General features: G+C 61.2%; 43 protein-coding genes and 1 pseudogene. 22 read left to right on the top strand and 22 right to left on the bottom strand.

Annotated features, from left to right (window positions below; genetic code table 11):
• A pseudogene (locus LC298_RS17920) lies at nucleotides 1–245 on the bottom strand (hypothetical protein); the annotation flags it as partial.
• Nucleotides 246–386: 141 nt separating this feature from the next.
• On the bottom strand, nucleotides 387–716 hold the full coding sequence (locus LC298_RS17915) for a winged helix-turn-helix transcriptional regulator (protein WP_131571697.1): 330 nt from the start codon (nucleotides 714–716) through the stop codon (nucleotides 387–389).
• 89 nt (nucleotides 717–805) lie between these two features.
• Between LC298_RS17915 and LC298_RS17910 the strand changes: the two genes are divergently transcribed.
• On the top strand, nucleotides 806–1,201 hold the full coding sequence (locus LC298_RS17910; RefSeq protein WP_131571700.1) for a hypothetical protein: 396 nt from the start codon (nucleotides 806–808) through the stop codon (nucleotides 1,199–1,201).
• A gap of 107 nt (nucleotides 1,202–1,308) precedes the next feature.
• Here the strand turns inward: LC298_RS17910 and rpoD are convergent, their stop codons facing one another.
• The 4 genes from rpoD to LC298_RS17890 form a co-directional block, all read right to left on the bottom strand.
• A complete protein-coding gene (gene rpoD / locus LC298_RS17905; RefSeq protein WP_131571704.1) occupies nucleotides 1,309–3,357 on the bottom strand; it encodes an RNA polymerase sigma factor RpoD in 2,049 nt (682 codons plus the stop codon).
• Nucleotides 3,358–3,672: 315 nt separating this feature from the next.
• Nucleotides 3,673–5,598: a DNA primase gene (gene dnaG / locus LC298_RS17900; RefSeq protein ID WP_131571707.1), complete on the bottom strand. Its 1,926-nt coding sequence runs from the start codon at nucleotides 5,596–5,598 to the stop codon at nucleotides 3,673–3,675.
• Nucleotides 5,599–5,694: 96 nt separating this feature from the next.
• Nucleotides 5,695–6,048 (bottom strand): PilZ domain-containing protein, encoded by a 354-nt coding sequence (locus LC298_RS17895; RefSeq protein ID WP_131571710.1) that lies wholly within the window; start codon nucleotides 6,046–6,048, stop codon nucleotides 5,695–5,697.
• Between the two features lie 145 nt (nucleotides 6,049–6,193).
• Entirely contained in the window at nucleotides 6,194–6,505 is a 312-nt protein-coding gene (locus LC298_RS17890) for a PilZ domain-containing protein (RefSeq protein ID WP_131571713.1), read from the bottom strand.
• Between the two features lie 235 nt (nucleotides 6,506–6,740).
• On the opposite strand from LC298_RS17890, the gene LC298_RS17885 reads away from it, so the two are divergent.
• A complete protein-coding gene (locus tag LC298_RS17885) occupies nucleotides 6,741–7,103 on the top strand; it encodes a CidA/LrgA family protein (RefSeq protein WP_131571716.1) in 363 nt (120 codons plus the stop codon).
• Nucleotides 7,093–7,824 carry an LrgB family protein gene (locus LC298_RS17880; protein WP_131571719.1) on the top strand — a complete coding sequence of 244 codons (732 nt, stop codon included), beginning with the start codon at nucleotides 7,093–7,095 and terminating at the stop codon, nucleotides 7,822–7,824. The genes LC298_RS17885 and LC298_RS17880 overlap by 11 nt, the downstream gene beginning before the upstream one ends.
• Before the next feature lie 43 nt (nucleotides 7,825–7,867).
• Here LC298_RS17880 and LC298_RS17875 read toward each other — a convergent pair whose 3' ends face one another.
• Nucleotides 7,868–8,320 (bottom strand): GatB/YqeY domain-containing protein, encoded by a 453-nt coding sequence (locus LC298_RS17875; RefSeq protein ID WP_131571722.1) that lies wholly within the window; start codon nucleotides 8,318–8,320, stop codon nucleotides 7,868–7,870.
• A 278-nt stretch (nucleotides 8,321–8,598) separates the two neighbouring features.
• Between LC298_RS17875 and carA the strand changes: the two genes are divergently transcribed.
• On the top strand, nucleotides 8,599–9,822 hold the full coding sequence (gene carA, locus LC298_RS17870; RefSeq protein WP_131571725.1) for a glutamine-hydrolyzing carbamoyl-phosphate synthase small subunit: 1,224 nt from the start codon (nucleotides 8,599–8,601) through the stop codon (nucleotides 9,820–9,822).
• A gap of 54 nt (nucleotides 9,823–9,876) precedes the next feature.
• Nucleotides 9,877–11,184, top strand: a complete 1,308-nt coding sequence (locus LC298_RS17865) for a mechanosensitive ion channel family protein (RefSeq protein WP_131571728.1) — start codon at nucleotides 9,877–9,879, stop codon at nucleotides 11,182–11,184.
• A 97-nt stretch (nucleotides 11,185–11,281) separates the two neighbouring features.
• Here LC298_RS17865 and LC298_RS17860 read toward each other — a convergent pair whose 3' ends face one another.
• The 5 genes from LC298_RS17860 to ypfJ all read right to left on the bottom strand — a co-directional run bounded on the left by LC298_RS17860 (nucleotide 11,282) and on the right by ypfJ (nucleotide 19,331).
• On the bottom strand, nucleotides 11,282–13,252 hold the full coding sequence (locus LC298_RS17860) for a methyl-accepting chemotaxis protein (protein ID WP_131571731.1): 1,971 nt from the start codon (nucleotides 13,250–13,252) through the stop codon (nucleotides 11,282–11,284).
• Nucleotides 13,253–13,542: 290 nt separating this feature from the next.
• Nucleotides 13,543–15,267: a methyl-accepting chemotaxis protein gene (locus tag LC298_RS17855; RefSeq protein WP_131571734.1), complete on the bottom strand. Its 1,725-nt coding sequence runs from the start codon at nucleotides 15,265–15,267 to the stop codon at nucleotides 13,543–13,545.
• Nucleotides 15,268–15,672: 405 nt separating this feature from the next.
• The gene (locus tag LC298_RS17850) at nucleotides 15,673–16,143 is read right to left on the bottom strand and encodes a chemotaxis protein CheW (RefSeq protein ID WP_131571737.1); all 471 of its coding nucleotides are present in this window, start codon (nucleotides 16,141–16,143) and stop codon (nucleotides 15,673–15,675) included.
• Complete coding sequence (locus LC298_RS17845; protein ID WP_131571740.1) at nucleotides 16,143–18,071, bottom strand: methyl-accepting chemotaxis protein; 1,929 nt, start codon at nucleotides 18,069–18,071, stop codon at nucleotides 16,143–16,145. The genes LC298_RS17850 and LC298_RS17845 overlap by 1 nt, the downstream gene beginning before the upstream one ends.
• Before the next feature lie 324 nt (nucleotides 18,072–18,395).
• Nucleotides 18,396–19,331, bottom strand: coding sequence for a KPN_02809 family neutral zinc metallopeptidase (ypfJ, locus tag LC298_RS17840; RefSeq protein WP_131571745.1), 936 nt, complete (start codon nucleotides 19,329–19,331; stop codon nucleotides 18,396–18,398).
• 179 nt (nucleotides 19,332–19,510) lie between these two features.
• Between ypfJ and LC298_RS17835 the strand changes: the two genes are divergently transcribed.
• Entirely contained in the window at nucleotides 19,511–19,963 is a 453-nt protein-coding gene (locus tag LC298_RS17835; protein ID WP_131571748.1) for a PilZ domain-containing protein, read from the top strand.
• A 14-nt stretch (nucleotides 19,964–19,977) separates the two neighbouring features.
• Here LC298_RS17835 and LC298_RS17830 read toward each other — a convergent pair whose 3' ends face one another.
• Complete coding sequence (locus LC298_RS17830) at nucleotides 19,978–21,060, bottom strand: AraC family transcriptional regulator (protein WP_158284810.1); 1,083 nt, start codon at nucleotides 21,058–21,060, stop codon at nucleotides 19,978–19,980.
• Between the two features lie 99 nt (nucleotides 21,061–21,159).
• Between LC298_RS17830 and LC298_RS17825 the strand changes: the two genes are divergently transcribed.
• The 7 genes from LC298_RS17825 (at nucleotide 21,160) to LC298_RS17795 (ending at nucleotide 29,603) form a co-directional block, all read left to right on the top strand.
• A complete protein-coding gene (locus LC298_RS17825) occupies nucleotides 21,160–21,639 on the top strand; it encodes a cupin domain-containing protein (RefSeq protein WP_131571755.1) in 480 nt (159 codons plus the stop codon).
• A 55-nt stretch (nucleotides 21,640–21,694) separates the two neighbouring features.
• Entirely contained in the window at nucleotides 21,695–22,069 is a 375-nt protein-coding gene (locus LC298_RS17820) for a hypothetical protein (protein ID WP_131571758.1), read from the top strand.
• Nucleotides 22,070–22,239: 170 nt separating this feature from the next.
• Nucleotides 22,240–25,743 (top strand): carbamoyl-phosphate synthase large subunit, encoded by a 3,504-nt coding sequence (gene carB / locus LC298_RS17815; protein ID WP_131571761.1) that lies wholly within the window; start codon nucleotides 22,240–22,242, stop codon nucleotides 25,741–25,743.
• 94 nt (nucleotides 25,744–25,837) lie between these two features.
• Nucleotides 25,838–27,076, top strand: coding sequence for a T6SS phospholipase effector Tle1-like catalytic domain-containing protein (locus LC298_RS17810; RefSeq protein WP_131571764.1), 1,239 nt, complete (start codon nucleotides 25,838–25,840; stop codon nucleotides 27,074–27,076).
• Nucleotides 27,077–27,268: 192 nt separating this feature from the next.
• Entirely contained in the window at nucleotides 27,269–27,742 is a 474-nt protein-coding gene (gene greA, locus LC298_RS17805) for a transcription elongation factor GreA (protein ID WP_131571769.1), read from the top strand.
• 35 nt (nucleotides 27,743–27,777) lie between these two features.
• Entirely contained in the window at nucleotides 27,778–28,881 is a 1,104-nt protein-coding gene (locus LC298_RS17800; protein ID WP_131571772.1) for a glycosyltransferase family 4 protein, read from the top strand.
• Nucleotides 28,878–29,603 (top strand): glycosyltransferase family 25 protein, encoded by a 726-nt coding sequence (locus LC298_RS17795; protein WP_131571775.1) that lies wholly within the window; start codon nucleotides 28,878–28,880, stop codon nucleotides 29,601–29,603. The genes LC298_RS17800 and LC298_RS17795 overlap by 4 nt, the downstream gene beginning before the upstream one ends.
• Here the strand turns inward: LC298_RS17795 and LC298_RS17790 are convergent.
• A complete protein-coding gene (locus LC298_RS17790) occupies nucleotides 29,600–30,433 on the bottom strand; it encodes a glycosyltransferase family 2 protein (protein ID WP_158284811.1) in 834 nt (277 codons plus the stop codon). The genes LC298_RS17795 and LC298_RS17790 overlap by 4 nt on opposite strands.
• Before the next feature lie 227 nt (nucleotides 30,434–30,660).
• On the opposite strand from LC298_RS17790, the gene LC298_RS17785 reads away from it, so the two are divergent.
• A complete protein-coding gene (locus tag LC298_RS17785) occupies nucleotides 30,661–31,554 on the top strand; it encodes an FkbM family methyltransferase (RefSeq protein ID WP_131571780.1) in 894 nt (297 codons plus the stop codon).
• Nucleotides 31,555–31,620: 66 nt separating this feature from the next.
• Here LC298_RS17785 and LC298_RS17780 read toward each other — a convergent pair whose 3' ends face one another.
• Nucleotides 31,621–32,094, bottom strand: coding sequence for an Lrp/AsnC family transcriptional regulator (locus LC298_RS17780; RefSeq protein ID WP_131571783.1), 474 nt, complete (start codon nucleotides 32,092–32,094; stop codon nucleotides 31,621–31,623).
• A gap of 178 nt (nucleotides 32,095–32,272) precedes the next feature.
• Here LC298_RS17780 and trxB point away from each other — a divergent pair, with 178 nt between their 5' ends.
• On the top strand, nucleotides 32,273–33,250 hold the full coding sequence (gene trxB / locus LC298_RS17775) for a thioredoxin-disulfide reductase (RefSeq protein WP_131571786.1): 978 nt from the start codon (nucleotides 32,273–32,275) through the stop codon (nucleotides 33,248–33,250).
• A gap of 18 nt (nucleotides 33,251–33,268) precedes the next feature.
• Nucleotides 33,269–34,165: a LysR family transcriptional regulator gene (locus LC298_RS17770; protein ID WP_131571789.1), complete on the top strand. Its 897-nt coding sequence runs from the start codon at nucleotides 33,269–33,271 to the stop codon at nucleotides 34,163–34,165.
• Nucleotides 34,166–34,423: 258 nt separating this feature from the next.
• Here the strand turns inward: LC298_RS17770 and LC298_RS17765 are convergent, their stop codons facing one another.
• The 3 genes from LC298_RS17765 to LC298_RS17755 all read right to left on the bottom strand — a co-directional run bounded on the left by LC298_RS17765 (nucleotide 34,424) and on the right by LC298_RS17755 (nucleotide 38,057).
• On the bottom strand, nucleotides 34,424–36,037 hold the full coding sequence (locus LC298_RS17765; protein ID WP_131571818.1) for a GMC family oxidoreductase: 1,614 nt from the start codon (nucleotides 36,035–36,037) through the stop codon (nucleotides 34,424–34,426).
• A gap of 134 nt (nucleotides 36,038–36,171) precedes the next feature.
• Nucleotides 36,172–36,582, bottom strand: a complete 411-nt coding sequence (locus LC298_RS17760; protein ID WP_131571792.1) for a response regulator — start codon at nucleotides 36,580–36,582, stop codon at nucleotides 36,172–36,174.
• Nucleotides 36,579–38,057 carry a sensor histidine kinase gene (locus tag LC298_RS17755; protein ID WP_199223351.1) on the bottom strand — a complete coding sequence of 493 codons (1,479 nt, stop codon included), beginning with the start codon at nucleotides 38,055–38,057 and terminating at the stop codon, nucleotides 36,579–36,581. The genes LC298_RS17760 and LC298_RS17755 overlap by 4 nt, the downstream gene beginning before the upstream one ends.
• A gap of 264 nt (nucleotides 38,058–38,321) precedes the next feature.
• Between LC298_RS17755 and LC298_RS17750 the strand changes: the two genes are divergently transcribed.
• Nucleotides 38,322–38,957, top strand: a complete 636-nt coding sequence (locus LC298_RS17750) for an MT-A70 family methyltransferase (protein WP_131571795.1) — start codon at nucleotides 38,322–38,324, stop codon at nucleotides 38,955–38,957.
• Nucleotides 38,954–39,556 (top strand): BglII/BstYI family type II restriction endonuclease, encoded by a 603-nt coding sequence (locus LC298_RS17745; RefSeq protein ID WP_131571798.1) that lies wholly within the window; start codon nucleotides 38,954–38,956, stop codon nucleotides 39,554–39,556. The genes LC298_RS17750 and LC298_RS17745 overlap by 4 nt, the downstream gene beginning before the upstream one ends.
• Here the strand turns inward: LC298_RS17745 and ettA are convergent, their stop codons facing one another.
• Nucleotides 39,557–41,206, bottom strand: a complete 1,650-nt coding sequence (gene ettA, locus LC298_RS17740; protein WP_131571801.1) for an energy-dependent translational throttle protein EttA — start codon at nucleotides 41,204–41,206, stop codon at nucleotides 39,557–39,559.
• Between the two features lie 313 nt (nucleotides 41,207–41,519).
• Here ettA and LC298_RS17735 point away from each other — a divergent pair, with 313 nt between their 5' ends.
• On the top strand, nucleotides 41,520–42,134 hold the full coding sequence (locus tag LC298_RS17735) for a hypothetical protein (protein WP_199223352.1): 615 nt from the start codon (nucleotides 41,520–41,522) through the stop codon (nucleotides 42,132–42,134).
• A gap of 121 nt (nucleotides 42,135–42,255) precedes the next feature.
• Here LC298_RS17735 and LC298_RS17730 read toward each other — a convergent pair whose 3' ends face one another.
• Nucleotides 42,256–44,052, bottom strand: a complete 1,797-nt coding sequence (locus LC298_RS17730; RefSeq protein WP_131571804.1) for a hypothetical protein — start codon at nucleotides 44,050–44,052, stop codon at nucleotides 42,256–42,258.
• A gap of 181 nt (nucleotides 44,053–44,233) precedes the next feature.
• On the opposite strand from LC298_RS17730, the gene LC298_RS17725 reads away from it, so the two are divergent.
• Complete coding sequence (locus LC298_RS17725) at nucleotides 44,234–45,169, top strand: alpha/beta hydrolase (RefSeq protein ID WP_131571807.1); 936 nt, start codon at nucleotides 44,234–44,236, stop codon at nucleotides 45,167–45,169.
• Nucleotides 45,166–46,359 (top strand): MFS transporter, encoded by a 1,194-nt coding sequence (locus tag LC298_RS17720; protein ID WP_131571810.1) that lies wholly within the window; start codon nucleotides 45,166–45,168, stop codon nucleotides 46,357–46,359. The genes LC298_RS17725 and LC298_RS17720 overlap by 4 nt, the downstream gene beginning before the upstream one ends.
• Before the next feature lie 22 nt (nucleotides 46,360–46,381).
• On the opposite strand, the gene LC298_RS17715 is transcribed toward LC298_RS17720, so the two are convergent.
• Entirely contained in the window at nucleotides 46,382–47,368 is a 987-nt protein-coding gene (locus LC298_RS17715; RefSeq protein ID WP_131571813.1) for a DUF808 domain-containing protein, read from the bottom strand.
• 265 nt (nucleotides 47,369–47,633) lie between these two features.
• Here LC298_RS17715 and LC298_RS17710 point away from each other — a divergent pair, with 265 nt between their 5' ends.
• On the top strand, nucleotides 47,634–48,860 hold the full coding sequence (locus LC298_RS17710; RefSeq protein WP_131571816.1) for a CaiB/BaiF CoA transferase family protein: 1,227 nt from the start codon (nucleotides 47,634–47,636) through the stop codon (nucleotides 48,858–48,860).
• Nucleotides 48,861–48,928: 68 nt separating this feature from the next.
• On the opposite strand, the gene LC298_RS17705 is transcribed toward LC298_RS17710, so the two are convergent.
• Nucleotides 48,929–49,288 carry a c-type cytochrome gene (locus tag LC298_RS17705; RefSeq protein WP_131571827.1) on the bottom strand — a complete coding sequence of 120 codons (360 nt, stop codon included), beginning with the start codon at nucleotides 49,286–49,288 and terminating at the stop codon, nucleotides 48,929–48,931.
• Nucleotides 49,289–49,468: the final 180 nt, after the last annotated feature.

Raw genomic sequence — 49,468 nt, 5'->3', positions numbered from 1 at the left:
TCGCCTTCTTCTGTCGCTGGCGGCAGGCCGATCTCCGGGACCACCTTCCAGGCGGCCATGACGATCAGGCGGCGCAAGGCGAATTCGGCGGGGCGAAGGATCGACAGGATCTCCAGATAGAGCCCGCGCGGCAGGGTCTCGACCGGCCGGCCCCACAGGATCCCGGCCATGGTGACGAGCCGCGCGGCAAGCGCGTCGAGCGCATCGCCGTAATGTTCCACCGACCCTTCCCAGTCGAAACCCATCCCTGCCTCCTTCGGCAACAAACACGGGACGGATTATCCGGGAGGTTTCGGGGGTGTGGATAAAAAAGCGCGAAGAAAATGCGAAGTGTGAGGGAGGACGGCCCGGCGGATAGGAAAACCGAATGCGCCTTAGCGCCCCACTTACCTCAGTTTGCTACCGAATTCGGCCATCGCCGCGATCACTGGTTCGATGCGTTTACCAGCATCCGTCAGTTCGTATTCCGTCTTCGGAGGTACGGTCGGATAAACAGTCTTGGCAACCAGCCCGGCTCCGCACAACATATCAAGCCTCGCAGCCAGCATACGCGGGCTGATGCCGGCAAGCGATCGGGCCAGTTCCGAATAACGCTTCTTGCCTGACAGCAAATCTCGAATGATCAGCGTCGTCCATTTGCCACCGATAATGTCATTCGCTCGTGCCACCGGGCAGTCTGTGTCGCAGACACCATTGAAATCGCTGATCTTTTTCATTCGTTAAGCTATACTTTTTGTAACTACTTCACTTTCTATAGTTATATATCTACCTTGCTGCAAGCGTTTAAACGTGAGGAGCGATATTTATGACAAGACTGAAAGCTATTCTCTGGGTGGTTGCCGTCTCGCAGCTGGTGCTCGGCGCGCTCACGCTGCTGGTACCCGGTCCCTTCTTCGACTGGATGGGCCTGAGCGTGCCGCCGATCGACAACAACTACATGCTGGGTATGCTGTCGTCGCGCTTCATCGCCTATGGAATAGGCATGGCGGCACTCGCCCGTCAGGCGACGCCGGACTTGTTCTGGATCCGCAACATGGTGCTCATCCAGGCTTTGGATTTCGGGGTTGGCGCATACTATGTGGCAACCGGAACGATCGGCATCGCGGTCGCCGCGTTTCCGATGGTCAATGCCGCGATTTTTGCCACCCTTCTCTCGGTCTGGAGCCCTCGTGGGGAGCCTGCCGGGTCGGCGGCAGCCTGACCCTAAAAATAAGGACGTTGAGATCAACGCGATTGGCCTGTTTGGGCACCTTTGAACAAAAAACCCGGCGTTTCCGCCGGGTTATTCTTACTCGATGCCAATCCGGATCAGCTATCCAGGAAGCTCCTTAGCTTCCGGCTCCGCGACGGATGCTTGAGCTTCCTGAGGGCCTTGGCCTCGATCTGGCGAATGCGTTCGCGTGTCACCGAGAACTGCTGGCCGACCTCCTCGAGCGTGTGGTCGGTGTTCATACCGATGCCGAAACGCATTCTAAGCACGCGCTCCTCGCGCGGGGTCAGCGAGGCGAGCACGCGGGTGGTCGTCTCGCGCAGATTGGCCTGGATGGCGGCGTCGATCGGCAGGACGGCGTTCTTGTCCTCGATGAAGTCGCCGAGATGCGAATCCTCCTCGTCGCCGACCGGCGTCTCCAGCGAGATCGGCTCCTTGGCGATCTTCAGGACCTTGCGGACCTTTTCCAGCGGCATGGCGAGCTTTTCGGAGAGTTCCTCCGGCGTCGGCTCGCGGCCGATCTCGTGCAGCATCTGGCGCGACGTGCGGACGATCTTGTTGATCGTCTCGATCATGTGCACCGGAATGCGGATGGTGCGGGCCTGGTCGGCGATCGAGCGGGTGATCGCCTGCCTGATCCACCAGGTGGCGTAGGTGGAGAACTTGTAGCCGCGGCGGTACTCGAACTTGTCGACCGCCTTCATCAGGCCGATATTGCCTTCCTGAATCAAATCGAGGAATTGCAGGCCGCGGTTGGTGTATTTCTTGGCAATGGAGATCACCAGCCGGAGGTTGGCCTCGACCATCTCCTTCTTGGCGATCCGGGCCTCGCGCTCACCCTTCTGGACCTGATTGACGATCTTGCGGAACTCGGCGACGGAGATGCCGGTCTCCGTCGACAGTTCCTGGATCTCGGAGCGCAGTTCGTCGATGGCCGCCAGTTCCTTGGCGAATTCACGCCAGCCGCGTGCCGACAGGCCGCTGACACGCTCACGCCAGTTCGGGTCGAGTTCGGAGCCGTGATATTCCTTCAGGAATTCCTCGCGCGACACGCCGTAGCTCTCGGCGAGGCGCAGCAGGCGGCCCTCGTTCTGCACCAGGCGCTTGTTGATCGAGTAGAGCTGCTCGACCAGCGATTCGATGCGCTGGTTGTTGAGCGACAACGACTTCACGTCGGTGATCAACTCGTCCTTGAGGCTCTTGAGACGCTTTTGCTGGCTCGGCGACAGCGCGTCGGTCGTCGAGTCCGCCAGCGAGCTTTCGACGTGCTGGTCCTGCAGCTTGCGCAGCTTGGAATAGGTCGAGGCGATGGTGTCGAGCGTTTCCATCACGCCTTCGCGCAGTTCGGCCTCCATCGCCGCAAGCGAGAGGTTGACCTCGTCCTCCTCTTCGTCTTCCTCCGGCTGGCCTTCCCCGCCGACATCGGTGACGTCGTCGTGGCGGCGCGGGGCGCGCAGCGCGCGTTCCTTCTCCTCGCGCTCCTTCTTGGCCTGCTCGATTTCCTCGGGAGTCGGGACCTTGGGCACCTGTTTGGCCTCGGGGCCGGCATAGGTGGCCTCGAGGTCGATGATGTCGCGGAGCAGGATGTTGCCTTCGTTGAGTTCCTCGCGCCAGATGATGATCGCCTGGAAGGTCAGCGGGCTTTCGCAAAGCCCGGCGATCATGGTTTCGCGCCCGGCCTCGATGCGCTTGGCGATGGCGATCTCGCCCTCGCGCGACAGCAGTTCCACCGTGCCCATCTCGCGCAGATACATGCGCACCGGGTCGTCGGTGCGGTCCGTCGGCTCTTTCTTCTTGGCGGTGGTGGCGACGGCGCTGCCCGACGACGTCGCCAGTTCGGTTGACGTCTCGCCGTCACCGTCGCCGTCACTGTTGTTGTCGTTATCGTTGTCGCTGTCGACCTCGTCGTCCTCGACGACGTTGATCCCCATCTCCGACAGCGTCGACATGGTATCCTCGATCTGCTCGGAGGTGACTTCCTCGGAGGGAAGCACGGCGTTGAGCTCATCCATCGTCACGTAACCGCGCTTCTTGGCGAGCTTGAGCATCTTCTTGACGCTGTCGGCACTGAGGTCCAGAAGCGGGCCGTCAGAAGCCTGTTCGGGCGCGGTTGCGGCTTCGGTTTTTTCTTTTGTCTTGGTTGCCATAAAAGTTCAGTCTCCGGCGGGCACGGGCTGCAGCCTCCGTTCCGCCTGTTCGCGTCCATCCGACGGGATGAAACCGTTTGTCCGACCTTGCGAGTTCAAGCGTCAGCCTTAGGCCAACCACCTTAATCGCCAATTAACTCTATCTAGGTGCCCTCGCCGCCAATCCAAGCTTTGCTCGCACGCAACTGCCTTGTAACGTCCGACACAAGGGGCCCCAATCCGGAAACCCCTTGATTCCCGCGATTCGCCGGGCCGTCAACACCTCCGCGGCAGAAAAATTGCGCAACGGCAACGTGGCCGCCGGCGGCAAGGCCCTCAAAACGAGCGCATCGGACGGCCCGAGGAGACGCCGAATCCGTCGACAAGCGCCTCCAGCGAATTGGCCGTGTCGATCTCCTTCTGGATGTCGGCGAGGCGGTTGTAGTCGAGTTCGTCGCCATCGCTCGCGCACGCCGCCTCGGCAGCGCGGAGCTCGCGCTTCAGGCTGCGGGCGCGGCGATGCAGGTGCAGCGCCTGGCGGAATCCTTCCCGCGCGTCCTCGAAGGCCGCCTCCCCCGTCGCAGTCCACAGCCGGGCCCGGCGGATCAGCGCGTCGAGCGTCGCTATCGTTTGCATCTGGCCGGCCAGCGCCGGATGCTCGAGCAGCGCCTCGCGCGTCCTCGGGCGCGACGTCGCACAGACGTCGAGGATGGCGCCGCGCAACCGCTCGAGGCCGCCATGGCCCAGATCAAGGCCGGTGAAGTCATCGAAATGCTCCGCGAGCAAGTCCGGATGGCAGAGCACGGCGGAAACCAGTGCGGCCTCGCGCAGCGGCATGTTGTCGACCGCCGCGCTCAGGAGGCGCGAGCGTGTCAGGCTTTCGGAGATCGCAAGCCGCCCGCCGGCCATTCCGGCGCGGCCCTTCCGAGGGCCATAGGCGTCCCGGCCCCCCTTGCCGCCGTGGCGCGATTGCGAGACCGGGCCGAAATGGGCCGCGATGCGCTCGCGGATCGCCTGGCCGTAATGGCGCCGCACGCTTTCATCGCGGATCGTGCCCGCGGCGTCGCGTAGCAGCCGCTCGAGTTCGGCGCGCCGTTCGGGGGTGTCGAACACCTTGCCGCTGGTTTCGCGCGACCACAGCATGTCGGCAAGCGGCTTAGCACCCGCAAGGATCGCGGTGAAGGCGTGCGACCCGCCCTGCCTGACCAGATCGTCGGGGTCCTTTCCGTCCGGGAGAAGCGCATAGCGGACCGAACGCCCGGGCTTCAGGCCGGGGAGCGCCAGATCGAGCGAGCGCCAAGCTGCGCGCACGCCCGCCTTGTCGCCGTCGAAGCAAAGCACCGGCTCCGGCGTCAGCCGCCAGAGCATTTCCAGCTGGTTTTCGGTCAGGGCCGTGCCAAGCGGCGCGACCGCGTTGGCGATGCCGGCCTGATCGAGGGCGATCACGTCCATGTAGCCCTCGACCGCGACGATGGTGCCTGCCTCGCGGGCTACTTCGCGCGCGCGGCGGTAATTGTAGAGCACGTTGCCCTTGTGAAAGAGCTCCGTTTCCGGCGAATTCAGATATTTTGCCGGCACGTCGGGGGACAGGGCGCGACCGCCGAAGGCGATGGTACGGCCGCGCGCGTCCTCGATCGGGAACATGATGCGGTCGCGGAAACGGTCGTAGGACACCGGAATGTCATCGCGGAACACAACCAGCCCGCAAGCCTCGATCTGGTCCTTTGCCGCCCCCCTGGAGGCGAGATGCTCCTTCAGCCCATTGCGGCTGTCGGGCGCATAACCGAGGCGGAACTTCTTCTGCGTGGTGCCTGACAGTCCCCGGTCGCGCAGATAGGCGCGCGCCTTCGCTCCCGCCGACGCCTGAAGCTGCGCCTCGAAATAGGCGACCGCCATCTCCATCACGTCAGAGAGCGTCGAGCGCGCCTGCTCACGCCGTTCCGCCTCCGGATCGCGCTCCGGCATCGGGACCCCGGCCAGGTCGGCGATCTGGCGCACCGCTTCGGGAAACGGCGTACCCTCCAGCTCTGTCAAGAAGCGGAAATGATCGCCGGAGACGCCGCAGCCGAAACAGTAATAGCGTCCCTTCTTGTCCTCGCAGTGGAAGCTCGGCGTCTTCTCGCCGTGAAACGGACAGCACGCCCAATAATCACCGCGCTGCGCATTGGTCTTGCGCTTGTCCCAAGGCACGCGCTTGCCGATCACGTCCGAAATCGGAACGCGATCGCGTATCTCGTCCAGAAAGGATTGCGGAAAACGCATTGCCGGCCTCAGGGAATCTGCGACCACCTATACAGGGGCACGCGGCGTGACGCCACGCCCTTGGCGGAGGTTCCTCGCAATTCACAGACAGCAGTTCTAACGCCTAGCCGCGATGCTACGCTCGCGAAAATATTTGAGAAATGCGTTTATCTTGGCGGCGGTATTGGAACTCGGGTTGAATTCGATGCCGGCACGATAAAGCTTGCTCCAGCGCACGGTTCCGTCGAGATAGCCAAGCGCCTTGCACGCTATCTGGATACTTTCTCCGTTCACAAGCGTATTGGGCGTTTCGGTGGCTATGCAGATTCCGGTGGTGGAAATATCCACCACGGAAGCGCGATACCGCTTCCGGCACGTACTGGCCAAGACGCCAAAACGCGCGAGATGCCGCTCACTAGAACGTTTCTGTTCTGTTCTCGCTTGGACCAAGATGGTGCCTTTCGCAATCATCCCAACCCCGTGTCCCAAGCGAAATTGTTGGCGAAAAAGAATAAATTCGCCTTAAGAGCCCAATGCAAATGTTCGTAGTGCGGCTATGTATTTCCGGCGAAAATGCAGGGCCGGCAGTTTCCCGCATTATGTCAGATCAGCAACTTCACCCTTTAAAATGCTTGAAAAAAGCCGCGATCTTGGCCGCGTTGTTGGAACTTGCAGCGAACTCGATGCCCACGCGATCTGGCCTCACCCAGCGAACCGCTCCATTAATGCATCCCAGTTCCCCGCAATGGATCTCAACCTGATTTCCGGGCTCTTGATCGGCCGTGCTGTGCATCTCCAGTCCTATTCCGGACATCGAAAGGTCCTGGACCATGGCGCCATCGATCTTCATTCCGTTGGAAATTTTCGCGAACATCCGCGTCTCGAGGCGCGCATGGCGACGTCGACTGGATTGATCATCACCGCTCATCTCCCCCTCCTGCCAATGGAACAATGAGAAAAATTGTACATGCCCTAAAGTAATATGCGGTTAATTCCGGCGGCGGAATTCACTGTAAATCCGCCAATGCGCCCACTAGCGGCCCGGAGCGGTCCACGCCAGCTTGTCGGACTCTTCGCGCGGTGCCAAAACGGCATTCGCTGCACAGACAGGCGACCTCCCGACCGCCGCCATGCCCACAACAAAGCGTTCAAGGAAACCCAAGATGCTTAATTACCTGACCCTCATATTCATCTGCCAGCTCGCCGGCGAGGCGTTCGTGGTTGCGGTCGGGCTCCCTGTGCCCGGCCCCGTCATGGGAATGGCGCTTCTGTTCGCCGGGCTGATGATCCATGGCGGCATACCGGAGGATCTGCAGAAGGTGGGCGGCGCGCTGCTCGCCAACCTGTCGCTGCTGTTCGTCCCGGCCGGAACCGGCATCATGGTGCATCTCTCATTGCTCACGGGAGACGGAATTGCAGTTTCCGTCGCGCTGGTCGTCTCGACCGTCGCGACCATCGCCGTGACCGGGCTGCTGATGCAATTCCTGACCGCCCGCAAAGGGAGCGCGAAATCCGATGCCGAGTGATCTTCCAGCAGATCTGAAGGACGTCTGGGTCTATCTCTCGGCGAGCCCGCTTCTCCATCTCACACTGACGCTGGTCGCATACCAGGCCGGGATGTGGATATACACGCGAGGCAAGCTTAACCCTCTGCTCAATCCGGTGCTGTTCGCGGTGGTGGTGCTGGTCGCGATTCTGTTAGCTACCGGAACGAGTTACGAGACGTTCTTTGAAGGTGCGCAATTTGTGCATTTCCTGCTCGGGCCGGCCACCGTGTCGCTTGCGATTCCCCTCTACCGCCAATTCCACCGGGTGCGCGAATCCGGCATGGCCATCGCGGTCAGCCTGCTAAGCGGTGCGGCGACGGCGGCCATCAGCGCCATGGCGATCGCCTGGGCGCTCGGCGCGGCACGCACCACTGTTATCTCCATCGGGCCGAAATCGGTCACGGCCCCCGTTGCCATGGGCATTTCCGACAATCTCGGCGGATTGCCGTCGCTGACAGCAGTGATGGTGATCGCCACAGGAATCCTCGGGGCCGCCCTTGGCCCGCTGGTGCTGGACGCCGTCCGAGTGAAGGACTGGGCCTCGCGCGGTTTCGCCATGGGGACCGGAGCCCACGGCATCGGCACGGCGCGGGCGCTGCAGGTGAACGAGATCGCGGGCGCATTCTCCGGCCTCGCCATGGGGCTGAACGCCTTGGCAACCGCAATACTTCTGCCGCTTCTATGGGCGCTTTTCTTCTAGTATTGAGCCACCCCTGCCTGTTGGGGGCGCCGAATCGAACGACTTATTGGCGAAGGATGTTCTTCACCACGCCGCTGGCCTTGCCAAAATCCATCTGGCCCGGAAAGCGCTGCTTGAGTGTCGACATGCATTTGCCAACGTCGCGCAGGCCCTCGGCACCGGTCTCGTCGACGACGCTCTTGCACGCCTGCTCGACCTCATCCTCGCCCAATTGCTTGGGCAGAAATTCCAGAATTACCGTTGATTCCCGGCGCTCCTGATCGGCCAGTTCGAGGCGTCCCGCCTGCTCGTAGGCATCCACCGATTCACGGCGCTGCTTGATCATCTTCGTCAGGATTTCGGTGATCTCCTCGTCGGAGACCGGGTCCTTGCCAGCAGAGCGATTGGCAATGTCGCGATCCTTCACCGCGGCGCAAATCAGTCGCAGTGTCGAAATCCGGGTTTTGTCCTGGGATTTTTGAGCATCTTTCAGCGCAGCTTGTATCGCTTCGCGCATCATAACAACTCCTTGATAGCACGCGGAACATAGCGCTGTTCGATAGGCGAAGCAAGCGCAGAACATGGTCCTAAGCTTTTGATATCTCTGTCTATTCCATTTCCTGGCCTAAGGTTCTGCAGCGCCGTGCCACAGAATCGCCGCAAACCGCGTGGGCGCCATGCAGAGGCCAAATACTGCCCGGATATCAATCTGAGCGGTGTTTTCAGACCGGGGATATGGTGATAGAGCCCCGCCTCGGCAAGGTGCCTCAATTCACTGTTTCGAGATCGACGACGATGCATGACTCCACCGCTCAAAGCTCTCCCGTCACGCCGCCCTGGGCTACGGAGCCTGCCACGGCGATACTGGTTCTGGCGGATGGAACGGTTCTGGAGGGAAAAGGTTTCGGCGCGCCGGGCGCCGTCGAGGCGGAAGTCTGCTTCAACACGGCGATCACCGGCTACCAGGAAATCCTCACCGATCCGTCCTACGCCGGACAGATCGTGACGTTCACCTTTCCGCATATCGGCAATATCGGAGCCAATGACGAGGATATCGAGGATCTGACGCCGGCGCGGCGCACCGGTGCGGTGGGGGCGATCTTCAAGGCCGACATCACCGACCCCTCGAACTACCGCTCCGCCGGACATCTGGACGCCTGGCTGAAGGCGCGCGGCATCGTCGCCCTGGCGGGCATCGACACGCGGGCCCTGACTGCCCACATCCGCGAAAACGGCGTGGCCAACGCGGTGATCGCACACGATCCGAAGGGACAGTTCGACATCGGGGCGATGAAGCAGCGCGCCGCCGAATGGAGCGGCCTCGTCGGGCTCGACCTCGCCAAGGACGCGGCTTCCGGCCAGTCGTCGCAGTGGAGCGTGACGCCGTGGAAGTGGGACGAGGGTTTCGGCGTCAACACCGCCGAGGACGTGCACATCGTGGCTCTCGATTATGGCGTGAAACGCAACATTCTGCGCCTCATGGCCGGTCTGGATGCGAAGGTGACGGTGCTCCCCGGAACGGCGAGCGCCGAAGAGGTGCTGGCGCATAACCCTGACGGCATCTTCCTGTCGAACGGGCCGGGCGATCCGGCTGCAACCGGCGAATATGCCGTACCGGTGATCCGTGAACTGATCGAAACAGGCATTCCCGTGTTCGGCATCTGTCTCGGTCACCAGATGCTGGCGCTGGCGCTCGGCGCGAAGACGGTGAAGATGCACCAGGGCCACCACGGGGCCAACCATCCGGTGAAAGACCACACCACGGGCAAGGTCGAGATCGTGTCGATGAACCACGGTTTCGCGGTCGATTCCGCTTCTCTTCCCAAAGGTATCACCGAAACCCATGTTTCGCTGTTCGACGGCACCAATTGCGGCCTCGCCGTCGACGGAAAGCCGGTCTTCTCGGTGCAGCACCACCCCGAGGCCTCCCCCGGCCCGCAGGACAGCCACTACCTGTTCCGCCGGTTCCTCAACCTTATCCGGCAGAGAAACGGCGAAGCGGCGGTGGCCGAGCGCTGAACCGGATTTCGATTGCGCACTACCCTCTTGCGCGCAATCGGATAAGCTAACCCCATGGGTTCGTTCGATATTCGCCAATTGATCGCACAGGGCGCCGATTTCGCCGGCTCGCTGGAGCGCTATCTCGCCCAGCCCTGGACGCTTTATCAGTTGCTGATCATCGCGGTCTGCTTCGCGGTTTCCTACCTGCTGTCGCTGAAGATCGAACCGGCGCTCGAAGGCCGTGCGCGGCAAATCAAGGGCAATCCAGGCCTGCTGCGCGTCATCGCCGCATTCATGCGGCGCACGGAATGGATCCTGTTCATCGTCGCGTTGATGATCATCCGCGAGGTGCTGCTGGCGACGACATGGCCGAGCCGCAGCTACCTGCTGTCGCTTGCGCTCATCCTCGCCCTGACGTGGCTCGCCGCATCGGTTCTCACGCGCATCATCCGCAACAGGGCGCTGGCGCGTTTCGTGGCGCTGTGCGTCTTCCTGTATGTCGCGGCCGGCATTCTCGGCATCCGCGACACGCTCGAGATCGCGCTTGAATCGGTTGCCGTCGATCTCGGCGATTTCCGCCTTTCCGCGCTGTTCGTATTGCGGACGATCGTCGTTACCGCCGTTCTGCTGTGGACCGCGCATCTGGCCGGAAAATTCTTCCAGAACCGCATCGAAGCCACATCGGAACTGTCGCCGTCCTTCAAGGTTCTGGCCGGCAAGGTCGTCAGCATCACGCTGACGGTGCTCGCCGGCGTGATCGCGCTCAATGCGGTAGGCATCGACCTTACCGCTCTGACCATCTTTTCCGGCGCCGTCGGCGTCGGCATCGGCTTCGGCCTGCAAAAGGTCGTGTCGAACTTCATATCCGGCGTGATCATCCTGATCGACAAGTCGATCAAGCCCGGCGACACGATCGAGCTGGGAGACACGTTCGGATGGATCCGCGAGTTGCGCGCGCGCTTCGTGTCGGTGATCACGCGCGACGGACGCGAATACCTGATCCCGAACGAGGACTTCATCACCCAGCAGGTCGTGAACTGGTCGTTTTCGGACAACTTCATCCGGCTCGACGTCGATTTCGGCGTCTCCTACGACAGCGATCCGCATGAGGTCACCCGCATCGCCATCGAGGCGGCGCAAACCGTGGAGCGCGTCGTCGACGCCAAACGGCCGGTCTGCTGGCTGACCGCGTTCGGCTCGTCTTCGCTCGATTTCAAGCTGCGCTTCTGGATCACCGACCCGCAGGGCGGGCTGACCAATATCCGCGGCCAGGTGCTGCTGGCCCTGTGGGATGCCTTCAAGGAAGCTGGCATCGCCATTCCATTCCCGCACCGCGAGATCATCATGCGCACGCCGGTGGAAATCCGCCAGCCGGAATAGGATCCGACAGCCCCGCCCGCCATACCCGCGCGCGCCAACGCCGGGGACCATGCGATCCCCGGCAATGCGTTTTCGATACGACCGGCAAGGCGCCAGATCAGAAGTCCTCCCAATTGTCTTGTTTCACAGCGGCGTTGCCGCCGAAGGCCTGCTTGACCTTGTTCATCACCGACTTGGCCGGGGATTTGGATGGCGCGCGTTCGCCGTCATTCTCCCCAACCACCGCAAGCGCCGGAGCCGATCTCTCCGACCGCAAGCCGCCGGACGAGGGCACGGCGAAGCGGCCGACCAGAGCGGTGAGGCTGTCGGCGTCGCCTGCAAGACGATGGGTCACGGCCGTGGTTTCCTCGACCATGGCGGCGTTCTGCTGGGTGACCTTGTCCATCTGGCCGACAGCCGAGTTGATTTCCGCGAGGCCTGTCGCCTGCTCGCGGGCCGCCTTGGCGATCGAGGCGATATGATCGTTGATGTCGGTGACCTGCTCGGCGATCTTCGTCAGCGCCTCGCCGGTCGCCTTGACCAGCCCGACGCCGCCCTCCACCTCGTCGGTGGACTTGTCGATCAGCGCCTTGATCTCCTTGGCCGCGGTGGCAGAGCGCTGGGCCAGCTCCCGCACTTCCTGGGCGACGACGGCAAAGCCCTTGCCGGCTTCCCCGGCGCGGGCGGCCTCGACGCCGGCGTTGAGCGCCAAGAGGTTGGTCTGGAAGGCGATCTCGTCGATCACGCCGATGATCTTGGCGATCTCTCCGGAAGCGTTCTCGATCCGGCCCATCGCCTCGACGGCGTCGGAGACCACCCTGGCGGACGAATCGGACGCTGACTTGGCCTCGGCGGCCTTGCGGGTGGCCTCGTCGGCGCGCTCCGACGACGAATTGACCGTGGCGGTGATCTCCTCGAGCGAGGCCGAGGTCTCCTCCAGCGAGGCGGCCTGCTGCTCGGTACGGCTAGACAGTTGCTCCACGGCCGACCGCATCTCGCCGGCATTGGAATGGATGGTGTCGATGTTGACCTTTACCTCGGACAGCGTTTCGGAAAGCTTTTCGACCGATTCGTTGAAGTCGACGCGCAGGCGGTCCAGGCTTTCCGTGAACGGCTTGTCGATACGCGCGGTCAGATCGCCAGCGGACAGTTGCTGCAGTCCACCGGCCAGCGCCTCGATCGCCTCGTTGAGGGTGGCCGCCTCGGCGGCCTTGGCGGCCTCGCGCTCCGCGCGTTCCTTATCGGTCAGGTCGCGGTTTTCCTCGGCCTCGCGCTCCATGCGTTCCTTATCGACAGCCGCCTGCTGGAGCACCAGCACCGACTGCGCCATCAATCCAATTTCGTCGCTGCGTTCCGCTCCCTTGATCTCACGCGACAGGTCGCCGTCCGCCACCGCCTTCATGTCATCCCTTAGGCCGGCGAGAGACCGGATGATACCGCGGGTGACCAACGCCATCATACCGCAGACGAGGACCAGAAAGACAATCGCCGCCGTCGACTGATAAATCTTGGAGTTTTCAGCCGCTGTCTCGGCACTGCCGAGTTTCATGCGAACATGTTCAATCCCCAGCTCGGCCAATCGCTGCAGATTATCCAGGATCCTCTCTCCGCCGCCGTCGATGGCGTCGTCAATCGCCGCGAATTCGGCTTGCGAAGCATTGTTTTTGATCAGTTCAGGAAGTTGTACCTGTATTGCCTCAGCCACTTCCTCAAGATCGGCGGAGAAGGTTTCCATAAGCTCCGGACGATTGACCATGTTCGCAATATGGCTGGCGGACCGGGTTCCCTCGCGGATCGTCTTGAGGGCGGCGGCAACGGTTTCGGCCCGTTCGGGCAACATGACGCCTTCGTCACGGTCGATGATCGTGTCCATGGCGGCCAGCACCATTTCCAGACCGGCGATGCGCATTTCCTCGATGTTTCGGATTTCGACATTCATCGCCCGCCCTCCCTGAACGGCTTCGACGGAAGTCGAACCAGAGACCCAGCCGATTGCGACAAGACCGATAAAGCCGGCAGCGGTAACCACGCCGATGGCGATCAGTTTCGCCCGAATACTTGCTTCGAGCAGTCCCCGGAATATGCGCATCGATTCTTCTCCTCACTCGCTGTCGCGTGAGCGTGTTCTTTGCGCTCATCGCCGGATTTCCCAAAATGTCTGGATGTTCCCGACCGGCACGTCATCGCCGCTGTCTACGCGGACGTCATGTCCCAAAGGAAACCGAAAGGTTCGGTGGGCCAGTATTTGCCCGCTTCCATTAAGGTTTCGTTACCCACGGTCGGCGAGCGCGGGTGCCAAATCCGAGCAATCCGGCACAAAAAAAGCCGGAGATCAGAGGATCCCCGGCCATGCGTTGCCGAATACCGTGTCGGGCGCGGTCAGAACTCTTCCCACTCGTCCGGCTTCAGCGCGTTATTGCCGCTGACAGGCGGAAGCTTGGCCGCTTGGTGAACCGCGCCGCGGCTTTCGGCGGCGGTCGCGGTTCTTTCTTCCGGGGCCGCCTCCGCGGCGCCGAGCTTGAACCGCCGCAGAAGCCGGTTCAGAGCGTCCGCCTCGCCAGCCAGGCTGTGGCCTGCGGCGGTCGATTCCTCCACCATTGCCGCGTTCTGCTGCGTGCCCTTGTCGATCTCGGAAATCGCCTGATTGACCTCCTGCAAGGTGGTCGACTGTTCCTTAACGGCCTCGACAATTGATGTGACGTTGGTGCTCACCTGCTGCACCTCGGCGACGATCCCTTCCAGAGTTCTTCCCGTCTCGCCGACAAGTTCAGCGCCGTTCTTTACCTGCTCGGCTGAGGCGTCGATCAGGGACTTGATCTCCTTGGCCGCATTAGCCGAGCGCTGGGCCAGTTCACGCACTTCCTGGGCGACGACGGCAAAGCCCTTGCCGGCCTCCCCGGCGCGGGCTGCCTCAACGCCGGCATTGAGCGCCAGCAGGTTTGTCTGGAAGGCGATTTCATCAATCATGCCGATGATATTGCCAATCTTCTTGGACGATTCCTCAATCGCTCCCATTGCAGCGACGGCTTCCCGGACGACCTCCCCCGAGCGCTCGGCGGATGTGCGCGTTTTGGCAACCAGCGAACCGGCTTCGTCGGCGCTCGCGGCCGTTTCCTTGACCGACGCCGTCACCTCCTCGACAGCTGCTGCAGTCTCCTCAACGGAAGCCGCCTGCTGTTCGGTGCGCCGCGACAGATCATCAGTTGCGGAACGGATCTCCGCGGCGCCACTGTCAATTGCCGCGGCGTTGGTACCGACCTGCCGGAGGGCACCGCGCAGTTGCTTGATGGAATGGTTGAAATCGGTACGCAGTTGCTCAAGCGAGGCAATGAAGGGCTCTTCGATCGACCGCTCGAGGTTGCCCTTGGCCAGGCGCTGCAGCGCGTCACCGATCTCCTTGACGGCGTGAATCCGGCCCGTGATATCGGTGGCAAACTTGACGATCTTCATGATCTTGCCGTTCATATCGAAGATCGGGTTGTAAGTTGCCTGGATCCAGACTTCCCTGCCTCCCTTTCCGAAACGCTGGAACTCGGCCGCTTCGAATTCTCCGTTGCGCAGCTTCTCCCAAAAGGCCTTGTATTCCTCGCTGCGGCTATAGGAAGGAGCGACAAACATCGAATGGTGCTTGCCCTTGATCTCTGACAGCTCATAACCCATCGCGGCACAGAAATTCTCGTTGGCGTCGAGGATGTTGCCTTTCGTGTCGAATTCGATCACCGCCTGGGAGCGCGAAACAGCCGCGATCTTCCCTTCGTCTTCCGCAGCTTTCAGCTTGGCTTCGGTGATGTCGGTCGCAAATTTTACAACCTTGTAGGGCTTGCCGTTGCGACCGGCGATCGGATTGTAGCTGGCCTGGATCCAGATCTCCCTGCCGCCCTTGGCGAAGCGCCTGTATTCGCGCGCGTCGAATTCGCCGCGGCGAAAACCCTCCCAAAATTCCCTGTATTCGCTGCTTTTGGCGTATTCGGGATCGACAAACATCGAATGGTGCTTGCCGACAATTTCGTTGCGGTCGTAACCCATCGCCGCACAGAAATTTTCATTCGCGTTCAAGATGTTTCCTGACAAGTCAAACTCGATGATCGCAAGCGACCGATTCATCGCAGCAAGCACCGATGCAGAGTCTCCACTCTTCGCAAGAAGGTCACTGAGCACTTTGATTTCTCCCCAAAGCAGACCGATCCGGGAGCGAGTTCGTCACTGCCGAAGGTTTTTTTTATGCGACATGTTGGGCAACCAACAAAACGGACGTGGGCTTCATGCCACAGGTAACGTACCGCCCGTAATGTCCCGAGTTGTTACGTGACGGAATTAATAAATGCTGAATTTCCCCTCAATCGACCAGAATTCAGAGGTCACAATCGGGGGCTATTTTTAACGGGGTAGTATTTCTGCCCCGGGGCTGCATAAAAAACCCGGGCCGGATCGGGAGATCCGCCCGGGTGCCCGAGGAGCGCACCGGAAGCAGGCCCGGTGGCTCGCGGGGGTGTTAGCCGACCGGACGGGTCATGCGGCTAACTCTTCCAACGTGGCGCCAACGAGCGGTTCGGGATCGAGGAAACAGATCATCTGTTCCTCAAGCGCGACGATCGCCTTGGCAAGCGCCCGCTGCGATTCCGGGAGCACGTCGGGAACAGGCTGCAGGTCCGATCCCTTGATGGTGATCATGTCCGACACCGCCTCCACCAGCAATCCGACCAGCTTCTCGCCCTGATCGATGACGATGATCGCGCTGCGCTCGGACGGATTGGCCGGTGGAAGGCCAATCCGAACGGCCACGTCGATGACCGGGATCACGAGTCCGCGCAGATTGATCACGCCGAGTACGTGCGGGGGGGAATGCGGCATGCTGGTGCAAGGCACCCATCCCCTGATCTCCCGGACGGCCATGATGTCGACGCAGTAGACCTGATCGCCAAGATGGAACGAGATGATCTCGATGAACCGCTCCCGTGCAGTGTCCTGATCCTCAGCCATCAGAAGTCCTCCCACTCCTCGGCGACCGCCGCGTTGCCAGAGAATGCCCGCTTGACCTTGCTCATCATGGATTTCGCCGGGGACTTGACCGGAGCGTCATTCTCGTCGTTGGCCGCGGCCGGCCGCGAGGCGGACGCTTTCCCTCCAGCCATCGTGAAGCGGCCGACCAGGGCTGTGAGCCCGTCGGCATCGCTTGCGAGGCGGTGCGTGACGGCGGTGGTTTCCTCCACCATCGCCGCGTTCTGCTGGGTCACCTGGTCCATCTGGCCGACGGCGGCATTGACTTCCTGCAGGCCGGTCGACTGCTCGCGCGCCGCCGTGGCGATCGACGCGATGTGGTCGCTGATGTCGGTCACCTGCTCGGCGATCTTCGTCAGCGCCTCGCCGGTCGCCTTGACCAGTTCAACGCCGCTCTCCACCTCGTCGGTCGACTTGCCGATCAGATCCTTGATCTCCTTGGCCGCCGAGGCCGAGCGCTGCGCCAGTTCACGCACTTCCTGGGCGACGACCGCAAAGCCCTTGCCGGCTTCCCCGGCCCGTGCCGCCTCGACGCCGGCATTGAGCGCCAGAAGGTTGGTCTGGAAGGCGATCTCGTCGATCACGCCGATGATCTTGGCGATCTCTCCGGACGCGTTCTCGATCCGGCCCATCGCCTCGACGGCGTCGGAGACGACCTTGGTCGAGGAGTCGCTGGCCGATTTCGCTTCCGCCGCCTTGGTGGTGGCCTCCTGGGCGCGTTCGGACGAGCTCTTGACGGTGGAGGTGATCTCCTCCAGCGAAGCCGAGGTTTCCTCCAGCGCCGCGGCCTGCTGCTCGGTGCGGCTCGACAGGCTTTCCACTGCCGTGCGCATCTCGCCGGCATTGGCGTGGATCGTGTCGATGTTGACCTTCACCTCGGACAGCGTTTCGGCCAGTTTCTCGACCGACTCGTTGAAGTCGACGCGCAGGCGGTCCAGGCTTTCCGTGAACGGCTTGTCGATACGCGCGGTCAGATTACCTTCGGACAATTGCTGCAGTCCGCCGGCCAGCGCTTCGATCGCCTCGTTGAGAGTTGCGGCTTCGGCGGCCTTGGCGGCCTCGCGCTCGGCGCGCTCCTTTTCGGTCAGGTTGCGGTTCTCGTCCGCCTCGCGCTCCATGCGGTCCTTTTCGATCGCGGCGTTCTTGAACACCAGCACCGACTGGGCCATCTCGCCGATTTCGTCGCCGCGCCCCTCAAACGGAACGTCGACGCTGTTGTCGCCGGCCGCCAGCTTGCGCATGACCTCCGTCAGCGACGAAACGGCCGAACCGACATGGCGGGTCAGGACGAAACCGAGTACGGATGCAATTGCGACGATAAACAGCGATCCGAGAACAATCGCCCATTCCGCAAACGCGCTGGCATTATCCTTGGTGGCAGTTCGCGAAACGAGAAGTGAGCTTTCGGCCGTATCGAACTCGGCGTGGGCCGCGCGAAGCGCGTCCATCAGACCCTTGCCGGCGCCGGAAGCTTCGATTTCGCGAGCCTGCTCGACAGTGGCCGGATTCTTCATCAGCGCGATTTCGCGCTCGGCGATCTCTGTGCGCCAGTCGTTTTCAAGCTGGCCAACCTTTTGCAGCCGCGCCTGTTGGGCGGGGTTGTCTGAAGTTATTTCCAGAAGTGTTTTCAGAGCCTTTTGAAAATCAGCCTTGCCGGCGATATACGGCTCAAGGAAATTTTCGTCTCCGGAGACGAGGTATCCGCGAACGCCGGTTTCCTGATTCACGACGGACGCTATCAATGTGTCGGAATGACCGAGAACGTTGTAGGTGTGGACGTTCCAGCCGTCGGCTTCCTCGATCGTCCTCAAGCTCATGAATGCCGTTCCGGCAATCGCCAGGAACATCCCAATCAGCAGGGCAAATGTAACGGCGAACTTTGCGCCTATCTTGAATTTACTCAGTTTCATTTCGAACTTCCTCGTGAATCTTGGCAACGGAACCGGCCTCGCCCGTCCTGCGTAGTCGCAACGGAGAGCGTTAAAACGTCTCGATTTTCGAACTGATTCCACTTTTGGTGAACACGCGGGGCGCGCCAAGATTGCGCGAGGCGATCATCGCCCGAACCGTCCCGTGGGTAAAAAATGTCCAAAGAAGATTAATAAACTGGAAAGGCTGACCACAGCCGCCGCAGACACGATCACGAAAGCGTGAACAAAAGTCCGCGAAATGATGGCCGAAGAAAGTTTAGCGGTGGAGCTTACGAATCAAAGCAGTCGCGAGGTTGCCGTGACTCACACCGGATTGTTGAACGTGTCGCAATCCTCGAGCCGCCCGGACTCGAAACCCCTGGTGAACCATGTTCGACGCTGTTCCGACGTTCCGTGGTTGAAACTCTCGGGGACGACATAGCCTTGTGTCCGGCGCTGGATGGCGTCATCGCCGATCTGCGTGGCCGCGTTGAGCGCTTCCTGCAGGTCGCCGGCTTCCAGCAAGCCCTTTTGCGCCGTGAAATGCCCCCAGACGCCGGCGAAGCAATCCGCTTGCAACTCGACGCGCACCGACATCGCATTTTCCTCCGCCTGGCTCATGCGCCCGCGCATGCGGTTGAACTCGGGCAGGACGCCGATGACATTCTGAACATGATGACCGACCTCGTGAGCAAGCACATAAGCCTGCGCGAAATCGCCCGAAGCCTCGAACCGGCGCGCCAACTGGTCGAAAAAGCCGAGATCGATGTATACCCTGCGATCCCCGGGACAGTAGAACGGCCCGGTGGCTGCGCTGGCGAAACCGCAAGCCGAACGCACCTGATCCTCGAACAGCACCAGAGTCGGCTTGGGGTAATTCTTCCCGTTGGCCTGAAAGACACCATCCCAGACATCCTCGGTCTCGGCGAGGACCGTTGCAACGAACTGGGTCGTCTCGTCGTTTCGAACGGGTCCGGCCGGGGCGCGCTGCGTTTGCGGGGCGATCCGATCATAGGACGCTCCGCCGCCGGCCTGATCAAGAAGCAGCAACGGGTCGATGCCGCAGGCTTTGAGAACGAAAAACAGAACCACCATCATGACGATCCCGGACAGACTGCCGCCCCCGGTGCGGATCATCCGTCCGGTGGAGGGGATACGAACCCTGGGCGAACGGGGAAAGCCGATCGGAATGGAGCGACCGCTGCCCCTGCCACGCATGTCCTGGATGTTTCCGCTCTGGCGCCTGCCTCTCCAACGCATTGGCGTCCTCTCCAAAGTTCGTGCGATCACCTAAGACATGAACGCAGTTCGTAACGAATGGTTCAGCGTCTACGGACTGTTTTGGGAGCCAATTGCCGATCGCTCCAATCGTACCGCCGCCATTAATCCGCTGATAACCCCACCTTGCAACCATTGCCGCAAGATCAGGCACCAAAAACATGACATCGAGCCAAGACAACACGACATCCCCGGATCCGGAGGACAAACGCACAAGCCCGCGCCGGCGGGTCCTGAAGGAAGCGTTTGCCTCGTTCAACGAGCAGTTCAGCGCGGTCCCCTGCCGCGTCCGCAACATGAGCGAAAAGGGCGCGATGCTGCATTTCGACGACATGTCGCTGGTCCCGGACGAGTTCATGCTCCACGTGCCCCTCGACGGCATCAAGGTGAAATGCCGGCGAGTCAGAAATGCCGGACCCTATTGCGGGGTCGAATTCATTTCCGCCCCAGAGCGTTCCAATATGCACCGCCGCCAGATTGTCGCTCCGACGCGCGCGGATGATGAGAGCGAACGGGCACGCCCGGCGCCACGCGATGACGGCGGACAACGGGCGGCGGAAGCACCTTCGGCGCCACCCTCCCGCCGCAAGCCCACCTTCGGACGGCGAAGCTAGGTTCAGTGTTTCCGTCAGCCGCCGGCAGCGAGCTGCGCCGAGGGTCCGTCCTGCTTGACCCGCTTCCAGTGCGCCGGAGCGACGCCGACGGTCTTCTTGAAAGCCCGGCTGAACGCCGCTTCCGAACTGTAACCGGCCGCCGCGGCAATGGCTCCCAAGGTCGAGCCACCCCCCAGCAATTGCGCGGAAGCACTCTGCATGCGCCATTGCCGCAGATACGACATCGGCGAAACGCCGACAAAATTCCTGAACCGCTCTGCCAGCATCGTGCGGGAAAGCCCTGCCTCCTTGGCTAATTGGTTCATCGTCCACGCCTTCGACGGCTTCCGGTGCATCAGAGTGAGGGTCCGTCCGACATGGGGATCGCGCAATCCGGCAAACCAGCCGGTTCCATCTGGAGGCAACCTAGCCACATAGGCGCGCACAATTTCTATAAAGAGGAGTTCACTAGTCTTGCTCAGCACGGTATCGCTCCCGGGGCCCCGGGACGCCGCTTCGGTCAGCACATAATTCATAAGGCCCCGGATCGCCGGCTGATTTCTGCATTCATCGGCCCTGACATGAATGATCGGCGGCAAGGCCTCGATAAGCGGATTGAAGGGGCGGTTGTCGCAGCCGAAAAATCCGCAGAACAAGCGGGCTTTCTCCGGTCCGCCGCCGCCGGAGTCCACGACAAGTGGGAGCGCACGCCCTCCCGTGGGCAGCTGCTTCACGCTGAAATCCGGAGCGCCTTCCTCAAGGGTGCTGGCCAATCTGTGCCCGTTGCCGTGCGGAAATGCGATGAGGTCGCCACGTGAAAGCCGAACGGCATCGCTGTCTAATCCCCGAATTTTCGCCCAGCAGGCGCCGGCCGCGACTATGTGGTACCCGATAACGTGCTCACAGTTCGGCATTACCACGCGCGCAATCGCCTTCGCCGCAGGTGCCTCGGCTGCCCAAGGGGAGGTGGCACGAACGTCAAAGAAAACGGTCCCCTTTAGCCTGACCGCGCGCAAAACCTCGGATAAGACGTCTGTTTCCATCCCGCGCTCGCCCTTCCTGCTCTCGCCCGAGCGCACTCTCGGCGCGGCGACAACCAGTTCCGGACGTTCTGTCATGAACTTCGGCGGCGCGATCATGGACCCACAAAATCACCGTGTCTAGGATTCCCGCCAGTGCGAACCATCGTTCGCGCCAAGCGAAGAGGAGGCTCACCGATGAAAATCCGTGCATTTCTGACAACCGCCTCGTTGGCCCTGTTTGCAGCGTTCCCAAGCAGTGTGAGCGCAAGCGACGCGCTAATGCTCTCTCCGGGCGATCTGAACTGGTCGACCGGACCGAAGACGCTGCCGGGTGGCGCGGAGGTGACTGTGCTGTCCGGAAATCCGGGAAAGGAAGGGCCGTTCGTATTGCGCCTACGCTTTCCGGAAGGCTACGCCATTCCCGCTCACCGTCATTCGAAGGTTGAGCACGTCACCGTGCTCGAGGGCGACTTCAACTACGGTCTCGGCGACGTTCTCGACCGGGGCGCAAGCATCGAGCTCGTGACGGGTTCGTTCGTCAAAATTCCCGCCGAAACCGCGCATTTCGCGTGGACCGAAAACGGCGCTGTGATCCAGCTTCACGCGGATGGCCCGTTCGGGATCACATATCTTGATCCGAAGGACGATCCGCGGTCAGCGAGCGCTTCCAACTAAAGGGTTGTGGAGATCAGTCCGCGCGGCCGACGGCGCCGCGCGGGAGGAATGGCAAATGACACACGACAATGCGAAAACCCTAGTTCTCGGGCTCCTTCTCGGCACGGTCGGCATGTCAATCGGCCTAATGCTGGCAACCGGGCTGCAGGTCACGATGGCGCCCCCGATTACCCTGCTGCCGTTTCCGGTCGTGAACATGAGTTGGGCGTTGATGCTCTTCCTACTGGTCAGCCGGGATATGCGCACTGCCTATTTCGGGACTGTGGTGCTTGGCGTTTCCGTCGCCGGATTTCCCTTGCTGGTGTTCAGCAGTGCGCTGGGACCGGCGCCGGAAATCCGGCCCGCGCATTTCGTCGGCGTGACCACCGACATCGTTCTCGGCCTGGGTCTCGCTGTCGTAAGCGGCCGGGCCCTGCTCATGCGGGCCTAAGAGATGACAGCCGTCTTAGGCGGCTGCGTCCCTGCCTGTGACTTTCGAATTTTCGGGGTTTTCCCGCCCCGCACGTTCCCCTATAAGCGCTCGAAATCGAAACAGCCCGCAGATCAGCCCGCTCGGCATCGCCGTCGGGTTTTTTTGCAGGCGCGCGAAACGGAACTCCCATGCCGAAACGCTCCGACATCGACACCGTCCTCATCATCGGCGCGGGGCCGATCATCATCGGACAGGCGTGCGAGTTCGATTATTCAGGTACGCAAGCCTGCAAGGCGTTGAAGGAAGAGGGTTACCGCATCGTGCTGGTCAACTCGAACCCGGCGACGATCATGACCGATCCGGAACTTGCCGACGCCACCTATATCGAGCCGATCACCCCGGAAGTGGTGGCGCGCATCATCGCGCGCGAACGCAACGAGCGGCCAGACGAAAAGATGGTGCTGCTGCCGACCATGGGCGGGCAGACTGCGCTCAATACCGCGCTGTCGCTCCAGCAGATGGGCGTGCTCGAAAAATACGACGTCGAGATGATCGGCGCCAAGCCGGAGGCAATCGACAAGGCGGAAGACCGCAAGCTGTTCCGTGAGGCGATGGACCGGATCGGCCTCGAAAGCCCGCGCTCGGTTCTCGTCAACGCATCGGACATCAAGGACGCCGACCGAAAGGCGCACGAGGCACAGCGCGCGGCCCTGAAGGCCGAACACTCCGGCAAGGCGCTGGATGCCGCCCTCGACGCGCTCGAGCAGCAGTGGCGCGACGAGACCTCCGAGCGCAAGCAGCGCTACATGACGCATGCCATGGGGCTCGCCGCCCAAGCGCTCGAGGAAGTCGGCCTGCCGGCGATCATCCGTCCGTCGTTCACGCTTGGCGGCACAGGCGGCGGCATCGCCTACAATCGCTCGGAATTCTTCGAGATCGTCGAGAGTGGGCTGGACGCGTCGCCGACCACTGAAGTCCTCATAGACGAGAGCGTGCTGGGCTGGAAAGAGTACGAGATGGAGGTGGTCCGCGACAAGGCGGACAACTGCATCATCATCTGCTCAATCGAGAACGTCGATCCGATGGGCGTGCACACGGGCGATTCGATCACCGTTGCCCCTGCGCTGACGCTGACCGACAAGGAATACCAGATCATGCGCAACGCCTCGATCGCGGTGCTGCGCGAGATCGGGGTCGAGACCGGCGGATCGAACGTGCAGTTCGCCGTCAACCCCGAGACCGGGCGTCTCGTCGTCATCGAGATGAACCCGCGTGTCTCGCGCTCGTCGGCGCTCGCTTCGAAGGCTACCGGCTTCCCGATCGCCAAGATCGCGGCCAAGCTCGCGGTCGGATACACGCTCGACGAACTCGACAACGACATCACAGGCGGCGCGACGCCGGCCTCGTTCGAACCGTCGATCGACTATGTCGTGACCAAGATCCCGCGCTTTGCCTTCGAGAAGTTTCCCGGCGCAGCACCAGTGCTGACCACGGCGATGAAATCGGTCGGCGAAGTCATGGCGATCGGCCGCACATTCGCGGAGTCCTTCCAGAAGGCCCTTCGCGGCCTGGAAACCGGCCTGACCGGCCTCGACGAGATCGAGATCCCCGGACTCGACGAGGGCGACGACAAGAACGCGATCCGCGCGGCGATCGGCACGCCCACGCCCGACCGGCTACGCATGGTGGCGCAGGCCTTCCGGCTCGGCTTCACCATCGACGAGGTACACGCCGGCTGCCGGATCGACCCGTGGTTCCTCGACCAGATCAAGACGATCATCGACATGGAAGCGCGCATCCGCGAGCATGGCCTGCCGGTCGATGCCGACAACCTGCGCATGCTCAAGGCCATGGGGTTCTCGGACCAGCGGCTGGCAACCCTTTCCGGAAAGGCGGAAAAGGATGTCGCCCAGGCGCGTCATGGGCTTGGAGTACGCCCGGTCTTCAAGCGGATCGACACCTGCGCCGCGGAATTCGCATCGCCGACGGCCTACATGTATTCAACCTACGAGACGCCGTTCGCAGGCACACCGGCCAACGAGGCCGGAATCTCGGACCGGAAGAAGGTCGTCATCCTCGGCGGCGGCCCCAACCGCATCGGCCAGGGCATCGAGTTCGACTATTGCTGCTGTCACGCCGCCTTTTCGCTGCGCGATGCCGGGTTCGAAGCGATCATGATCAACTGCAACCCGGAAACGGTCTCGACGGACTACGACACGTCCGACCGGCTGTATTTCGAGCCGCTGACCGCCGAGGATGTGCTGGAGATCCTGCGCCTGGAGCAGGAAAAGGGCGAACTTCTGGGGGTTATCGTCCAGTTCGGCGGGCAGACGCCGCTCAAGCTTGCGAATGCCTTGGAGAAGGCCGGAATCCCGATTCTCGGGACGTCTCCCGACATGATCGACCTTGCGGAGGACCGTGACCGTTTCCAGAAGCTCCTGACGAGGCTCGACCTGATGCAGCCGAAGAACGGAATCGCCTATTCGGTCGAGCAGTCGCGGATGGTGGCCGCCTCGCTCGGCTACCCGCTTGTCGTGCGCCCGTCCTACGTGCTCGGCGGGCGCGCGATGCAGATCATCCGCGACAACCAAGCGCTCGATTCCTATCTGCTCGGCACCGTGCCCGAACTGATCCCGGAAGACATCAAGGCGCGCTATCCGAACGACAAGACCGGCCAGATCAACACGCTGCTCGGCTCCAATCCGCTGCTGTTCGACACCTATCTGACCGATGCGACGGAGGTCGATGTCGACTGCCTGTGCGATGGCGAGAACGTGTTCGTTTCCGGCGTGATGGAACATATCGAGGAAGCCGGCATCCATTCCGGCGACAGCGCCTGTTCGCTGCCCGTCTACTCCCTCGGCACCGGCATCGTCGAGGAACTCGAGCGCCAGACGGTCGCGCTGGCCAAGGCGCTGAATGTCGGCGGCCTGATGAATGTGCAGTACGCCATCAAGGACGGGGAGGTCTTCGTTCTGGAGGTCAATCCGCGAGCCTCGCGCACGGTACCCTTCGTCGCGAAGACCATCGGACTTCCGATCGCGAAGATTGCGGCCCGGATCATGGCCGGCGAGAAGCTCGACCCGGCGATTTCGAATTACGGCGAAAAGCGCGACATCTCCGGTCTCGATCATATCGCGGTCAAGGAAGCCGTGTTCCCGTTCTCCAAGTTCCCCGGCGTCGACACGCTGCTCGGGCCGGAAATGCGCTCTACCGGCGAGGTCATGGGCCTCAACCACGATTTCGCGGTGGCCTACGGCAAGGCGCAGCTCGGCGCGGGCGTCGACCTGCCCAAATCGGGCACGGTGTTCATCTCGGTCAAGGACAGCGACAAGGCGCGCGTGCTGGAAACCGCAAAGTTGTTCGGCGAACTCGGCTTTTCCATCGTCGCCACCGGCGGCACCCAGCGTTTTCTCGCGGAGAACGGCGTTTCTGCGGTGAAAATCAACAAGGTGCTGGAAGGCCGCCCGCATATCGAGGACGCGATCCGGAACCGGCAGGTGCAACTCGTCATCAACACGACCGAGGGCAAAAAGGCGTTGTCGGACTCCAAACCGCTGCGTCGCGCCGCGCTGATGAACAAGGTGCCCTATGTGACGACGATGGCAGGGTCCCTCGCATGCGCCAAGGCGATCCGTGCCATGGGCAAGGACGAGCTGCAGGTCAGACCGCTTCAGAGTTATTTCCACTGATAAAATAATCGCTTCACGCGAATAATTCTTCAGTGCGGCACTGTTTTCATCGGCCGAGCCCTCATCTATCCTTTCGCAAGGGCAGGAGGCAGCCATGCCGAAGAATATCGTGATCCTGTGCGATGGAACATCGAACGAAATCGCAAGAGACCGGACGAATATACTGCGCCTCTACGGATGCCTGCGAAAGAATGCCAACCAACTCGTATTTTACGATCCGGGCGTCGGTACCTTCGGCGGTGCGAATGACTGGCTAAGCTGGACGCGCAAGGCCAAGGAGATCTGGGGCCTGGCAACCGGCTGGGGCCTCGATCAGAACGTCAAGGAAGCCTATCGCTTTCTCGTCGAGAATTTCGATCCAGGGCGCGCAAAGACCGCAAAGCGGCCCGCCGTCCCGGCAGACGCCATATATATTCTCGGTTTCAGCCGCGGCGCCTACACCGCACGCGTGCTCGCCGGTTTCATCCATGCCTTCGGCGTCATGAAACGGGAAAATCTCAATCTGCTCGATTACGCATACCGGACCTACAAGGGAATAAGCGACCAAGACATCCCGCCGGACAGCGACGAGGACGATAGTAGGGATTCCGGCACCGCCTTCCGTACGATGCGACTCTACGAACGCACGCTTGACCCGCACCGGCCCGACATCGAGGCGCTCGGCTTGTTCGACACCGTTGCGTCAGTGATCGAGATGGGGCGCTGGTTCCCGCATTTGCGGACCCATCCTTTCACAAAGAAGAATCCGAGCGTCAGAGTGGTGCGGCACGCGGTCGCGATCGACGAGCGGCGCACGATGTTCAACCCGGTGCTGTGGGAGCCCGGCGGGTATTTCAGCGGACCGCCCTTCAAGAAGCGCGATCCGGAGCCGCAGGATTTCAAGGAAGTTTGGTTTTCCGGCGTGCATGGCGATGTCGGCGGCGGATACCCGGAAAAGGAAAGCGCCCAAGCGAAGCTTCCCCTGATATGGATGATTCGCGAGATCGAGGCGCTTGGTCTCAACTTCTATGAGCCGACGGTCAGGAAGATCGTGCTTGGCGAAAATCCGAAATTCCCCAAATATGTCAGACCCGGCGTTTATCAGAACCTCAACGAGTCCATGATCGGCGCCTGGCCACTGGTCGAGTTCGTGCCGCGGCGCATTCCGGCGACGTCGTTTCGCAGAAGGGGCAAGAAGGGCATCTATATACCGTTTTTCGACCTGCGTCTGATCGCCGATGACGCGACAATCCACGAATCGGTGTTCAAGCGCATGGAAAGGGACGACTCCTACAGGCCGGAAAATCTGCCGCAGAATGCTGCGCGCCACGAAGAGTCAAAGACCGCGCGTTGACTGGTCCGGTCGTCAAAAGGTTGCGGCGGGTCGCTCTCCCCTTTGCAAGGGTCTTGAAACAGCCTATAGTCGACACGAACTGAATATGCGGTTCCTGAGCTTTCGCTCCGGGGACCGTTTTCTTTTGTGCAGCCTCTAGTCGCCCCGCATTAAAGAAGTGAGACCGGCCCGAACAAGAAGAGGACAGGCCAGATGGATACAGCGCCGATGACCGCAAACGGATATGCGCAGCTGAAGGAAGAATTGCGCTGGCGCCAGCAGGAGGAACGTCCGCGCATTATCGAGGCGATCTCGGAAGCGCGCTCTCATGGCGACCTTTCGGAAAATGCGGAGTATCACGCCGCAAAGGAGGCGCAGTCGCACAATGAAGGCCGCATCGGCGAGCTGGAAGACCTCATCAGCCGCGCGGAGGTGATCGACATCTCCAAACTGTCCGGCACGAACGTGAAGTTCGGTGCCACCGTAACGCTCGCCGACGAAGACACCGATCAGGAAAAGATCTATCAGATCGTAGGCGACCAGGAGGCCGACGTTAAGGCCGGCCGTATCTCAATCTCCTCCCCGATCGCGCGCGCGCTGATCGGCAAGGAGGAAGGCGATTCGATCGAGGTTCAGGCGCCCGGCGGCGCGCACGGATACGAGATCGTCAGCGTCAAATACATCTGACGGCGGTTCATAGCCATTCGAGGTGAACCGGATCGATGGCGCATCAGAGCACTCACGAGACGGTTGACGCGCGGCGAATAGAGGTCATAGCACCGAATTTCAAAAGGCGCCTTTCGGGCGTGACAACCACGATTGTGCAGCTCGTGCCGGCGCAGCGCGCCGACGGGCTGGAAATCGCCGCGTTGGGACCGGGGCTTCCCCGCCATCTGCCGAAATTGCGCTACCGTGACCTGTGGCGGCTCCGGCGGCCGCCGCAAGCACGGGCGCAACGCGTCTGGCACGCCCGCCGCAACACTGAAATGGTTGGAGGTCTCGTTCTGCGGGACGTTTTGCGCATGCCTTTGAAGCTGGTCTTCACATCGGCTTCGCAGCGCCATCACCAGCCGTTCAGCCGCTGGCTAATCAGCAGGATGGACTATGTCGTCTCCACTTCGCGGAAAACCGCCGGATATCTGGAGCGGCCGTCCACGGTCATCCTGCACGGTATCGACCTTGCCCGTTTCAGACCGCCCGGCGAAAAATTCGCGGCCAAGCGGGCAGTCGGTCTCGATCCGAACAGGAAAATCGTCGGCTGCTTCGGCCGGGTGCGCCGCCAGAAGGGAACCGACCTGTTCGTCTCAGCCTTGGTGGAGCCGCTGCGCGCCAACCCGGACTGGATCGCCATCGTTGCAGGCCGCACCACCGAAAAGCACACCGGTTACGCGGCCGAGCTTCGGGCACGCATCGAGGGCGAGGGATTGTCTGACCGTATCCTGTTCGTTGGCGAGCACACCGATATCGAGCGCTGGTACCAGGCGCTCGATCTGTTCATCGCGCCGCAACGATGGGAAGGTTTCGGGCTCACTCCGCTGGAAGCCATGGCCTCAGGCGTGCCTGTGATCGCAACCAATGTCGGGGCATTCCCGGAACTGATCATCGAAGGCAAGACCGGCATTGTGCTGCCGGACCTAGAACCGTCAACGATGCAAGAGGCCGCAAGCCGGTTGATGAAAGATGACGGCATGCGCGCGGCCATGAGTTCGGCCGCGCTGGCACATGTTGCGGCGCATTTCTCCGTCGCACGCGAAGTGGCAGAACTGAGGGCAGTCTATGACGCCGTCTCCCCGCCGGCCGAAACGCGCGCCGGCAATGCGCCATGAACATTCGCGCTCTGGTCATCCATCTGGAGCGTGCGCGCGACAGACGCGCGCAGGTGGACCGTATTCTCGCGGAGGCTCCGGTTCCGGGCGAAGTTCTCGACGCGATGGATGCGCGAACGATCCCGGCGGAGCATCTCGGTGGCTATACGCGACAGCTCCACAAGCCGCGCTATCCCTTCGAATGCAGCAAGGCGGAGATCGCCTGTTTCCTCAGCCACCGCAAGGCGTGGCAGGCGATCGTCGACAAGGGGTTGGATGCCGGCCTGATCATCGAGGACGATGTGGAGTTCGCGCCGGGATTCAAAGAGATATACGAACATGCCTTGTCCGTGGTGCAGCCCGGCGATTTCGTTCGCTTCGCGAAAGATAACAGGGAACGAGTCCGGCGACCTCTCCTTCAGGACACCGCCTGTCACGTGTTTGTCCCGAAGACCGTGGGCCTTGGCATGCTGGCACAACTCGTGACGCGCGAGGCCGCCCGGAAGCTCCTCGCGGCCACCGAGGTCTTCGACCGGCCCGTCGATACCCTGCTGCAGATGACGTGGATCACGGGCGTCCGGATGTTGACCGTGCATCCGTCGCCGGTTCGCGACGTGTCTGAAACGCTCGGTGGAACCACCGTTCAACACGGGCGGGGGAAGCCAGCCAAACTCCGCCGTGAAATTGTGCGCCCCCTTTATCGAATTGCAATCAATCGGCGTTCGCGGCGGGAGCGACCTTAATTGCGCGCCGGATGCAGAAACACGTCATCGGGATCCGGCTCTGACCGATCCTGCTCCGCAGCATACATTTGAAGCAGCGCTGCTTCAGTCATGAACGAATAAACCGCAACTGTACGTGCCTGAATGTAGCCAGCCCATCCGCACAGAAACATTCGCCTACCGAAATATAGCCGTAAAAAATACAGCCAACCGTTGAGTAGGAGGCGTGAACGACGGGGGCCCTTCCGAGCATTGAAAAGCTGTTGTGCCTTGAGCTCAGAGTAATTGACCGCCTTTCTCATCTGCTCGCCAACGGTGAGCGCACGCCGATGCAAGAGGCGTCCCTGTTCGATTGTGCCTGTCTCTCCTTGCACTTGGAGGGCCTCGTGCACAAGACGCGTAACGTCGTAGGCCGCCTTGCCCTTTCGTGAGAGCCGAAGAATCGCATCATTCCGCACCGCCGGCGGGGCGTAACCATACCCGAAAAGGTACGGCACGAATCGGATACGCCATGCGTTAACATCCGTTCGGGCAAGATGGGCTGGAAGCGCCTCTACGAGAGCCCGGTCAGCCCGTTCGTCGGCATCAAGACACAAGCACCATTCACTCGTGCATTGCTCGAGGGCAAATTGCTTCTGACGCGCGTATCCCGGCCATTCCCGCTCGAAGAGCCGGATCGGAAAACCTTCCGCCTTTAGCGCGGTGACGATCTTCAGCGTCCTGTCCGTTGATCCAGAATCGACAATCACAATCTCGTTGCAAAATTCGAGGCTGCGTATGCAGGCCTCAATCATATTCTCTTCGTCGCGGCAGACCACATAAGCAGAGATATTCAAGACTGGGTCGGTCATCGTGAGAGCATCCGCTTTCATTCTTCAGCGCCGGTAGCGCTAACCAAAATTTGCTGAAATGACAGAAGGCTGGAACTTGCAACGTTCGCGAACCTAGCCTGCAATCTGCGCGTCCCCTTGGACTTTGCTTCGGGAGGAAGTCGCCCTTTACTTCAATTGCGCCCTGCGGCAAACAGGCGTGATGAACGGCGTGAGGCGGCGGCGATCGCCATTGGCCGGAGGTTCCCATGAAACTGCGCGATATCGAGACACGCTTTCGCCAAGCGCGGAAGCAAGTAATGAAATCCCTGACTTCTGGCAAGCGCGGCCGGAAGTTTTTGCTCGACATGATGCCCACAAACGTGATGGCCGTCACTGTTGACTGCGGGGATCACAAGATGACCGTTTCGCCGCATGAAATGATTGGCCGGCATGTCTTCGCCACCAACGCGTTTGAGCGTGGCCAACTCACGAGCCTTCTGGATATTCTCAATCGGCGCAACCTGATTTCTCCCAAAGGCAACATCCTCTTGGAGATCGGTGCAAATATCGGAACACATACCGTCTATTTCGGCTTGTCGGAACAGTTTGAGCGCATCATTTCGGTGGAGCCCGATCCGCGGAATCTGGAGTTACTTCGACGAAACGTTTCGGACAACGGGCTTTCGGATATCGTAAAGGTCGTTCCCTGCGCGGCCGGAACCGAAAAAGGCGTCCTGAATCTGAACAGGATCGATGGAAACCATGGCAATTCAAGCCTGTTGAATGAGACCTTGGCAGACGACAGCATCGCAGTGCAGGTGGAGCCAGTTTCCGGCATCCTAAAAAGCGCTGGCATCTCCGAAGCGGACCTTTCACTCGTATGGATCGATGCCGAAGGGTACGAACCGCAAATCTGCCGGAGCATGATCAATCTTATGCGTAGACAGGTTCCGATGATGGTAGAATTCTCCCCGGAATTCTACGGTCCCGCGGGCACACGAGACTTCGCGGACATGCTTGGGGACTTTTATGAGACCTGCGTGATGTTCGAACGCGCTGGGCAGCGGTTGCAGACCGTGGTGAGAACGCGCGATCTCGCTACCTTGAAGTCTCAGCGAGATATCCTGTTTGTTCCACCGGACCGACAGGTCGGGCAGTGAATACACAGTAGCCAGTGGCGGCGCAGAGATCGGCGGAGTTTCGACCGGCCGCGCCCGTCCACCGCTTCAGTGCAGGTCGACCATTCCTTCGTCCTTGACCTTGCGGATAGTCAGGGCGGTGCGGACGGTATCTACGTTTTCGGTGGCGGTCAGTTCCTCCAGAACGAAGGTCTGGAAAGTCTTGAAGTCCGGCGCGACGCAGTAAAGGAAAAAATCGCTGTCTCCAGAGGCCATCCAGGCCTTGCGCACCAGCGGCCAGCCTTGTGTCAGGGTAGCGAAAGCCTTGAGGTCGCTGTCCGACTGGTGGTGGAGGCCGATCAGGCAGAACGCCTCGATTTCCTGCCCGAGTTTCGGACCGTCGAGGATCGCGCGGTAGCCGGTGATGACGCCGGTTTCCTCCAGACGCCGGACGCGGCGGAGGCAGGGAGGCGCGGAAATGCCAACGCGGCTTGCGAGTTCCACATTGGTTATGCGCCCATCATTCTGCAATTCCCGCAAAATGGCCATGTCTATCGAATCGAGGTCGAGGGCGCCTGTCATACAAACTACCTATTGCCTGAATTTCACAGCCGCAACAAAAATGGGCGAACGGGCCGCAGATCGGAGGTTCGGCTGTGCGCAGACCGGCCGCGCACTTGCACCGCCGTGCCCCTCGCCATTACATAACGCCGAGGTCATTCAGCTTGCGGGCCGCGTCCGCACGCCAAAGAGGTTCGTCATGAGCGAAGTCAAACACAGCCCTGTTCTCATCATCGGTTCGGGTCCGGCCGGGTATACCGCTGCGATTTATGCCTCGCGCGCCATGCTGAAGCCGGTGCTCGTCGCGGGTCTGGAGCAGGGCGGCCAGTTGATGATAACGACGGAGGTCGAGAATTATCCGGGTTACGCTGAGCCGGTCCAGGGGCCGTGGATGATGGAGCAGATGCTCGAACAGGCGAAGAATGTCGGCACCGAAATCGTCAACGACATCATAACGGAAGTCGATCTCGACACGCGCCCGTTCCGGGCGACTGGCGACAGCGGGACCCTTTACACCGCCGATGCCCTCGTCATCGCGACCGGTGCGCAGGCGAAATGGCTGGGTATCGAGAGCGAACAGAAATACATGGGCTACGGCGTCTCGGCGTGCGCCACCTGCGACGGGTTCTTCTACCGCAACAAGGACGTGATCGTCGTCGGCGGCGGAAACACCGCCGTAGAGGAGGCGCTCTATCTCGCCAATCTTGCGAAATCCGTGACACTGGTTCACCGCCGTGATGAGTTGCGCTCCGAGAAGATCCTCCAGGAGCGGCTGTTCGCCAAGGAAAACGTCAAGATTATCTGGAACACCGTGCTCGACGAGATCACGGGCGAGAAGACCAACCCTGCCCTTCCCGCGGCCGTCACCGGCGCAAGGCTGAAAAACGTCAAGACGGGCGAAGTGACCGAAATGCCGGTCGATGGAATCTTCATCGCGATCGGACACGCGCCTGCCGTCTCGCTGTTCGAGGGCAAGCTCAAGCAGAAGCCGAATGGTTATCTCTGGACCGCTCCCGATTCCACTGTCACGAGCGTGCCCGGCGTGTTCGCTGCCGGTGATGTGACGGACGATATCTACAGACAGGCCGTAACCGCGGCCGGACTTGGCTGCATGGCCGCGCTCGAGGCGGAGAAATGGCTGGCCGCGCAGGAAGTGCAACTCGAAGCCGCAGAATAGGGCTTTACGGGGGACGCCATGCCGATGGACTGGGACAAGTTGCGCGTCTTTCACGCGGCGGCGGAAGTCGGCTCGTTCACCCATGCCGGCGAAAAGCTGCACATGTCGCAGTCAGCCGTGAGCCGGCAGGTATCCGCGCTGGAGCATGAGGTCGGCGTCACGCTGTTCAACCGCCATGCCCGCGGGCTGGTCCTGACCGAGCAGGGTGAACTGCTCTACCGGACGGCGAATGACGTATTCGTCAAGCTGGAGACGGTGCGCGCGCAACTCTCCGATTCCACGGAAAGGCCGTCCGGCCAGTTGCGAGTCACGACAACGATCGGGCTCGGCTCGGGCTGGCTGACCTACCGGGTCCAGGATTTTCTCGAGCTCTATCCGGACGTTCAGTTGCATCTGATGCTGTCGAACGAGGAGCTCGATCTGAACATGCGGCAGGCCGACTGCGCGATCCGCTTGCGCCAGCCGCAGCAGCCGGACCTGATCCAGCGCAAGCTGTTCACCGTGCATTTTCACGTCTTTGCCTCACCCGCCTACATGAACAAGCACGGGCGTCCAGAGACCTTGGCAGACCTCGACAAGCACCGTATCGTCAGTTTCGGCGAGCCCGCTCCGGCATATCTCATGGAGATGCGCAAGTTCCTCACACTGGGCCGTGACGGCGAGGAGCCGCGCGTGCCGGTACTCGAGATCAATTCGGTGATGTCGATCAAGCGTGCGGTGCAACGAGGCGCTGGCATCGCCATGCTTCCCGATTATGCGGTCGAGCCCGATGCGGGCCTCGTCCAGTTGTTGCCAAATGTCGAACTTCCCTCGTTTGACACCTATTTCGTCTATCCGGAGGCGATGCGATCGAGCGCCAAACTCCAAGCGTTCCGGGATTTCCTGATCACCAAGGCTCGAGGCTGGGAATACTGAGCGGGATTTTCGGCCCGGCGTAAAGAGCAAGCACGCTCCTCAAGCAGCTATGCGTTTTTTGCATATGTGCATTGCACAATAAATGATTGAATTTCGGACTGCAGGGACGCATATACAATCCATCAAGAACACGCCGTATCCTCCTCCCACGGCAGTTCGAGATTTAGAATGCGAAGGCTATCCTCCTCCCAGCCTTCTCATCACCGAGACCGGGCCGCTATCCTCCTCCCAGCGCGCCCGGTCTTTTCTTATCCGATGTCACGCGGCCGCAGCCTCCCTTATCAAATCGGCCGCCTTCTCCGCGATCATCATTGCCGGGGCATTGGTGTTCCCACCGATCAAGTTCGGCATGATTGATACGTCGACGACACGGAGGCTGTTCACGCCGTATACACGCAATTGCGGGTCCACCACCGACCTCTCGTCGAGACCCATCTTGCAAGTGCCGGAAGGGTGATAGACCGTGTCAGCACGTGACCGGATATGGGCCATCAACTCGTCATCCGTCTTGACGCCGTCTAGATAAACCTCTCGCAAGCGGTAAGGTGATAGTGCCGGCGCCTCCAGGATGCGGCGGGTGATCTTGGCGCCGTGGAGCAGCAAAGCGGCATCGCGTTCGTCGGACAGAAACTTCGGATCGATGAGCGGGGCGGCGGAAGGATCGCCGCTGGCCAAGGAAACCTCCCCGCGTGAATGCGGCCGGAGAACGCAAACATGGCAGGAGTAACCGTAACCGAGATGCAGTTTTCGCGAATGATCGTCAACCAGTGCCGCCACGAAATGCAGTTGAAGATCAGGCCTGATCTGTGAGGGGTCGGACCTGACGAACGCGCCCGCCTCCGCACCGGGCGACGCAACGATGCCACTGCCGTCACGGCGCCAGCGCGCGATGTCGCGGACAATCTTCCACGCGCCAATAGGGCCAAGGCCGAGCACGTCTGTGTCGCGGGTTTTCCATCCGAGAACGAAGTCGACATGATCCTGCAGGTTCTTGCCGACCCCAGGCAAATCATGCCGGACCTCTATCCCGTGTTGTCTCAGTTCCGCGGCCGGCCCGATCCCTGACAGCATCAGCAATTGCGGAGAATTGAATGCGCCGCCACAGAGGATCACCTCCCGCCGCGCGGCGACGGTCATTTCGTCCGTCCCCTTGCGATATGCGAGCCCTGTGGCGCGCCGCCCGTCGAACTCAACCCGGGAGACCAACGCCCTCGTGACGACCTTCAAGTTCGGCCGGTTCATGACCGGATGGAGATAGGCTGCAGCGGCCGAGCAGCGCTCTCCTTCACGCTTGCCTCCGTGGAATTGCGTAACCTGATAAATCCCAGCCCCTTCCTGCTCAGGACCGTTGAAATCGGCATTGCGGGAAAGCTGCATTTGTGTACAGGCGTCGACGAACGCCTGCGAGACCGGTCGCACGGATTTCTGCTCCGAGACATGCAAGGGACCATCCGCGCCATGCAATCTGTCGCCACCACGTTCGTTCCGCTCCGAATTGCGGAAGTAGGGCAGCACATCGTCCCAAGCCCAGCCGGTGCATCCATCGGCCGCCCAGCCGTCGTAATCAGAAGGGTGGCCGCGGACATACAGCATGGCATTGATGGCGCTTGATCCGCCAAGAGCGCGCCCGCGCGGCTGGTAGCCTCTGCGTCCGTTCAGTCCCGGCTGCGGCACGGTCTGATAAGCCCAGTTGTTGAACTTGCCGTATCCCGGCAACATGGTGATGACGCCGAGCGGCGCCCGGATCAAGAGATCCTTGCCTTCACCGCCCGCCTCGATCAGGCAGACAGTCACCTTGGGGTCTTCGCTCAGGCGCGCGGCAAGCGCCGATCCGGCCGACCCCCCACCGGCGATCGCATAGTCGAATTCCATCGCTTCCCCCACCTGGCGCCTCCTCCCGTTTGACAGAGCGCCACTCTATCGCCGGCATCGATCGCGACAAGCCGGTCGTTGTAAAACTACCGCATCACGTTGCGCGCAGGGGCAAAAGGCCGGGGCGGAGGATGTCAGGATCCCACGGAGACCGGTTCGCTCGCCTTCAGTCGCGACAAGTATTCAGCAATGTCGTCCGCCGTGTAGGGTTTCTGGATAACGGGAAATTCGCTCCAGTTTCCCGTCAACCCCTTGGCGCCATATCCGGTGGTGAACACAATCGGCATGCCCGCTCCGGACAGACGCTCGGCCTGCGGGAAGACTTCCGCTCCGGCGAGGTTGATGTCGAGGATCGCCAAATCGGCCTCGACACCGCCGTCGACCATAGTCTCGAGTTCATCGAGGCGCATGACGGGACCTATGACCGTATGGCCGAGATCCTCGAGGATCGATTCCAGATTGATCGCGACGAGCGTCTCGTCCTCGACGACGAGCACCGACAAGCCTGCGTGGGGGCCGTCCCGATTCGATGAGACGTGGTTCATTCGTTGTCATCCGTAAGTTCGTTTTCATCCAGCACGACGGTGCACGAAAATCCGTCCGCCGCGTAATCGGGTTCGTAGACCCCACGCAATTCACCCCGGACGATGCCCTCGATCAGCCGTGTTCCGAAGCCCTTGCGATCCGGCTCGCGAACCGTTGGACCGCCGGTTTCGCGCCATTTCAAGGTCAGCTGACCATTCTTTGTCCGGCTCCACTCAAGATCGATCCTGCCCTCCTCCGTGGACAGGGAACCGTATTTTACCGCATTGGTGGCGAGTTCATGGATCAGCATCGCAACAGCGATGGATGCCTTCGGAGTCAGGCCTAGTGAAGGACCCGAAATGCTGACGCGACCCCGATCGTGCACGCTCAGTTCCTGCCGGATAACCTCCCGAAGATCGGCGCTCGTCCACTCTTGCAGGCTCAGTACGTTGTGAGCCTTGGAGAGTGCGGCAAGCCGCGCCTCGATGTCCATCCTCGCCTGATCCTGCCCCTTTGCAGAGCGAAGCGTCTGCGAGACAATAGACTGGACCGCTGCGAGCGTGTTCTTGACCCGGTGGTTGAGTTCGGCAAGCAGCAATTGCTGACGCTTCTGTGTCTTGACCGCCTGGGTGCGATCCATACCCTGAACGAATACCCCGGTAATGGCACCATCATGATCGCGGATCGCATCGTAGGAAAAGTCGAGAAACATCTCCTTCGGCTCCCCCCCGTTCAGCGGCTGGAGCACAAAGCGCATTTCTTCACCGTGAAACGGTTCGCCAGTGCGATAGACCTTGTCCATCAACGCGACAAAACCCTGCTCGCCGCTTTCCGGTACGACCTCGAGAACGGTCCGTCCGACGAGGTTGCGATCTCCGAGGAGGCGCAGGCAGGCATCGTTGGCGAAGGTGCATAAATGGTCTTCCCCCGAAAAAACTGCGATGAAGCCGGGCGCGAGCTGGAAGAGCCGCCGGAAATCGGTGCTTTCAGCAAGCAGAGCGCGGTGCTGCTGCTCTGCCTCGCGGGCCCGCTCGAGCAGTTGCGTTTCACCGGAACGAAAGGGAAGAGAGGCCGCCTGCCGAATATTGACCATTTCGGTCACGTCGACCGTGTTCTGCATAATGTGCGAAACCTGGCCGTCGCTCCCGAAGATCGGCGTGTGAACCGCGGTCCAATAACGCTTGTCCATGCCCCCTCCAAGCTCGGCAGGGCGTGGAATATCATAGGGGATGTAAGCCAGCGTGTCGGTATCGCCGGTCTCGAGAACGAGTTCGAGGGACTGGCGCAGGCGGCGTCCTCCTTCGCCTTCGTTCGGAAACATTTCGAAAAGGTTTCGGCCAAGCAGTTCGTCACGGCGCCGCATGGTGACCGCTTCATAGGCGGCATTCAAGGCAACATAGCACAGCTCCCGGTCGAGCAGCATATGCGGGCTCGGCAGGGCGTCGAAAACGGCCTGAAAATCAAGCGTATCGGTGGCTGTTCCAGATGTCAGCAAGCAGAAATCCTCGCACCCCAACTGGATTGAAAAGCGCGAAGAGCGAATTGGTTCCAATGGGTTGCGGAAATTTTCTACCGCGTCAGTGGACTTGCCGAATGGAAGAGCCTCGACCGTCAGTCGCTCGTACCCGACTGTAAATTGTCAGGATATCTGTGAATCTCGACGATGCTTTCGGGAATTAACGGGTTAAAGGTTCCGAATCGGTTAGGTTGACAGAGTCAATTGGTTCTGCTTTTGTTCTTTTTCTTTGGGGAGATTGCCATGAATGTTGAATTGCCAAGTCCTGCGCTGGATTTGCTGAATTCGACAGGCGGAAAGGCGTTTCAAACCGTGCTCGCTGATCCTCCCTGGCGTTTCATAAATAGAACGGGGAAAGTTGCGCCCGAGCATAGGCGGCTAAGCCGCTACGAAACGATGACAACCGACGACATCTGCGCGCTTCCAGTCAAGGCGCTGACGGTCGATCCGGCGCACCTTTACCTTTGGGTTCCGAATGCCCTCCTGCCTGATGGACTCCGCGTGATGGAGGCTTGGGGATTCCAATACAAATCTAACATCGTATGGCATAAAATCCGGAAGGACGGCGGTTCTGATGGCCGCGGCGTCGGCTTCTATTTTCGGAATGTAACAGAACTACTTCTGTTCGGTGTTCGTGGAAAAAACGCGCGCACGCTTCCTCCAGCTCGGAGTCAGGTTAACATGATGCAGTCGCGCAAAAGGGAGCACTCTCGCAAACCAGACGAGCAATACGACCTCATCGAGGATTGTTCGCCCGCGCCATTTCTGGAACTGTTCGCTCGTGGAACACGACCCGGATGGACTTATTGGGGCAATCAGGCGGATGAAAGCTATAAGCCTACTTGGAAGACCTATGCCTATAACTCGGCGGCGGAATGAGCCTAATTGCAGACGAAGGGCTAATACCGGGCTGGCGGTGCTATAACTGGCGCAATGCGCGGGCTCTTCTGGAGCATGCTTTTGCCAATGAGTGGCATGATCTTATTGAGGTGTTATCTGCCTTCCAACTTACTCACTCCCAACTGGCCGCGAAAGGCGGAAACAAAACCGAAATTGCCGGGGCTTTGGACAGCGAGTTCTATAAACGGGGCTGGGTAGAGAAGCAGTTTCATACGGCCATATCGGTCGACGGGGTCACTGAAGAATCGCCTACGCACGACATTGACTGCTATCGCAATCGCGTCGCTATGGAACTCGAATGGAACAACAAGGACCCTTTTTACGACCGTGACTTAAACAACTTTCGCCTACTTTTTGATTTACGTGTGGTGGATGTAGGCGTCATGGTCACGCGCTCCACTGAGCTTATGCAATGGCTTCGTGCCAATCATAAAATGCTCGACAAGGCATCGGGAACTTACGGCGCATCGACAACCCATTTTGGTAAATTAGAACCCCGAATCCTAGGCGGCGGCGCAGGGGGCTGCCCAGTTTTCGTATTTGCCATGACCGAGCAGTTGTATATCGATGACCGCTGACTACCTAGTCAGCCGCTTGTAGGTCACACGCTTCGGGTTGACGCTTTCCGGACCGAGGCGTCTGATCTTGTCCTGCTCGTAATCCTCGAAGTTGCCCTCGAACCATTCGACATGGCTGTCGCCCTCGAAGGCGAGGATGTGCGTGGCGAGGCGGTCGAGAAACATGCGGTCGTGGCTGATGATGACGGCGCAGCCGGCGAAATTTTCCAGCGCGTCTTCCAGCGCGCCCAACGTCTCGGTGTCGAGGTCGTTGGTCGGCTCGTCGAGAAGTACGACGTTGCCGCCTTCCTTGAGAAGCTTGGCAAGATGGACACGGTTGCGCTGGCCACCCGAAAGCGTGCCGACCTTCTGCTGCTGGTCGCCGCCCTTGAAGTTGAACGAGCCGCAATAGGCCCTTGAATTCACTTCATGTTTGCCAAGCTTGATGATGTCGTTGCCGCCCGAAATCTCTTCCCAGACGGTCTTGTTCGGATCTAGCGAATCGCGGCTCTGGTCGACATAGGAAAGGTTCACCGTCTCTCCGATGGTGATCTGACCGCCGTCCGGCTTCTCCTGGCCGGTGATCATCCGGAACAGGGTCGTCTTGCCGGCGCCGTTGGGGCCGATCACGCCGACGATGCCGCCGGGTGGCAGCTTGAAATCCAGATCGTCGATCAGCAGGCGTTCGCCGTACCCCTTGGTGAGATCATCGGCCTCGATCACCTCATTGCCGAGCCGCTGGCCAGCCGGAATGACGATTTGCGCGTCGCCCGGCCGCCGCTCATTGGCGCTCTTCACCAGTTCATCATAGGCCCTGATGCGCGCCTTGGACTTCGCCTGTCGGGCTTTGGGGCTGGACGCGATCCACTTCTGCTCGCTCGACAGGGCGCGCTTGCGGGCCGCCTCTTCGCGGCCTTCCTGCTCCATGCGCTTGGCCTTTGCGGCCAGATAGGCAGTGTAGTTGCCTTCGTACGGAATGCCCCGGCCGCGATCGAGTTCGAGTATCCAGCCGGTCACGTTGTCGAGGAAGTAGCGGTCGTGGGTGATCATGAGCACGGAACCGGGATATTCGCGCAGGTGCTTTTCGAGCCAGGCAATGGTCTCGGCATCGAGATGGTTGGTCGGCTCGTCGAGAAGCAGCAGGTCGGGTTGGCGCAGCAGCAACTGGCAAAGCGCGACGCGACGCTTCTCGCCGCCCGAGAGATTGTCGATCGAGGCGTCGCCCGGCGGGCAGCGCAGCGCCTCCATGGCCATCTCGACCTGGCTTTCGAGATCCCACAGGTTCTGGCTATCGATGATGTCCTGAAGCTTCGCCCCCTCTTCCGCCGTCTCGTCGGAATAATTCATCATCAGTTCGTTGTAGCGGTCGAGAATGGCCTTCTTGTCCGCAACGCCCTCCATGACGTTGCCGAGCACGTTCAGGCTTTCGTCGAGCTGCGGCTCCTGCGGCAGATATCCGCGGGTCGCGCCTTCGGCGATCCACGCCTCCCCGGTATATTCGTTGTCGAGCCCGGCCATGATGCGGAGTACGGTCGACTTGCCCGCGCCGTTCGGTCCGAGGATGCCGATCTTGGCGTCCGGGTAGAATGACAGGTGGATATTCTCGAGAACCTTCTTTGAGCCGTAGGCCTTGTTGAGACCTGACATGTGATAAATGAATTGGCGCGCCACGCAGTGTCTTCCTGTCTTGCTTGTTCGTGCGAAAACCGCACGGAGGGTTTTGGCGCTGTTTAGGCGAAGGCGCCTGTGCACTCAATGGTTCGCTGCGCTCCCCCAGCGATATTCCGGCGTGGCCAGGAAAAAACGCGAAAATGCGACCGCTCGCCGATCCCGCAAATGCGTGCGCAGTCTGCATCGATGAAGATTCGCTCTGCAACAAGCAATCTACCGGCTGCGGTCATGTTCAAGCATGGTCTTGAGGCGCTCGGAGGGCGTCTTGTTTCAATGACAACCCGGCGCAAGAAGCAAAACCGGAGGAGAGACAATGAAAACCGGAACCCGAACAATGGCGATCTCACTCGCATCGCTCGTTATGCTTGCGACCACCTCGCCGATGCAGGCGGGCGAAGCAAGTCTCGATGACATTCGCGCCGCCACCGAGAAATACAAGGACGTGGATCAGGCGCTGGCGGACGGATACATTCCCGACCCGAAGGGGCACTGCGTGTCGGCGGCAGCGGAAGGACTTCCTGCCGAATGGGGCGCAATGGGAATCCATTATCTGCATCCGGCGCGGCTCAAGATATCCGCGCCAGAACCCCGCGTGAATGGCGCTTCAACGCATACCGACTTCCTGCAGCCCTCGATCATCATATATGAGCCGCAGGCCGATGGCTCGCTGGAACTTGTGGCCGTTGAAAACCTCGTCTGGGTGAAGGCATGGGAAGCCGCCGGCAACACCAAGCCGCCGATGTTCGGCGACCGGGAGTGGGACCTGATGGCGGACGACCCCGCTACGGAAGCCGACGAAGCGCATGGCTTCGAGCCGCATTATGACCAGCATGTCTGGATTTTCCGGGACAATCCTAACGGCGTTGCGGCTCCGTTCAACCCGGCCGTGACGTGCGAACACCACACCCAGAAGCAGGCCAAGAATTAAGCCAATCGTCCGCGCCGAAGCGATAGGGCTTCGGCGCGGGACTTGCGGTCTTCGGCCCGCAACCCGTCTGCACTTCCCATCTGACAGAATGACCGCAATCCGCCCGGCGCTGGGGCCGGTCTCACATGCCGCCCGGAGGCAAGGCGAAGGCGTCCGGGGCGGTCACGTCGATCCGATATAGGCGAAAGCGCGATGCATTGTCGGGGTTTACCGGAACCAGACCCGGGACATCCTGGCCCTGAACCAGTGCCCGATAGAGCCGCGCACCGGAAAGGTCATGGCCGCCGTCGCGCCGGCACACGGCCAGATAGTCGAACGGCTCCAGTCCTTCGCGGCGCTCTGCCGAATTCTCGCCGGCAAACGCCAGCGCGACGCGGCGGATCCCAGGCGAAGCGCGGTGGAAGGGTAACGCCGCCACGGTGTGGCCGTAGGGCTCCTCGGCGATGGCAAAGGCAAGACCCAAGGGCGTCATTATGCGGCCGGCCGGCGCTTCAGCCAGGACCGACATGTCCTCGCCCTTGCAACGGTCATCGGCCATCAGGTCGAAGGCGTCGAGCGTGAATGGCGCCGGCGGAAACGCCGTCAGCCAGAACATCACCAGTATCGGAGGTAGGGCGAATGCCCCAAGCAAGCGCCAGTTCATACCGCCGCCCGCCGCCGTGCCGATCAGAAGCGGAATCAACAGCGGCACGAAAGCCGCCGGGAAGGTTATGAAACGAATCTGCACGAAACCCGCCAGGGTGGCGACGGCGGAGACGAGCCAGACGATAGCCAAGCCGTAGCGGCCGGAGCGCATGCCGCGCCAAACCACCGGAACAGCAAGGACGTTCAACAGGGCGAAGATGCCGAGCATCGAGGTCAGGTTCAACACCCCCGTCTCGAGGAGATAGGCGACACCGCCTTCCTGTTGTACCCGATCGAGCCAGAAGGCGCGGCTGACCGGATCGATCATCTGATAGGGTCCATCAAGACAAGCGGGGAATGCAACGGCCAGCGCGATACCGGCAGCGGTGGCAGGCACGGCAAGCGAGGCGAGGCGCCAGACAACCGCGTGGTCGCGTGAAAGGACGCCTATTCTCCAGGAAAGTGGCGTCAGCGCCGCCACGGCGCCGCCGAGGAGAATGGCGCTCACCCAGAATGCGGAAAGCGCATCGCAGGCATTATCGGCAACCACGGACGGACCGGCGAGCGCAAAGGCAACCGGAAGTGCCGACAGGCCGAATGCCCAGCCGAGCGCTTGCAGACGCAGACGGGCATCATCGAATTGCAGCGCTGCAACCAGCGCCAAGGCCCCCAACGCAACAGCGATGAATGGGAGGGTTTCCAGCCCAATGGAGATGGAGAGCGTCGCGGCGACGCCCGCCAGAAGACCGCCGCGGACGGGACGCGGGTCGGCAATGCCGGAAAGCAGCGCCATCATCAGCACCAACTGGAGGCCGTGATGGTCGATCCGCCCGGGAACGAAGTTCCAAAGGGCGAAGCTCATCAGGCATGCGGCAAGGACGGACTGCACAGGGGTAATGCCGCCGTCGGTGATGAACCGCATCGTGCGGACAGCGAACATGCCGAGCATGACGAACAACAAGGGTGGCCAGATCATCCGGGCGAGCGAAAGGGCCGCGTCGTCTCCCAGAAAGGGCCTCAGGGCAAGTGTCGTCAGATAGTAGGGTAGGTCGACCAGCCGCGACCAAGGCGAGACGTAATCCTGCGGCATGGCGATGAAGGGCATCCGCCGGTCGAACCATTGACCGTCCGCGACGAGATCGCGGATCTGAAGGGCACGCATGCGGTCGTCCACGTCGATCAGGAACCCGACGCCATCGGCAATATCTAGCCCCATGACCAGGAACCCTGCCGCCAGAAACCCGAACAGCGGCCACAGCCGCGCCACTGCCCGGTTTTTGCGGGAGTTATTCATTTGCCGCATTTTCGCAGAGCCGGTCGGTGTTGCTTCGGATCGCCCGAAGGATGCTCCGCAAAGCATTTCAAAGCCGTTAAATCGCGCCCGCTTCAGCCCAGGACCTGATGCCTGGGCATGGACGCTTGACAGGAGGCCGCGTGGACGGGCAGTTGGATCGCTCAACCGGTTCGGTTTGTTCATGCGATTTTCCCGGAACAGCACACTCGACAGCGCCACGGGCGCGTCGCTCAATCTCTATCACGAGCCGACCCCCGGGACGGCACTCGGCGTCATCCAGATCAATCATGGCCTCGCCGAACATGCCGGGCGCTACGCGAAATTCGCGAAGCGTTTGGCGGCCGCAAGTTTCCACGTCTATGCGCAAGATCATCGCGGCCATGGTAAAACAAAAGCCCCCGGTGCGCGGCTCGGCGTATTTTCCAACGAGGGCGACGGAGGAACGAAGGTCCTTGACGACGTTGCTTCGGTCCACGCGCATATCGCGGACCAGCACGCCGGCCTGCCCGTGTTCATTTTCGGCCATTCGATGGGTGGACTCATCACCATGAACTACGTCTTGCGGAACCCGTCCGGCCTTGCGGGCGCGGCGGTCTGGAATGCCAACTTCTCCGGCGGGATTGCCGGCCGCATCGCGCAAGGGTTGCTGCGTTGGGAACGGCTGCGGCTCGGTTCGGACGTGCCGTCGCGAATTCTGCCGGCGCTGACGTTCGGAACGTGGGCCAAGTCGGTCAAGGACCGGCGCACCGATTTCGACTGGCTTTCGCATGACGAAAAGATCGTCGACGCCTATATCGCCGACCCGCATTGCGGTTGGCCCGCAAGCGTCGGAATGTGGCAGGACGTGTTCGCCCTGATCTATGGCGGGGCCGAGGTGCGTGATGCGTCGTCAGCGGTCAAGGCGTTACCTCTCCATCTGGCCGGCGGCGGGGAAGATCCGGCGACGAACCGGGCCAAGGCTGTCAGCGAGCAGGCCGGGCGGTTGCGGGCAGCCGGCTTTGCCGATGTCACCTTGAAGATCTACCCGGACTTCCGTCACGAAACGCTCAACGAGATCGGCGGCGAAAAAGCCGTGGACGATCTGATCGGGTGGATCCGCCAGAAGGCGTCCGCATGACCCGTCGCCGCGATGCGCGCAACCCCGCACTCATCATCTTGCTGATGTGCGCGACACTCACGGTCATGGCGGGCGCGACCATCGCTCCGTCGCTGCCGGGCCTGCAGGACCACTTCGCTTCGTTGCCGGAGGCCGGAACGCTCGTACCTCTGGTTTTGACGGTTCCCGGCCTCGCGATCGCGCTGATGTCGCCGATCGCCGGGTTTCTGGCGGACCACCTGCCGAAGCGCCGACTGCTCGCCGCGGGAATCGTGCTCTACGTGATCGCCGGCTCCTCGGGACTCTATCTCGATTTGATTGGCCACATTCTCGTTGGCCGTGCATTTCTTGGCGTCGCGGTCGCCGGCGTCATGACGTCGTCTATGGCGCTGATTGCCAGCCTGTACACTGATGCCGAGCGCGCGCGCATTCTCGGCTTCCAGGCTGCCGCGATGAGTTTCGGAGGAGTCGTGTTCATACTCGCGGGTGGATTTCTGGCCGACCTTCACTGGCGCGGGCCGTTCGCCGTCTATCTCGCGCCGATGGTGCTGATCCCTCTGATCTTCCTGAAAGTTCCGCGGGGCGAGCGCGTACGGGACCCGATGGACGATGGACATCCGGCAATCAGATTTCCGTGGCGTTTCGCCGGAATCGTCTATTTCGGCGCATTCGCAAACTTTCTGGTGTTTTACACGCTGCCGCTCAAGCTCCCCTTCCTGTTTCGTGTCCTCGGAATCGAGCAGGCATCGGTCGCGGGCATGGCGATCGCATTGCTGACACTGGCCTCGGGCCTGACCTCCCTCTCTTATGGACGGCTGCGTGGCGGAATCGCGCCCGGCATCATCGCCGCCGGTGCCTTTGCCGTCCTTGCCGTCTGCTTCACTGTGATGGCCGTCATCCCACCCCTGCCCGTGGTGTTTGGCCTCATGATCTTTGTGGGGATCGCGTCCGGCACGATTCTCCCGAACGCCACGACATGGCTCTACAGCCGAATTCCGCCGCAGATGCGAGGGCGGGCTGCCGGGTATATGACAATGTCGGTGTTCACGGCGCAGTTTCTGTCGGCACCGATTGCAGCCTATCTGGAGCCAATCGGCGGTCTGAGCGCAATTTACGCATTCGCAGCGGCGATGGCGACCGTTAGCGCCGTGTTTTACCTTGCGCTGGGACCTCGTGTCCGATCCGGGCAGCAGGCTCCCGACACCAGGTAGCGCTTCGGAACACTTTCCGAGTCTAGCCGTGGCCGGTTTCTTCCACCCCTCTTCCACCGGACACGGCCGACCACATCGGCGCTAAGACCGAGTTGGCCAGGGGCATAAGAAGGAGGCCGAGCGCGAGTCCGAATATGCCGTCCAGGGTCGCTTTCACGAGCCATTCGACCGCTCCCTGGGCGGCCGGAATTACATGACCGGCGGCGACGGCGATTTCCTCTATCTGGTGTCCGAGCCAATCGAAACCGAGCGATTCCATGCCATGGATCACAATCGAACCGCCCACCCAAAGCATCGCGGCCGTGCCGACCGTCGTCAGCAGTTTGAGAAAGCTCGGCATCGCCTTGACGATACCTCGACCGAGCGCGCGAGTGGCAGCGAAACGGCCCTCCTCCGCCATATGCAAGCCGCCGTCGTCCGCCTTCACGATCAGCGCGACACTGCCATATATCGCAATCGTGATTCCGACAGCTGCAGCGGCAAGCGTAGCCGCCTCCATCCAGAAACCGGTTTCGGGAATGGCCGCCAGAATGATAGTCATGATCTCGGCAGAGAGGATGAAATCCGTTTTGATGGCGCCGGCCACTTTTTCCTGCTCGAGGTGCAAGGGATTTTCTGGTGTCGCCGCAGCGGCTTTCGCATCCGGACTTTGCTCCGGTTGAAACACGTGTACGACCTTCTCAGCACCCTCGAAACACAGGTATGCGCCGCCGAGCATGAGAAGCGGCATGATCGCCCAAGGGGCGAACGCGGAGAGTAAAAGCGCCGCCGGCAAGAGAATGAGCAGCTTGTTGCGAAATGAGCCCTTGGCGATCTTCCAAACGATCGGCAATTCGCGAGCGGGTTCGAATCCGTGAATAAATTTCGGCGTCACTGCCGCATCGTCGATTACCGCACCCGACGCCTTTGCGCTCGCCTTCACGGCCTGAGTCATTACGTCGTCGACAGATGTCGCCGCCACCTTTGCAATCGCTGCAACATCATCGAGAAGGGCCAGAAGACCGCTCATGTCCGGTTCTCTCCATTTCAGTCGGAATGAGACGCCCTGGAAAGTTCCACAGCGCCCGGAACACTGAAACTCCCACAGATCACTCCGTGCGGTCCACCCCAATCTGTGTCGGCGGCGCACCGCAATTCCACACGCTCGGCAAGATACTTGCCGCGCCGGGCCCGCCTTTTGCCTGTAACCAGAATGCAGGGTGACGCACACGGTTCCGTTTGATAGTCCACTTTTCGCCAACAGGGCGTTTGCCCAAATCCTGAGGATGCACCAGATGAGCTTCATTCCTGCACTTGCCAAGGACCGGGCGGCGGGTGCCGGCCGCCCGCTGGCAGGTGTCAGGATCATTGAACTTGCGCGCATCCTGGCCGGGCCCTGGGCCGGCCAGACGCTTGCCGATCTCGGCGCTGATGTTATCAAGGTTGAGGAGCCCAAGGCCGGCGACGACACGCGCCGCTGGGGACCACCCTTCATTATGGGGGCTGACGGCGAGGATCTGTCGGCCGCGTACTTCCATGCTTGCAATCGCGGCAAGCGTTCGATCGCACTCGATTTCAAGAAGGACGAGGATCGAGACCTGCTGATCGGGCTGATCACCGGCGCGGACGTGGTGATCGAGAATTTCAAGGCCGGCACGCTGGCGCGGTACGGGCTCGACTACGTCAGTCTCAAGAAGCGGAACCCGAGGCTTGTCTATTGCTCGATCACGGGGTTCGGCCTTAGCGGGCCGAAATCCGATCTGGCGGGCTACGACTTCATCATCCAGGGCATGTCGGGGCTGATGTCGGTGACCGGTGAGCCGAACGGCATGCCCCAGAAGGTCGGCGTTGCATTCGCAGACATCTTTACAGGGTTGTACGCGGTGATCGCCATACAGGGCGCGCTGATGCAAGCGCGCGAGACCGGCAAGGGGGCGCATATCGACATGGCGCTGCTCGACTCGCTGGCGGGTGTGCTGGCAAACCAGAACCTGAACTTCCTTGCCACCGGGACACCCCCGCAGCGGCTCGGCAACGCGCACCCCAACATCGCGCCCTATGAGGTCTTTGCTGTCTGCGACGGGCACCTGATCCTCGCAGTGGGGAACGACGGCCAGTTCGCTCGCCTCTGCGGGATGCTCGGCCGGCCGGAACTTTCGCAGGACGTCCGGTTTTCCACCAATCGCGCCCGCGTCGAAAACCGGCCGGCATTGCGGGGCGAACTGGATCCGCTTCTTGCCGCGCGCTCACGCGATCAGGTGCTCGGGGATTGCGGGAAACTTGGTATCCCGGCGGGTCCTATCAACTCCATCGCCGACATGTTCGCCGACCCGCAAATCATCGCCCGGGAACTTTCCCTCGACCTTCGCGACCGCGATGGAAACACCGTGCCGGGCGTCGCCAGCCCGATGGTCATTGACGGCAGACGCATGGTGAGCGATCAGCCCAGCCCGCGTCTCGACGAGCATGGTGCCGAAATTCGTGATGAGGCGGCCGGCCACACGAGGAAAGACCCCGCCTAAGCGGCCACGCGGAGATATCCGAATCTCGTGCCCGGGCGGAGATGCCGCCCTATCCGTCCGGCGTGCTCTTACTCGGCAGGATGCTCGTTCAGATAGGCGATCACGTCGGCGATCTCGTCTTCCTTCTTGAGACCGGCAAAGGCCATCTTGGTGCCTTTCACCTTGTCGCGCGGCTTGGCCAGGTACTCCGACAGGCTCGGCACGTCCCAGACGAGTCCTCCCTCCCCAGCCTCGACCATCGCGCTGGAATATCTAAAATCCTCGACGGTTCCCGCGGTGCGGCCGATTACGCCCACGAGATGCGGGCCCACTTTGTTCTTCGCCTCGTCGGCAACGTGGCAAGCCTTGCACTTGTTGAAGACCTTCTCGCCGGCGGCCGGATCGCCGGAGATTTCCTGGGCACCCGCAACGGTTGCGACCATGCTCATGGCCAGTGCTGATATAATGACCGGTTTCAAGGCAGATTGCTCCTCTTCACTGTCGGAAGGAAGCAATCTGAACCCGCGGCCCAGCGATTTGCAAGGGCGAAACGTTATTACGCGACGGCTCTTGCGAGGGCGCACTGGGACCAGAGGTCGCACAGGGCGGATGCGAGGTGGGCGATGTCG

The organism is Oricola cellulosilytica, assembly GCF_019966575.1.
GTDB classification, from domain to species: domain Bacteria; phylum Pseudomonadota; class Alphaproteobacteria; order Rhizobiales; family Rhizobiaceae; genus Oricola; species Oricola cellulosilytica.
Note: the sequence above shows the minus strand (reverse complement) of the source record. Positions and strands in the feature narration are given on the sequence as shown.

Excerpts from the sequence above, each read along its gene's own strand:
- LC298_RS17915 (WP_131571697.1), bottom strand. The coding sequence starts at position 716 with ATGAAAAAGATCAGCGATTTCAATGGTGTCTGCGACACAGACTGCCCG.
- LC298_RS17910 (WP_131571700.1), top strand. The coding sequence starts at position 806 with ATGACAAGACTGAAAGCTATTCTCTGGGTGGTTGCCGTCTCGCAGCTG.
- rpoD (WP_131571704.1), bottom strand. The coding sequence starts at position 3,357 with ATGGCAACCAAGACAAAAGAAAAAACCGAAGCCGCAACCGCGCCCGAA.
- dnaG (WP_131571707.1), bottom strand. The coding sequence starts at position 5,598 with ATGCGTTTTCCGCAATCCTTTCTGGACGAGATACGCGATCGCGTTCCG.
- LC298_RS17895 (WP_131571710.1), bottom strand. The coding sequence starts at position 6,048 with ATGATTGCGAAAGGCACCATCTTGGTCCAAGCGAGAACAGAACAGAAA.
- LC298_RS17890 (WP_131571713.1), bottom strand. The coding sequence starts at position 6,505 with ATGAGCGGTGATGATCAATCCAGTCGACGTCGCCATGCGCGCCTCGAG.
- LC298_RS17885 (WP_131571716.1), top strand. The coding sequence starts at position 6,741 with ATGCTTAATTACCTGACCCTCATATTCATCTGCCAGCTCGCCGGCGAG.
- LC298_RS17880 (WP_131571719.1), top strand. The coding sequence starts at position 7,093 with ATGCCGAGTGATCTTCCAGCAGATCTGAAGGACGTCTGGGTCTATCTC.
- LC298_RS17875 (WP_131571722.1), bottom strand. The coding sequence starts at position 8,320 with ATGCGCGAAGCGATACAAGCTGCGCTGAAAGATGCTCAAAAATCCCAG.
- carA (WP_131571725.1), top strand. The coding sequence starts at position 8,599 with ATGCATGACTCCACCGCTCAAAGCTCTCCCGTCACGCCGCCCTGGGCT.
- LC298_RS17865 (WP_131571728.1), top strand. The coding sequence starts at position 9,877 with ATGGGTTCGTTCGATATTCGCCAATTGATCGCACAGGGCGCCGATTTC.
- LC298_RS17860 (WP_131571731.1), bottom strand. The coding sequence starts at position 13,252 with ATGCGCATATTCCGGGGACTGCTCGAAGCAAGTATTCGGGCGAAACTG.
- LC298_RS17855 (WP_131571734.1), bottom strand. The coding sequence starts at position 15,267 with ATGAATCGGTCGCTTGCGATCATCGAGTTTGACTTGTCAGGAAACATC.
- LC298_RS17850 (WP_131571737.1), bottom strand. The coding sequence starts at position 16,143 with ATGGCTGAGGATCAGGACACTGCACGGGAGCGGTTCATCGAGATCATC.
- LC298_RS17845 (WP_131571740.1), bottom strand. The coding sequence starts at position 18,071 with ATGAAACTGAGTAAATTCAAGATAGGCGCAAAGTTCGCCGTTACATTT.
- ypfJ (WP_131571745.1), bottom strand. The coding sequence starts at position 19,331 with ATGCGTTGGAGAGGCAGGCGCCAGAGCGGAAACATCCAGGACATGCGT.
- LC298_RS17835 (WP_131571748.1), top strand. The coding sequence starts at position 19,511 with ATGACATCGAGCCAAGACAACACGACATCCCCGGATCCGGAGGACAAA.
- LC298_RS17830 (WP_158284810.1), bottom strand. The coding sequence starts at position 21,060 with ATGACAGAACGTCCGGAACTGGTTGTCGCCGCGCCGAGAGTGCGCTCG.
- LC298_RS17825 (WP_131571755.1), top strand. The coding sequence starts at position 21,160 with ATGAAAATCCGTGCATTTCTGACAACCGCCTCGTTGGCCCTGTTTGCA.
- LC298_RS17820 (WP_131571758.1), top strand. The coding sequence starts at position 21,695 with ATGACACACGACAATGCGAAAACCCTAGTTCTCGGGCTCCTTCTCGGC.
- carB (WP_131571761.1), top strand. The coding sequence starts at position 22,240 with ATGCCGAAACGCTCCGACATCGACACCGTCCTCATCATCGGCGCGGGG.
- LC298_RS17810 (WP_131571764.1), top strand. The coding sequence starts at position 25,838 with ATGCCGAAGAATATCGTGATCCTGTGCGATGGAACATCGAACGAAATC.
- greA (WP_131571769.1), top strand. The coding sequence starts at position 27,269 with ATGGATACAGCGCCGATGACCGCAAACGGATATGCGCAGCTGAAGGAA.
- LC298_RS17800 (WP_131571772.1), top strand. The coding sequence starts at position 27,778 with ATGGCGCATCAGAGCACTCACGAGACGGTTGACGCGCGGCGAATAGAG.
- LC298_RS17795 (WP_131571775.1), top strand. The coding sequence starts at position 28,878 with ATGAACATTCGCGCTCTGGTCATCCATCTGGAGCGTGCGCGCGACAGA.
- LC298_RS17790 (WP_158284811.1), bottom strand. The coding sequence starts at position 30,433 with ATGACCGACCCAGTCTTGAATATCTCTGCTTATGTGGTCTGCCGCGAC.
- LC298_RS17785 (WP_131571780.1), top strand. The coding sequence starts at position 30,661 with ATGAAACTGCGCGATATCGAGACACGCTTTCGCCAAGCGCGGAAGCAA.
- LC298_RS17780 (WP_131571783.1), bottom strand. The coding sequence starts at position 32,094 with ATGACAGGCGCCCTCGACCTCGATTCGATAGACATGGCCATTTTGCGG.
- trxB (WP_131571786.1), top strand. The coding sequence starts at position 32,273 with ATGAGCGAAGTCAAACACAGCCCTGTTCTCATCATCGGTTCGGGTCCG.
- LC298_RS17770 (WP_131571789.1), top strand. The coding sequence starts at position 33,269 with ATGCCGATGGACTGGGACAAGTTGCGCGTCTTTCACGCGGCGGCGGAA.
- LC298_RS17765 (WP_131571818.1), bottom strand. The coding sequence starts at position 36,037 with ATGGAATTCGACTATGCGATCGCCGGTGGGGGGTCGGCCGGATCGGCG.
- LC298_RS17760 (WP_131571792.1), bottom strand. The coding sequence starts at position 36,582 with ATGAACCACGTCTCATCGAATCGGGACGGCCCCCACGCAGGCTTGTCG.
- LC298_RS17750 (WP_131571795.1), top strand. The coding sequence starts at position 38,322 with ATGAATGTTGAATTGCCAAGTCCTGCGCTGGATTTGCTGAATTCGACA.
- LC298_RS17745 (WP_131571798.1), top strand. The coding sequence starts at position 38,954 with ATGAGCCTAATTGCAGACGAAGGGCTAATACCGGGCTGGCGGTGCTAT.
- LC298_RS17735 (WP_199223352.1), top strand. The coding sequence starts at position 41,520 with ATGAAAACCGGAACCCGAACAATGGCGATCTCACTCGCATCGCTCGTT.
- LC298_RS17730 (WP_131571804.1), bottom strand. The coding sequence starts at position 44,052 with ATGAATAACTCCCGCAAAAACCGGGCAGTGGCGCGGCTGTGGCCGCTG.
- LC298_RS17725 (WP_131571807.1), top strand. The coding sequence starts at position 44,234 with ATGCGATTTTCCCGGAACAGCACACTCGACAGCGCCACGGGCGCGTCG.
- LC298_RS17720 (WP_131571810.1), top strand. The coding sequence starts at position 45,166 with ATGACCCGTCGCCGCGATGCGCGCAACCCCGCACTCATCATCTTGCTG.
- LC298_RS17715 (WP_131571813.1), bottom strand. The coding sequence starts at position 47,368 with ATGAGCGGTCTTCTGGCCCTTCTCGATGATGTTGCAGCGATTGCAAAG.
- LC298_RS17710 (WP_131571816.1), top strand. The coding sequence starts at position 47,634 with ATGAGCTTCATTCCTGCACTTGCCAAGGACCGGGCGGCGGGTGCCGGC.
- LC298_RS17705 (WP_131571827.1), bottom strand. The coding sequence starts at position 49,288 with ATGAGCATGGTCGCAACCGTTGCGGGTGCCCAGGAAATCTCCGGCGAT.